Annotated in this window: 51 protein-coding genes (1 of these 51 cut by a window edge); 26 read left to right on the top strand and 25 right to left on the bottom strand. The window is 66.1% G+C overall.

The genetic code is table 11. The features are described from left to right. Positions 1–390: 390 nt before the first annotated feature. The 3 genes from hrpB to EV665_RS17520 all read left to right on the top strand — a co-directional run bounded on the left by hrpB (position 391) and on the right by EV665_RS17520 (position 5,034). Positions 391–2,862 carry an ATP-dependent helicase HrpB gene (gene hrpB, locus EV665_RS17510; RefSeq protein ID WP_133035101.1) on the top strand — a complete coding sequence of 824 codons (2,472 nt, stop codon included), beginning with the start codon at positions 391–393 and terminating at the stop codon, positions 2,860–2,862. 223 nt (positions 2,863–3,085) lie between these two features. After that, positions 3,086–4,387, top strand: a complete 1,302-nt coding sequence (locus tag EV665_RS17515; protein ID WP_064332033.1) for an ActS/PrrB/RegB family redox-sensitive histidine kinase — start codon at positions 3,086–3,088, stop codon at positions 4,385–4,387. Between the two features lie 77 nt (positions 4,388–4,464). Beyond that, positions 4,465–5,034 (top strand): ActR/PrrA/RegA family redox response regulator transcription factor, encoded by a 570-nt coding sequence (locus EV665_RS17520; protein ID WP_064332032.1) that lies wholly within the window; start codon positions 4,465–4,467, stop codon positions 5,032–5,034. 104 nt (positions 5,035–5,138) lie between these two features. Here EV665_RS17520 and EV665_RS17525 read toward each other — a convergent pair whose 3' ends face one another. Continuing rightward, positions 5,139–5,669: an MmcB family DNA repair protein gene (locus EV665_RS17525; RefSeq protein ID WP_064332031.1), complete on the bottom strand. Its 531-nt coding sequence runs from the start codon at positions 5,667–5,669 to the stop codon at positions 5,139–5,141. Between the two features lie 369 nt (positions 5,670–6,038). Here EV665_RS17525 and EV665_RS17530 point away from each other — a divergent pair, with 369 nt between their 5' ends. Continuing rightward, positions 6,039–6,701: a L,D-transpeptidase gene (locus tag EV665_RS17530; protein WP_064332030.1), complete on the top strand. Its 663-nt coding sequence runs from the start codon at positions 6,039–6,041 to the stop codon at positions 6,699–6,701. A 217-nt stretch (positions 6,702–6,918) separates the two neighbouring features. Here EV665_RS17530 and EV665_RS17535 read toward each other — a convergent pair whose 3' ends face one another. Both EV665_RS17535 and EV665_RS17540 read right to left on the bottom strand, forming a co-directional pair. Beyond that, the gene (locus EV665_RS17535; protein ID WP_133035102.1) at positions 6,919–9,081 is read right to left on the bottom strand and encodes a malate synthase G; all 2,163 of its coding nucleotides are present in this window, start codon (positions 9,079–9,081) and stop codon (positions 6,919–6,921) included. A gap of 186 nt (positions 9,082–9,267) precedes the next feature. Continuing rightward, positions 9,268–11,274 carry a hydantoinase/oxoprolinase N-terminal domain-containing protein gene (locus EV665_RS17540; RefSeq protein WP_133035103.1) on the bottom strand — a complete coding sequence of 669 codons (2,007 nt, stop codon included), beginning with the start codon at positions 11,272–11,274 and terminating at the stop codon, positions 9,268–9,270. Positions 11,275–11,414: 140 nt separating this feature from the next. On the opposite strand from EV665_RS17540, the gene EV665_RS17545 reads away from it, so the two are divergent. Beyond that, positions 11,415–11,966, top strand: a complete 552-nt coding sequence (locus tag EV665_RS17545; protein WP_064332026.1) for a hypothetical protein — start codon at positions 11,415–11,417, stop codon at positions 11,964–11,966. On the opposite strand, the gene EV665_RS17550 is transcribed toward EV665_RS17545, so the two are convergent. The 5 genes from EV665_RS17550 to hslV all read right to left on the bottom strand — a co-directional run bounded on the left by EV665_RS17550 (position 11,911) and on the right by hslV (position 16,895). Beyond that, positions 11,911–13,317, bottom strand: a complete 1,407-nt coding sequence (locus tag EV665_RS17550) for a cytochrome P450 (protein ID WP_133035104.1) — start codon at positions 13,315–13,317, stop codon at positions 11,911–11,913. The genes EV665_RS17545 and EV665_RS17550 overlap by 56 nt on opposite strands. A 58-nt stretch (positions 13,318–13,375) precedes the next feature. Next, on the bottom strand, positions 13,376–14,323 hold the full coding sequence (locus tag EV665_RS17555) for a DUF1402 family protein (protein WP_162853094.1): 948 nt from the start codon (positions 14,321–14,323) through the stop codon (positions 13,376–13,378). A 175-nt stretch (positions 14,324–14,498) separates the two neighbouring features. Continuing rightward, positions 14,499–15,809 carry an ATP-dependent protease ATPase subunit HslU gene (gene hslU / locus EV665_RS17560; protein WP_133035106.1) on the bottom strand — a complete coding sequence of 437 codons (1,311 nt, stop codon included), beginning with the start codon at positions 15,807–15,809 and terminating at the stop codon, positions 14,499–14,501. Continuing rightward, positions 15,806–16,348 carry a GNAT family N-acetyltransferase gene (locus EV665_RS17565; protein WP_133035107.1) on the bottom strand — a complete coding sequence of 181 codons (543 nt, stop codon included), beginning with the start codon at positions 16,346–16,348 and terminating at the stop codon, positions 15,806–15,808. Before EV665_RS17565 ends, hslU begins: the two co-directional genes overlap by 4 nt. Beyond that, positions 16,338–16,895, bottom strand: a complete 558-nt coding sequence (gene hslV, locus EV665_RS17570) for an ATP-dependent protease subunit HslV (protein WP_064332021.1) — start codon at positions 16,893–16,895, stop codon at positions 16,338–16,340. Before hslV ends, EV665_RS17565 begins: the two co-directional genes overlap by 11 nt. A gap of 207 nt (positions 16,896–17,102) precedes the next feature. Between hslV and EV665_RS33110 the strand changes: the two genes are divergently transcribed. The 8 genes from EV665_RS33110 (at position 17,103) to coaA (ending at position 21,931) form a co-directional block, all read left to right on the top strand. Beyond that, on the top strand, positions 17,103–17,234 hold the full coding sequence (locus EV665_RS33110; protein WP_256388482.1) for a hypothetical protein: 132 nt from the start codon (positions 17,103–17,105) through the stop codon (positions 17,232–17,234). Between the two features lie 127 nt (positions 17,235–17,361). Further along, positions 17,362–17,955, top strand: a complete 594-nt coding sequence (gene hisB / locus EV665_RS17575) for an imidazoleglycerol-phosphate dehydratase HisB (protein WP_064332020.1) — start codon at positions 17,362–17,364, stop codon at positions 17,953–17,955. Positions 17,956–17,982: 27 nt separating this feature from the next. Beyond that, complete coding sequence (locus EV665_RS17580) at positions 17,983–18,453, top strand: DUF2628 domain-containing protein (RefSeq protein ID WP_133035108.1); 471 nt, start codon at positions 17,983–17,985, stop codon at positions 18,451–18,453. A 1-nt stretch (position 18,454) separates the two neighbouring features. Continuing rightward, positions 18,455–19,096, top strand: a complete 642-nt coding sequence (gene hisH, locus EV665_RS17585; protein ID WP_064332018.1) for an imidazole glycerol phosphate synthase subunit HisH — start codon at positions 18,455–18,457, stop codon at positions 19,094–19,096. 1 nt (position 19,097) lies between these two features. Beyond that, the gene (gene hisA / locus EV665_RS17590) at positions 19,098–19,832 is read left to right on the top strand and encodes a 1-(5-phosphoribosyl)-5-[(5-phosphoribosylamino)methylideneamino]imidazole-4-carboxamide isomerase (RefSeq protein ID WP_133035109.1); all 735 of its coding nucleotides are present in this window, start codon (positions 19,098–19,100) and stop codon (positions 19,830–19,832) included. Continuing rightward, a complete protein-coding gene (gene hisF / locus EV665_RS17595; protein WP_133035110.1) occupies positions 19,829–20,605 on the top strand; it encodes an imidazole glycerol phosphate synthase subunit HisF in 777 nt (258 codons plus the stop codon). Before hisA ends, hisF begins: the two co-directional genes overlap by 4 nt. Before the next feature lie 10 nt (positions 20,606–20,615). Continuing rightward, the gene (locus tag EV665_RS17600) at positions 20,616–20,936 is read left to right on the top strand and encodes a phosphoribosyl-ATP diphosphatase (RefSeq protein ID WP_064332016.1); all 321 of its coding nucleotides are present in this window, start codon (positions 20,616–20,618) and stop codon (positions 20,934–20,936) included. Beyond that, positions 20,936–21,931, top strand: coding sequence for a type I pantothenate kinase (gene coaA / locus EV665_RS17605; protein WP_064332015.1), 996 nt, complete (start codon positions 20,936–20,938; stop codon positions 21,929–21,931). The genes EV665_RS17600 and coaA overlap by 1 nt, the downstream gene beginning before the upstream one ends. A gap of 61 nt (positions 21,932–21,992) precedes the next feature. Here the strand turns inward: coaA and EV665_RS17610 are convergent, their stop codons facing one another. The 4 genes from EV665_RS17610 to EV665_RS17625 form a co-directional block, all read right to left on the bottom strand. Continuing rightward, positions 21,993–22,610: an alpha-ketoglutarate-dependent dioxygenase AlkB family protein gene (locus EV665_RS17610; RefSeq protein WP_133035111.1), complete on the bottom strand. Its 618-nt coding sequence runs from the start codon at positions 22,608–22,610 to the stop codon at positions 21,993–21,995. Between the two features lie 24 nt (positions 22,611–22,634). Next, on the bottom strand, positions 22,635–23,150 hold the full coding sequence (gene lysM / locus EV665_RS17615) for a peptidoglycan-binding protein LysM (protein WP_133035112.1): 516 nt from the start codon (positions 23,148–23,150) through the stop codon (positions 22,635–22,637). A 107-nt stretch (positions 23,151–23,257) separates the two neighbouring features. After that, the gene (gene arfB / locus EV665_RS17620; RefSeq protein ID WP_064332012.1) at positions 23,258–23,692 is read right to left on the bottom strand and encodes an alternative ribosome rescue aminoacyl-tRNA hydrolase ArfB; all 435 of its coding nucleotides are present in this window, start codon (positions 23,690–23,692) and stop codon (positions 23,258–23,260) included. Between the two features lie 127 nt (positions 23,693–23,819). Continuing rightward, a complete protein-coding gene (locus EV665_RS17625) occupies positions 23,820–25,430 on the bottom strand; it encodes a phosphoenolpyruvate carboxykinase (protein ID WP_133035113.1) in 1,611 nt (536 codons plus the stop codon). Positions 25,431–25,742: 312 nt separating this feature from the next. Between EV665_RS17625 and EV665_RS17630 the strand changes: the two genes are divergently transcribed. The 12 genes from EV665_RS17630 to trxA all read left to right on the top strand — a co-directional run bounded on the left by EV665_RS17630 (position 25,743) and on the right by trxA (position 43,593). Beyond that, entirely contained in the window at positions 25,743–26,474 is a 732-nt protein-coding gene (locus EV665_RS17630; protein WP_064332010.1) for a response regulator transcription factor, read from the top strand. 99 nt (positions 26,475–26,573) lie between these two features. Beyond that, positions 26,574–28,370 (top strand): sensor histidine kinase, encoded by a 1,797-nt coding sequence (locus tag EV665_RS17635; protein WP_064332009.1) that lies wholly within the window; start codon positions 26,574–26,576, stop codon positions 28,368–28,370. A gap of 202 nt (positions 28,371–28,572) precedes the next feature. Next, positions 28,573–29,034, top strand: a complete 462-nt coding sequence (locus tag EV665_RS17640) for an HPr kinase/phosphorylase (RefSeq protein ID WP_133035114.1) — start codon at positions 28,573–28,575, stop codon at positions 29,032–29,034. 150 nt (positions 29,035–29,184) lie between these two features. Then, positions 29,185–29,586, top strand: coding sequence for a PTS sugar transporter subunit IIA (locus EV665_RS17645; protein WP_064332008.1), 402 nt, complete (start codon positions 29,185–29,187; stop codon positions 29,584–29,586). 15 nt (positions 29,587–29,601) lie between these two features. Further along, entirely contained in the window at positions 29,602–29,874 is a 273-nt protein-coding gene (locus tag EV665_RS17650) for an HPr family phosphocarrier protein (protein ID WP_064332007.1), read from the top strand. Positions 29,875–30,029: 155 nt separating this feature from the next. Continuing rightward, entirely contained in the window at positions 30,030–31,430 is a 1,401-nt protein-coding gene (gene ahcY / locus EV665_RS17655) for an adenosylhomocysteinase (RefSeq protein WP_133035115.1), read from the top strand. Positions 31,431–31,720: 290 nt separating this feature from the next. Further along, on the top strand, positions 31,721–34,174 hold the full coding sequence (locus EV665_RS17660; protein WP_133035116.1) for a sensor histidine kinase: 2,454 nt from the start codon (positions 31,721–31,723) through the stop codon (positions 34,172–34,174). Positions 34,175–34,180: 6 nt separating this feature from the next. Then, positions 34,181–35,677 carry a tRNA (adenosine(37)-N6)-threonylcarbamoyltransferase complex ATPase subunit type 1 TsaE gene (tsaE, locus tag EV665_RS17665; RefSeq protein ID WP_133035117.1) on the top strand — a complete coding sequence of 499 codons (1,497 nt, stop codon included), beginning with the start codon at positions 34,181–34,183 and terminating at the stop codon, positions 35,675–35,677. Positions 35,678–35,690: 13 nt separating this feature from the next. Then, on the top strand, positions 35,691–36,425 hold the full coding sequence (locus EV665_RS17670) for a nucleotidyltransferase family protein (protein WP_133035118.1): 735 nt from the start codon (positions 35,691–35,693) through the stop codon (positions 36,423–36,425). Then, on the top strand, positions 36,422–39,604 hold the full coding sequence (gene addB, locus EV665_RS17675) for a double-strand break repair protein AddB (protein WP_133035119.1): 3,183 nt from the start codon (positions 36,422–36,424) through the stop codon (positions 39,602–39,604). The genes EV665_RS17670 and addB overlap by 4 nt, the downstream gene beginning before the upstream one ends. Continuing rightward, complete coding sequence (gene addA, locus EV665_RS17680) at positions 39,597–43,154, top strand: double-strand break repair helicase AddA (protein ID WP_133035120.1); 3,558 nt, start codon at positions 39,597–39,599, stop codon at positions 43,152–43,154. The genes addB and addA overlap by 8 nt, the downstream gene beginning before the upstream one ends. A 118-nt stretch (positions 43,155–43,272) precedes the next feature. Then, positions 43,273–43,593, top strand: coding sequence for a thioredoxin (trxA, locus tag EV665_RS17685; RefSeq protein WP_023513835.1), 321 nt, complete (start codon positions 43,273–43,275; stop codon positions 43,591–43,593). Between the two features lie 54 nt (positions 43,594–43,647). On the opposite strand, the gene EV665_RS17690 is transcribed toward trxA, so the two are convergent. The 5 genes from EV665_RS17690 to EV665_RS17710 all read right to left on the bottom strand — a co-directional run bounded on the left by EV665_RS17690 (position 43,648) and on the right by EV665_RS17710 (position 48,746). Then, complete coding sequence (locus tag EV665_RS17690; protein WP_133035121.1) at positions 43,648–44,991, bottom strand: bifunctional folylpolyglutamate synthase/dihydrofolate synthase; 1,344 nt, start codon at positions 44,989–44,991, stop codon at positions 43,648–43,650. 21 nt (positions 44,992–45,012) lie between these two features. Continuing rightward, positions 45,013–45,915, bottom strand: a complete 903-nt coding sequence (accD, locus tag EV665_RS17695; RefSeq protein WP_064331999.1) for an acetyl-CoA carboxylase, carboxyltransferase subunit beta — start codon at positions 45,913–45,915, stop codon at positions 45,013–45,015. Between the two features lie 89 nt (positions 45,916–46,004). Further along, complete coding sequence (gene trpA, locus EV665_RS17700; protein ID WP_064331998.1) at positions 46,005–46,844, bottom strand: tryptophan synthase subunit alpha; 840 nt, start codon at positions 46,842–46,844, stop codon at positions 46,005–46,007. A 1-nt stretch (position 46,845) separates the two neighbouring features. Further along, a complete protein-coding gene (gene trpB, locus EV665_RS17705; protein ID WP_064331997.1) occupies positions 46,846–48,066 on the bottom strand; it encodes a tryptophan synthase subunit beta in 1,221 nt (406 codons plus the stop codon). Next, positions 48,063–48,746: a phosphoribosylanthranilate isomerase gene (locus EV665_RS17710; RefSeq protein WP_133035122.1), complete on the bottom strand. Its 684-nt coding sequence runs from the start codon at positions 48,744–48,746 to the stop codon at positions 48,063–48,065. Before EV665_RS17710 ends, trpB begins: the two co-directional genes overlap by 4 nt. 130 nt (positions 48,747–48,876) lie before the next feature. Between EV665_RS17710 and EV665_RS17715 the strand changes: the two genes are divergently transcribed. After that, entirely contained in the window at positions 48,877–49,074 is a 198-nt protein-coding gene (locus tag EV665_RS17715) for a YqaE/Pmp3 family membrane protein (RefSeq protein ID WP_064331995.1), read from the top strand. A 2-nt stretch (positions 49,075–49,076) separates the two neighbouring features. Here the strand turns inward: EV665_RS17715 and EV665_RS17720 are convergent, their stop codons facing one another. From EV665_RS17720 to EV665_RS17755, 8 genes are all read right to left on the bottom strand, one after another. Beyond that, positions 49,077–49,838: a M48 family metallopeptidase gene (locus tag EV665_RS17720; RefSeq protein WP_064331994.1), complete on the bottom strand. Its 762-nt coding sequence runs from the start codon at positions 49,836–49,838 to the stop codon at positions 49,077–49,079. Positions 49,839–50,056: 218 nt separating this feature from the next. Next, entirely contained in the window at positions 50,057–50,491 is a 435-nt protein-coding gene (locus tag EV665_RS17725; protein WP_064331993.1) for a DUF2852 domain-containing protein, read from the bottom strand. Positions 50,492–50,619: 128 nt separating this feature from the next. After that, complete coding sequence (phaZ, locus tag EV665_RS17730) at positions 50,620–51,912, bottom strand: polyhydroxyalkanoate depolymerase (RefSeq protein WP_133035123.1); 1,293 nt, start codon at positions 51,910–51,912, stop codon at positions 50,620–50,622. A 178-nt stretch (positions 51,913–52,090) separates the two neighbouring features. Further along, entirely contained in the window at positions 52,091–53,110 is a 1,020-nt protein-coding gene (locus tag EV665_RS17735; RefSeq protein WP_133035124.1) for a zinc-binding alcohol dehydrogenase family protein, read from the bottom strand. Position 53,111: 1 nt separating this feature from the next. Continuing rightward, entirely contained in the window at positions 53,112–54,086 is a 975-nt protein-coding gene (locus tag EV665_RS17740) for an ABC transporter permease (RefSeq protein WP_064331990.1), read from the bottom strand. A 28-nt stretch (positions 54,087–54,114) separates the two neighbouring features. After that, entirely contained in the window at positions 54,115–55,668 is a 1,554-nt protein-coding gene (locus EV665_RS17745) for a sugar ABC transporter ATP-binding protein (protein ID WP_133035125.1), read from the bottom strand. A gap of 87 nt (positions 55,669–55,755) precedes the next feature. After that, positions 55,756–56,742 carry an ABC transporter substrate-binding protein gene (locus tag EV665_RS17750; RefSeq protein ID WP_064331988.1) on the bottom strand — a complete coding sequence of 329 codons (987 nt, stop codon included), beginning with the start codon at positions 56,740–56,742 and terminating at the stop codon, positions 55,756–55,758. Positions 56,743–56,951: 209 nt separating this feature from the next. Then, positions 56,952–57,199, bottom strand: partial view of an RbsD/FucU family protein gene (locus EV665_RS17755; protein ID WP_133035126.1) — the 3' portion only. The gene runs 199 nt beyond the window's last position; the window shows 248 of its 447 coding nt (coding positions 200–447); its start codon lies off the right edge, out of view; its stop codon occupies positions 56,952–56,954.

A 57,199-nucleotide genomic window follows, 5' to 3' on the forward strand; every position in this document is an offset into this window, starting at 1 on the left:
AGGAAACCCTAGAGCGAGTTCGTCGGCCGCCAGAAGCGCCGCCGCTCTCGTTCGATGGCCGGGTTATAGGCCCACTCTCCCCACGGCGTCAACAGACATTTCCAGGAAAAATCAAAAAACTTATAAGTTGCTGATTTCATAGGATAATTTCATTCACGTACCCGTCACGTACACCAAATAGCGCCCCAGAACAGCCAAATCGCGGATGGAAATCTTGTCCAGGTGGTAAAATTTTCTGTTTCGACCTTTTGCGTGTACCGACCCTCCCGCCAACCCTTCGCGCCCCTTCTCTCGGCTGCGCCATCGGGCTATTCCATTCTTCGAAACCAGACCGGAGAGACGCATGCCGAGCCTTCCTGAAAGCGCCTTCCTCACCGAGAAGCGCCCTTCATGACGGGGGCCATAATAGACAGGGTGCCGCGCCTGCCCGTTTCGGAGGTCCTGCCTTCCCTTGGGGACGCCTTGTCCGCGGGTGCGCGCGCGGTGCTTTCTGCCCCGCCCGGCGCGGGCAAGACGACGCTGGTCCCGCTCTTCCTTCTCGATCAGGCCTGGCGGGGGGATGGAAAGGTCATTCTCCTCGAACCGCGCCGCCTTGCCGCGCGCGCGGCGGCGGGGCGCATGGCCAGCCTTCTTGGCGAGCGGGTCGGCGAGACGATCGGCTATCGCATGCGGCTCGACGTCAAGGTTTCGGCGAAGACGCGCATCGAAGTGGTGACGGAGGGCGTTTTCGCCCGCATGATCCTCGACGATCCGGAATTGACGGGGGTCGCCGCGGTGCTCTTCGACGAATTCCATGAGCGTTCGCTCGATGCGGATTTCGGGCTGGCGCTGGCGCTGGACGTGCAGGCGGCGCTGCGCGAGGATCTTCGCATCCTCGTCATGTCGGCAACGCTCGACGTGGCGCGCGTCGCCGCGCTGCTCGACGATCCGCCTGTCATCGTCAGCGAGGGGCGGGCATTTCCGGTCGAGATCCGCCATCAGGACCGGCCGGCGGGGGAGCGCATCGAGGACACGATGGCGCGCGCCATTGCCGAGGCGCATCGCCGCGAAAGCGGGTCGATCCTCGCCTTCCTGCCGGGGCAGGCCGAAATCACCCGCACCGCCGAGCGGCTGGAGGGCCGGTTCGGAGCAGAAACCACGATCGTGCCGCTCTACGGCAATCTCGGCCAGAAGGAGCAGGACGCGGCGATCCGCCCCGCCCCCGCGGGCACGCGCAAAATCGTGCTGGCGACGTCGATCGCCGAGACCTCCATCACCATCGACGGCGTGCGCATCGTCATCGACAGCGGCTTGCAGCGCCTGCCGGTCTTCGAGGCGGCCACCGGCATCACCCGGCTGGAGACGGTGCGCGTGTCGCGCGCCTCCGCCGACCAGCGGGCCGGCCGCGCCGGGCGAACGGAGCCGGGCATCGCCATCCGGCTCTGGCATGCCGGGCAGACGGCGGCGATGCCCGCCTTCACGCCGCCGCAGATTCTCTCCAGCGACCTCTCCGGCTTCATGCTCGACCTTGCCCATTGGGGCGTGAGCGATCCCGCGGCGCTGCGGCTCGTCGACCAGCCACCGGCCGCGGCGGTGGAAGAGGCGCGCAACCTGCTGCGCCTTCTCGGCGCGCTCGACGAGAACGGCGCGCTGACCCCGGCGGGAAAACGCATTCGCGACCTCGCGCTGCCGCCGCGGCTCGCGGCGATGATTTTTCATGCGGCGGCGGAGGGCGAACAGGCGGCCGCGGCGCGGCTGGCGGTGCTTTTGACCGAACAGGGGCTCGGCGGCACGGCCGTCGATATCGAGGAGCGGCTGCGGCGCTTCGCCAATGAGCGCGGGGAGCGGGCGGAGGCGGCGCGGCGACTGGCGCAGCGCATGGCGGACGGGTTCGGCAAGGCGAAAGCCAGTGCCGCAAGCACGCCCGGTGCCTTGCTGCTGCATGCCTTTCCGGACCGCGTCGCGCTGCAACGCGGCGGGCGCGGACGCTTCGTCATGGCGAACGGGCGCGGGGCGGAGCTGCCGGAGACCGAGCGGCTGGCCGGCGCCGACATGATCGTCGTCGCCGACCTCACCGGCCAGGCGGGGCGGCAGCGCATTCTCGCCGCGGCGGAAATCGACCGCGCGGATGTCGAGGCCGAACTTGCGAAAAACATCGTGCGGGAGGACCAGTGCGTCTTCGACCGGGCGAGCCGGCAGGTGCGCGCCCGCCGGGTCGTTCGCCTCGGGGCGATGATCCTTGAAGAAACGCCGCTTGCGCGGCCAAGCGGGCCGAAGGCGGCAGCGGCTCTGGCTGAAGGCGTGCGCCAGCTCGGTCTCGATATCCTGCCGTTTTCCCGCGAGGCGGCGCAGTTGCGCGACCGGATCGGCTTTCTGCACCGTTCGATCGGCGAACCCTGGCCGGATACCGGCGACGACGCGCTGCTCGCCACGCTCGACGCCTGGTTCGTGCCGTTCCAGGAAAATGCCCGCGGCCTCGACGACATTTCTTCGGCGCGCTTGCAGGAGGGGCTGATGGCGCTGGTGCCCTATGCGGCGCAGCGCGACCTCGCCCGGCTCGCCCCCACCCATTTCGAGGCGCCGACCGGCCAGCGCCACCCGATCCGCTACGACGGCGACGAACCGGTGCTGGCGATCCGCGTGCAGGAACTGTTCGGGCTGAAGCAGCATCCGGCCGTGGCGGGCGGGCGGCTGCCGCTGCTGCTCGAACTCCACTCGCCCGCCCATCGGCTGATCCAGACGACGCGCGACCTGCCCGGCTTCTGGGCGGGCTCGTGGCGCGACGTCAGGGCGGACATGCGCGGGCGCTATCCGAAACACCCCTGGCCGGAGGATCCGGCGGACGCCCTGCCGACGACGCGGGCCAAGCCGCGCGGGACCTGATCGCGCAATTTCCAGCAATTGCCGGGGGTTTTGCGCAGAAACTTGCGGAAAGACAAATCGCTCCCGGCATTTTCGCGGTTTAGAGCCTTCCAGCGAAAGGGCGGAGCGGCCTTGCGTCCCGCAGATGCTTGAGGACAAGCAGATGGAGCGTTTTCGCGATTCGAACACAAGCGGAAATGCTCTAGAAGAGCGGAAGCAGGTTCGCGAGCGGAAGGACGGCGGGATGACGGGTTACCAGGACATCGACTTCGAGGGCTCCGGCCGGCGCCTGCGCCTCGAGACGATCATCCGGCTGCGCTGGCTGGCGGTCGCCGGCCAGTCGATCACGGTCATCGTCGTCGGGCTGTGGCTCGATTTCCCGCTGCCGCTGCTGCCGGCCGCCGTGCTGATCGCGCTGCTCGCGGCGGTGAACTTCTTCCTCGCCGTGCGGTTCTCGCCGACGCACCGGCTGACGCCGGCCTCCGCCTTCCTGCTGCTCGCCTTCGACCTGTGCCAGCTGACGGCGCTGCTCTTCATAACCGGGGGGCTTGCCAATCCCTTCGCGCCGCTCGTCTGCGTGCCCGTCATCATCTCGTCCTCGCTGCAGCCGATCCGCTTCAGCCTGCCGCTCGGCCTGCTCTCGGTGCTCGGCATCACGGCGCTCGCCTTCACGCCCTTCCCGCTGCCGTGGTTTCCCGGCACGGTGCTCGTCGTGCCGCCGATCCTGACGGCCGGCTTCTGGTTCGCCATCGTCTCGACCACGGCCTTTGCCGCCTTCTATTCCTACCGCGTGTCTCAGGAGGCGGCGGAGCTTTCCGACGCGCTGGCGGCGACCGAACTCATCCTCCAGCGCGAGAAGCACCTTTCCCAGCTCGACGGCCTGGCGGCGGCGGCGGCGCATGAGCTCGGCACGCCGCTCGCCACGATCAGCGTCGTGGCGCGCGAGATGGAGCGCGAGCTCGGCACGGACGACCGTTTCAAGGAGGACGTGCAGCTCCTGCGCAGCCAGAGCGAGCGTTGCCGCGACATCCTGCGCCGCCTCACCACGCTTTCGGCGGCGGACGAGGCGCATATGCGGGTGCTGCCGCTCTCCTCGCTGCTGGAGGAGGTGCTGGCACCGCATCGCGAATTCGGCATCCGCCTCAACCTCGTCGAAATCGGCGAGCGCGAGAGCGAGCCGGTCGGCAACCGCAATCCCGGCATTCTCTACGGCCTCGGCAACCTCATGGAAAACGCCGTCGACCATGCACGCGAGGAGGTGACCATCACCGTCAGCCACACGGCGGAGCGGGTGACCATCGTCATCGAGGACGACGGCGACGGCTATGCGGCGGACATCCTGCAGCGCATCGGCGATCCCTATGTCACCAAGCGCCAGCGCGACGAGCGGGCCGGCGGGCTGGGCCTGGGGCTGTTCATCGCCAAGACGCTGCTGGAACGCTCCGGCGCGAAACTGACCTTTGCCAACCGCACCGGCGACCGGCCGGGCGCGCGCGTGTCGGTCGATTGGCCGCGGGCGCGCATGGAGGCCAAGACTGCAAAATGACTTTACCCACCCCGGCTTACGGGTGATAAGCTGATCCTCATCAAGTATGGACGACATTCGGCCACGAAAGACGAAAAATGGCAGAAAACACCGACTCCCACGCGGCAACCGACGATATCGGGCCTGATCCTTCCCTCCTCCTCGTCGATGACGACGCGCCGTTCCTGCGCCGCCTTGCGCGCGCCATGGAGACGCGCGGCTTTGCCGTCGACACGGCCGAATCGGTCGCCGAGGGCATCGCCAAGGCCAAGACCAATCCGCCGAAATTCGCCGTGGTCGATCTCCGGCTCGGCGACGGCAGCGGCCTCGACGTGATCGCCGCCATCCGCCAGCGCCGCGACGACACGCGCATCATCATGCTGACCGGCTACGGCAATATCGCGACGGCCGTGAACGCGGTGAAGCTCGGCGCGGTCGACTATCTCGCCAAGCCGGCGGATGCCGACGACATCTTCGCCGCGCTGACGCAGCGTCCGGGCGAGAAGGTGGAGCTGCCGGAAAACCCGATGTCGGCGGACCGCGTGCGCTGGGAACACATCCAGCGTGTCTATGAAATGTGCGACCGCAACGTCTCCGAGACGGCCCGCCGCCTCAACATGCACCGCCGCACGCTGCAGCGCATCCTCGCCAAGCGCGCGCCGAAGTAAGAGCGTCTCCGGCAAGCCCCTCATCTGGCGCTTCGGGCCACCTTCTCCCCGCCGGGGAGAAGGAAAGAGATGCCGGCACCCCCACACGCTATTTCAAAAGGACATCACGCCGGCTCGTCGCGTTTCCCCGAGACGATGGCGGACATGTCCGGCCCGCCGCCCCGCGTGTCGGCAGCGAATTCCGCCAGCAGCAGCCGGCCCGCGGCGACGCGGGCGAAGGCGAAGGTGACGGATTTTCGCGTCGGCGGCGGCAGCCTGTGTTCCGGCGCCTCGCGCAGGATATGCGCGCCGTAGCCGTCGGAGAGGATCAGGCCGCAATCCTCCGGGAAGATGTCGAGCGGCACGCCCTTGTGCGTGGCGAAGAACAGCCGGTCCGAGTGCCGGCGGTAGTCCGGCCATTTGCGGTCCACCTTGAAATCCTCGATCGACGTCTTGATCTCGACGATCCAGATCTCGCCCCGGTCGGAGAGGCTGATGAGGTCGGCGCGCCGGCCGCTCGCCAGCGTCAGCTCGGGCAATACCGCATGGCGCATCTCCGTCAGCATGCGCTGCACGCCGCGGCGCACCATCATGGCGCGGTCGGACTGGCGTCCGTCGATCAGCGGATTGTCGTTGTGAATGGAAACGATCGTCATGGGTCAACCTCGGCGAATCGCATTCTACCCGCAAATGCGCGCCGCGAAAAAGTTAAGGGTGCCGCCTGATTCGAAAGGCGTGAAAGGTTCCCTTAACCGTGCCCCGCGGTTCCTGTGCGACTTCGGGCCAGCGCTGCGGAAGACCATTGAACGGGCCGGAAAGGCGTGCTTGTCCTGATCCGGACGCGGCGAAAGCGCCAGGCGGGGCAGGTCTTGTTGTTGCAAAAAAACAATCACCGGTCTTTTTGCTCAAGCACAGGCCCGCGCCGGAGCACACAGACTTGCATTGACTGGTTTAATCGAAAATAAACCATAGTCGATGAAAGTTCCGCGGCTCGGAACTTCTTAATTTCCTATCAAGAGATTCACATGCGTTTCCGCAATGCCCTCCTTCTGTGCGGCCTCGCAGCGGCCGTCACGCTCGCCGGCTGCTCTTCCTCCTCGACCTCGCTTCCGGGCGAAAAGGTGGCGACCAACGCCATCTTCACATCGGAATATGGCCCCGTTGAGGACAACGGCTATGCCCTGCCCGCGATCCCGATCAACAAGGTGAACACCCGGTTCCACCGCCAGATCGTCGACTACGCGACCAAGGAAAAGCCCGGTACGATCGTCGTCAACACGCCGAACCGCTTCCTTTACTACGTGCTGCCCGGCGGCAAGGCCGTGCGCTATGGCATCGGCGTCGGCAAGCAGGGCTTTGCCTGGCAGGGCGAGGCCTACATCGCCTGGAAGCAGGAATGGCCGACCTGGCATCCGCCGGAAGAAATGGCCGCCCGCCGTCCGGACGTCGCCCGCTACGTCAAGGAAGGCATGGGCCCGGGCCTGAAGAACCCGCTCGGCGCGCGCGCCCTCTATCTCTTCAACGAGAAGGGCCAGGACACGCTGTTCCGCCTGCACGGCACGCCGGAATGGGCCTCCATCGGCACGGCCGCCTCGTCGGGCTGCATCCGCCTGATGAACCAGGACATCATCGACCTCTACAAGCGCGTCCGCCCCGGCAAGGGCGCCCGCGTCGTCGTCCAGCAGTAAGCGGAAAAAATCCGCTTAAGAAAGAAGCCGCCGGATCGCTCCGGCGGCTTCTTTTGTTTTGCTTTGCAGCGCCCCCTGATGGGCAGCACTCCGGCCTCCCCACCGCCGCGCCCGGAGCGTGGATGGTCGGGTCAAGCCCGACCATGACGGAAGAGAGGTTCGAGAAATCTTGCCGCGGGCCGATAAGAGCCGTCGGAACCAGCCTACGGCTTTTGCTTCACGCCGCGGCGGCCTTCAGCTCCAGGCGGCGGCGGTGCAGAACCGGCTCGGTATAGCCGTTCGGCTGCTCGCGGCCCTTCAGCACGAGATCGAGCGCCGCCTGGTAGGCGATCGAGCCGTCGAAATTGCCGGCCATCGGGCGATAGAGCGGGTCGCCGGCATTCTGCCCGTCGACGACCGCGGCCATGCGCTGCATGGTCTCCTCGATCTGCGCTTGCGTCACGACGCCGTGATGCAGCCAGTTGGCCATGTGCTGGGCGGAGATGCGCAGCGTCGCGCGGTCCTCCATCAGGCCGACATTGTTGATGTCTGGCACCTTGGAGCAGCCGACGCCCTGATCGACCCAGCGCACGACATAGCCGAGGATGCCCTGGGCATTGTTGTCGAGCTCGCGCTGGATCTCCTCCGGCGTCCAGTTCGGCCGGACGGCGACCGGCACCGAGAGGATGTCGGAGAGTTTCGCGCGCGGGCGGGAGCGAAGCGCGGCCTGCACCTCGGCGACATTGACCTTGTGGTAGTGCGTCGCATGCAGCGTCGCGGCCGTCGGCGAGGGAACCCAGGCGGTGTTGGCGCCGGCCTTCGGATGGGCGATCTTCTGCTCCAGCATCGCCGCCATCAGGTCGGGCATGGCCCACATGCCCTTGCCGATCTGCGCATGGCCGGACAGGCCGCATGCAAGGCCGATATCGACGTTCCAGTTCTCGTAGGCGGAAATCCAGGCGGCCTGCTTCATGTCGCCCTTGCGGATCATCGGACCCGCTTCCATCGAGGTGTGGATCTCGTCGCCCGTGCGGTCGAGGAAGCCCGTGTTGATGAAGACGACGCGCTCCCTGGCGGCGCGGATGCATTCCTTGAGATTAACCGTCGTGCGGCGCTCCTCATCCATGATGCCCATCTTCATGGTGTTCGGCGCCATGCCGATGGCGGCCTCGACACGGCCGAACAGCTTCGCCGCGAAGGCGACCTCTTCCGGCCCGTGCATCTTCGGCTTGACGACATACATCGAGCCTTCGCGCGAATTCTTGCGGCGGCCGTTCGGGCCGACGTCGTGCAGCGCGATCAGCGCCGTCACCATGGCGTCCATGATGCCCTCCGGCACCTCGTTGCCGTCGCGGTCGCGGATCGCCGGATTGGTCATGAGGTGGCCGACATTGCGCACCAGCATCAGCGAACGGCACTTGACCTCGAAGGGCGAGCCGTCCGGCGCGGTATAGGTGAAGTCGCTGTAGAGCTTGCGCTCGACCGTCTCGCCGCCCTTCTGGAAGGTCTCCTTCAGGTCGCCCTTCATCAGGCCGAGCCAGTTGCGGTAGACGAGGACCTTGTCCTCGGCATCGACGGCCGCGACCGAATCCTCGCAGTCCATGATCGTCGTCAGCGCCGCCTCGACATTGACGCCGGCAATGCCCGCCGGATCGGTCTTGCCGATCTGCCAGTCGCGGTTGATCAGGATCTCGATGCCGAGGCCGTTGTTTTTAAGGAGGACATGGCGCCAGCCGTCCTTGCCTTCCGCATGGCCGGCATACTGCTCCGGCCGCTTCAGCGAAACGGCGCGGTCGCCGGCGGCAAGGCGCAGTTCCGCACCCGCCTCGATGCCGGTGAGGTCGGCCCAGCGGGCGCCTTCCAGCGGAACCGCCTCGTCGAGGAAGGCCTTGGCCCAGGCGATGACCTTCTCGCCGCGCTTGGGATTGTAGCCCTTGCCCTTTTCCGCGCCGTCCGTTTCCGGGATCGCATCCGTGCCGTAGAGCGCATCGTAGAGCGAGCCCCAGCGCGCATTGGCGGCGTTCAGCGCGTAGCGCGCATTCATGACGGGAACGACGAGCTGCGGGCCGGCGAGGCTGGCGATCTCGGGATCGACATTGTCGGTCGTCACCTTGAACTCGCCGCCTTCCGGCAGCAGGTAGCCGATCTCGCGCAGGAAGGCCTCGTAGGCTGCCATGTCCGCCGGCGCGCCGTTGGCGCGATACCAGGCGTCGATCTTCTCCTGCAGCGCGTCGCGCTTGGCCAGCAGCGCGCGGTTTTCCGGCGCAAGGTCGTGCACGATGGCGGAGAATTCATCGAAGAAACGCGCAGCGTCCACGCCCGTGCCGGGAAGCGCCTCCGTGACGATGAAATCATGCAGGTCGCGGTCGATCGAAAGACCGGCTTTCTCGATATAGGTCATGTAAAAACTCCGAATGACGGGACGAGGGGGGAGTATCCCGAATGCTGCCACTTTCCGGAGACGGGCATGCATAGTCAATTCGGCAATGACATAAAGAATTTATTCCCGTTCGGATAAAATCATACGATAGGCGCGCGATAACCGTCCCGAAAGGCGGCCAGGCGAGGCCGAAAGACGAAAAAAGCGTCAGCTTTCGTGCGCGATGCGCGGCCGGCCGCTGGCGATCGCCGTGAAGCGCGCCTCCATGAGCTTGCGGCGGCCCTCCACCTCCGGCGCGTCGATCTCCTCGGTGAGCGTCACCGCCGGCTCGTCCGCGCCGTTGATCCGCGCGGCAGTGAGCGCCGCCGTCATGGCCCGCTCCTTCGCCAGCGCGAAGGCCTCGCTTTCGTCGATGAGGCGCACGCTTTCGCCCGTGCCGCCGACGATGAAGATGCCCTCTTCCGGCATGGTCACGAACACCGTGACCATGCTGCGCACCTGGCCGACCACGGCGCCGACCGCATTGGCAACGCCGGCGTCCGCGGGAATGGCTGATTCGGCGCCGAGCATGTCGGCGATGGCGGGATAATAGACCGGCGCGGAGGCGCCGAGGCCGACGAGCGGCCGGTCGAGCGCGACGCGGAACTGCACGATGCCGGGCACGCGGTGCAGCGCGCGGTCGATCGTCAGCGAGTTGACCGGATCGATCGCCCCCGCCCCGTCATCGGCAAGGCAGGCCGACAGGATGACATCGGCCGACTGCCGGGTGAGACGATCGATGAGGACGCGCGCCAGCGCCTCGGGGCTGTCGGCGATCGGCCGGCCGGAACCGTCCCGCGTGCGGGCGGCGATCTCCAGCCCGAGGCGGGCGGCCGCTGCGTCCCACTGGCCCTGTCCGCCGAGCACATGCATGGCGTCGGAGGGCGTGATGCCGCAGATATGCACGAGGCCGCGGGCGACCAGCCGGTCGAGCGTCACCTTCTGCAGCATGGTGGCGAGCAGCCCCTCCAGCGGCAGCGGCACCATGCCGATCTTCTCGTAGAGCGCCTGTTCCTGCGGCTGGAGGCCGCTCGCCAACCGCTCCGGCACGCCGGTGCGCACGGCGAAGCGGCCGTCGTGCCGCCCGGCATGGGGCGCGCGCAGCTGGCGCTCCAGCACCGGGACGACCGCCCCGGGATGCAGCGCCGAGGCAAGGCTCAGCGGCAGGAAGCGGCGCGGCCCGAGCTCGATCTTCGCCTTGAGGCCGCGGTCGTCGATGCGCACCTCCGAATCGCCGCCGAGGCCGAAGGTGCGCATGGCGACCGCCTCGACCATGGTGCGATAGCCGCCGACGACGGCGCCTTCCGCGTCGAGCTTCGGCCGCCCGCCATCGAGCACCGCCACGTCCGTCGTCGTGCCGCCGATATCGGAGACGACGGCATTGTCGAGCCCGGTCAGGTGCCGCGCGCCGACGAGGCTGGCCGCCGGGCCGGACAGGATCGTCTCGATCGGCCGCAGCCGCGCCTCGGCCGCCGAGATCAGCGCCCCGTCGCCGCGCACCACCATCATCGGCACATGGATGCCACGCCGGTCGAGATAGTCCTCGCAGGCGCCGATCAGCCGGTCGATCATCGAGACGAGGCGGGCATTGAGCAGCGTCGTCAGCGCCCGGCGCGGCCCGCCGAGCTTGGAGGAGAGTTCGTGGCTGCAGGTGACGGGCAGGTGCGAGACCTCGCGGATGCGCGCGCGCACCCGCTCCTCGTGCGCCGGGTTGCGCACGGCGAAATAGCCGGCGACGGCAAAGGACGAGACGGTCTCGGCCAGGACCGGCAGGGCGTCGTCCAGCGCCGTCATGTCGAGCGCCGTCTCGTCGCCATGCACATTGTGCCCGCCGGGCAGGAACAGCACGGGATCGTTGCCGAGCGCATCGGCAAGGCCGTCGCGCTTCAGGTCCTCGGGGCCAAAACCGATCATCACCAGGCCGGCGCGGCCGCCCTGCCCTTCCACCAGGGCGTTGGTCGCCAGCGTGGTGGAGAGCGAGACGAGGCCGATGGCCGAAACGGGGGCCTTGGCCGCCTCCAGCACCGCTTCGACGGCGCCGGAAATGCCGACCGAGAGATCGTGGCGGGTGGTGAGCGCCTTGGCGCGGGCGACGACGCCGGCGGTTTCGCTGTAGAGCACGGCGTCCGTGTAGGTGCCGCCGGTATCGATGCCGAGTAACAAATGGTCTGCCACGAGAATTCTTCCGTACCGCCCGCCGTCTCTTTTCAAAGCGGGCCGTGAATGGTGTTATTGCCTATGGTGTTATGACATGTCCGCGCCGAATGCCACCATTCCGCCGGCGACATGACGTGAAAGAACGAGGAGCCTGCCCAGTGAACGATCCCACCCTGCGAAAGCCGCTTCTGGCCGCCCTTTTCCTCGGCGCCGCGCTCCTGGCCGGCAGCCCGCCCGCCACCGCCCAGGAGGACGACGAGGAACAGTATCAGGCGCAGATTCCGGACGTTTCGATCTACAAGGCGATGCTGGATGCCAACAAGCAGACGGGCTGGGTGCAGTTCCGCAATTTCGCCGACCAGCAGCTCATCTATTTCACGAGCCTGCAGACCATGCATTGCCGCTTGTCGGAGATCCGCTACTCGATCAACAACGACACGCTGGACCAGCGCTTCCCGCTGGCCAAATGCGATCCGGAGCTGCCGTTCAACCTGCCTTCGGACGACACGCAGAACTGGATCTATATCAACCTGAAGCCGGGCGAGGCGGAAACCATCGCCGTGCAGGCGGTCTGGGACGACGGCAGCGGCAGCGAGATCGTCGTCTACCAGCCCTGCAAGAACCCGGAAGCGACCTGCGCCGCGATCAAGACGATCAAGAAATCGAAGAAGCGGGTCGACGAGCCGTCACCCGCAACGCCAGTCCGTTAGCCGGCTGGGTCGTCAGGCGCTGCACGGGCCAGGGGCGCGTTTCCTCCGTCATGTCGAAGCGGAAGCGGCGCATCAGAACGCCGAGCGCGATGATCGCCTCCTGCATGGCGAAGGTCGCGCCGATACAGATGCGCGGCCCCGCGCCGAAGGGCAGGTACTGGAAGCGGTGGATCGCCTCCCGATTCTCCGGCAGGAAGCGTTCCGGCATGTAGGCGCGCGGCTTCTGCCAGAGCAGCGCATGGCGGTGCAGCGTCCAGGGCATGACGAGGATGGTGACGTCCTTGGGGATCTCCACCCGCTCGCCCTTGGGGCTGATCCAGGCGTCATCGGCGATCGCCTCGCGGTTGATCGACGGCGCCGGCGGATAGAGCCGCATCGCCTCCTCGAAGGCGGCGCGCGTCCAGGGCATCCGGTCGAGCCAGTCGACGGGATCGGCACCGCTTTCCAGCACCCGGTCGATCTCCTCTTCCATCGCGTCCCGCACATGCGGGGAATTGGCGACGCAATAGAGCGTCCAGGCGAGCGCCCGCGCCGTCGTCTCATGACCGGCGCCGATGAAGGTGAGGATATTGTCCTCCACCTCCTCCATGGTCAGGCCCTCCGGCCCGGCCGCACGCAGAAGAAGGGTGAGGAAATCGTTCGGCGCCGTGTCGCTGTCCTTCATGCACCTGAGGCGCAGGTCCATCGTATCGCGCACGATCCCGCGAAACTTCTTCAGCACCTTCAGCCCGCCGATCCGCGTCACCCGCGGCACCCAGGACGGCGCGCGCAGCAGATCCATCGGATCGACGCGGCCCATGGAATGCAGCAAATCCTCCACGTCATCGGCAAAACTCTCCGACCGGGTGACGATCTCGCCGGAAAACAGCGTCTCGGAGAGGACGGCGAAAGCGAGCTCCGTCATGTCGTTGCCGATATCGAAGACCGTGCCGTCCGAACCCTCGTATTTCTTCGCATAGAGCTCGGACTGCGCCAGCATCTGGCTGGCAAAACCCTTGGCGTGGCGCGGCGTGAAGATCGGCGCGACCGCCTTGCGCGAGCGGCGCCAGACCGCGCCCTCCGCCGTCAGCAGCCCGTCGCGCAGGATCGGGCGCAGCACGAGCTGGCGCACCACGGCCATCTTGTAGTTCTGGGCATTGTCGACGAGCAGGTACTTGATGAGGTCGGGATCGTTGACGATCAGCGTCTTCTCGCCGAAGAAGCGCGTCATGATCCAGGGCAGCGTATAGGAGGGCTCGCCCCACAGCTCCAGGGGATTGCGGAAGACGGTGCGGATGATTTCGAGCCTGGACGGCGGAACGCTGCGCGGTATCGGCGCCGGCGGTTCGAACGGCTCGGGACGCACGTCCATCGTCTGCCTCCTTGTAGTCAGCTCATTCCCGGAGAGTGAGCCAACAGGAAGGCCAAAGTTAGAGCAGGCCCTCGAGTTCCGCCAGCTTGTCGTTGATCAGCCAGCCGTAATAGTTCTCTTCCGGCCAGGTCGCCTCGCCCGCGGCGCGCCGCGCGGCGAAGGCGGCAGCGCGCGCATCGGGATTGCCGATATTGTAAAGCGTCGCCGTCACGCCCGGATTCTTCGAAATATCGACACCGGCGATCTTCCTGTAGGCGTCGATCGAGCGGCGGATCGAGGCGGCCATGTAGGCAAGCGAGATGTCGGGATCCATGATCGCCTGGTAGACGCCGGCCGCATCCTTCTCGTCGAGCCGGTCGTAGCCGGAGATGCGCGCCACGTCGTCGGTCAGCGTCAGCGCCGTCAGCGGGTTGATCTGGCCGAGGCCGAAGGTCTGGCCGGCATAGAAGGGCTGGAAGAACACCGCGCTGAAGCGGTTGTTCGGAAAGGGCGTGCCGCCGACCGTGCGGCCCTTGAACGTCTTGTTCCAGACCGTCTCGCGGCAGGTCCAGAGCGCATAGGAGTCCTTCTTGTCCGCGCATTTGGCAAATTCCGGCCGGGCGACGAAATCGGCGACGTTTTCGCCGTCATAGGCGAAGCGGAACGAGCCGGTATAGGACGCCGCCTTCACATAATAGCTCTGCAGGCGGTCATAGGCGTCGACATTGTAGGTATGCTCGCCGACGATCGCGCCGACCATGTGGATCGGGGCGATGCCGTACCTGCCCGCCACCGCCTTGATCTTGCCGGTCAGCTGGCCGTCCTTGGCGATGAGATCGCGCACCTTCTCGTATTTCGCGTCGAACGAAGTCTTGCCCGCCTTGGTGCGGCGCGTGGAGGCGCCCGGGATCTGCGGCTGCTCGGCATTGCGGTTGCCTGGTGGCACCACGTCGATGGCCAGGGCCGTGGTCTGGCTCTGGACAAAAAGGGCGGCTGCAAGGGCAAGCGCGGAAATGAGCTGTCGCACGGGTCCGGTTCCGTCTTCTCGTAATGTCGGCATGGCAGACCGATGCAACGCAAAAATGTCGGAATGATGCCAGAATGCGTGCAATGCCTAGGCCGCGCGACGCTTCCTGTCGAGGGTTCCCGCCATCAAAAATCGGGCACCGGCAGCCGCAAGGGCGACCACCGGTGCGCAAACGTCACAGAATGTAGCGTGACAGGTCGGTATTGGCCGCAAGCGCCCCGACATGCTTGTGCACATAGGCCGCGTCGACGAGGAGCCTGTTGCCGCCCTTGTCCGGCGCCTCGAAGGAGATCTCGTCGAGCACCCGCTCCATCACCGTCTGCAGCCGCCGCGCGCCGATATTCTCGACGCTCGCATTGAGCTGCACGGCGACATCGGCCAGCGCGTCGATGCCGTCCTCGGTGAAGTCGAGTTCGACGCTTTCCGTCGCCATCAGCGCCTTGTACTGGCGGATGAGGCTCGCCTCCGTCTCCGTGAGGATGCGGCGGAAGTCCTCCTTGGTCAGCGCACGCAGCTCGACACGGATCGGCAGGCGGCCCTGCAGCTCGGGCAGGAGGTCGGACGGCTTGGAGACGTGGAAGGCGCCGGAGGCGATGAAGAGGATGTGATCCGTCTTGACCGGCCCGTATTTGGTGGCGACCGTCGTGCCCTCGACGAGCGGCAGGAGGTCGCGCTGCACGCCCTCGCGCGAGACGCCCGCGCCCATGCCGCCGTCCCGCGCGGCGATCTTGTCGATCTCGTCGATGAAGACGATGCCGTCGTTTTCCGCCGAGCGGATGGCCTCGCGCTGGATCTGCTCGTTGTCGAGCAGCTTGTCGGATTCGTCGTCGATCAGGATCTTGTAGGAATCCTTGACCGTCGTCTTCACCTTCTTGGTGCGCCCGCCCATCGCCTTGCCGAACATCTCGGAAAGGTTGAGAACGCCGATATTGGCGCCGGGCATGCCGGGAATCTCGAAGCCGCCGGGCATGCCGCCACCGGTATCGGCGACGTCGATCTCGATTTCCTTGTCATCGAGTTCGTTGCCCCGCAGCTTCTTGCGGAAACTGTCGCGCGTCGCGGGCGAGGCCGTCGCGCCGACCAGCGCGTCGAGCACCCGTTCCTCGGCATTCGCGTGGGCCTTGGCCGTCACCTCGGCGCGCTTCTTCTCGCGCACCAGGCCGATGCCGACCTCGACGAGATCGCGCACGATCTGCTCGACATCGCGGCCGACATAACCGACCTCGGTGAACTTGGTTGCCTCGACCTTGACGAAGGGCGCACCGGCGAGCTTCGCCAGGCGCCGGGAGATCTCCGTCTTGCCGACGCCGGTCGGGCCGATCATCAGGATGTTCTTCGGCATCACCTCGTCGCGCAGGTCCGGCTCCAGTTGGTGGCGGCGCCAGCGGTTGCGGAGCGCGATGGCCACGGCGCGCTTGGCGTCGTGCTGGCCGATGATGTAGCGGTCGAGTTCGGAAACGATCTCGCGGGGGGAAAAGTTGGTCATGATGTCTCGTTCGCTTTCGGGTCGAATTGCATGATCAGCACGTCGTCGCCGGTGCGGCCCAGGAGCTTTTCCACCGGCCGGAAGCCGGCTTTTTCATAGGCGCGAACCGCACGGGCGTTGGCGGGATCGGGATCGATGATGATGGTCTCGTGGCCGAGGCCGCGAAGATGGGCGACGAAGGCGATGAGCGCCGCCGAGCCGATGCCGGCGGAGAGCCTGTCCGCCTCGCCGATCGAAAGATCGACGCCGACGGCCTCCTGCGGCAGCTCGAGAAGCCAGGGATTGTCCTTCGTCCACTCCTCGTTCTGGTGATGGCCGACAAACCAGTGTTGTATGTAGCCGACCGGCTTTCCGTCGAGCATGATGAGGAAGGGACGGGTCGTGTCCTTTTCTTCCACCATGTCGCGAATGAAGCCGAGCTCCTCTTCCGGATCGCCCCACCATTCGCGCATATGCGGCCTGTTCAGCCATGCGAGAAGCAGCGGGTAATGCTCTTCCCCAACGGGTGAAAAGCCGATCCGGGCGAGATCAATCGGCATCCAGCGTCTCCACCACGACATTGTGGTTGGTGTAGACGCAGATGTCGCCGGCGATTTGCATGGCGCGGCGCGCGATCTCTTCCGCCGACTTGTCCGTGTCCATCAGCGCCCGGGCCGCGGCATAGGCGTAGTTGCCGCCCGAGCCGATCGCCATGGTGCCGTGTTCCGGCTCCAGCACGTCGCCATTGCCGGTCAGCGCCAGCGTCACGGACTTGTCGGCGACCAGCATCATCGCCTCGAGGCGGCGCAGATAGCGGTCGGTGCGCCAGTCCTTGGCAAGCTCGACGGCCGCGCGCATCAGCTGGTCGGGATACTGTTCAAGCTTGGCTTCGAGCCGTTCGAGCAACGTGAAGGCATCGGCCGTCGCGCCGGCGAAACCGGCGATCACGTCGCCCTTGGCGAGGCGGCGGACCTTGCGCGCATTGCCCTTCATCACGGTCTGGCCAAGGCTCACCTGGCCGTCGCCCGCCATCACCACCTTGCCGTCCTTGCGGACGGTGATGATCGTCGTGGCGTGCATGGAAGCGTAGGGATTGTGTTCACTCATTCGATAGACCTCTAGGCCCATTCGGGCAGGAGTGCCGCCGGCGAGGCGGCTTCGTTGTGTCCTATGTAAGCGGCGTTTCGGCAATTGCAAACGGCACGCGATGCCTTGCGCGGCGACGGCGCGAAAGCCGGCCGGTTCAAAATAAGCCTTGCTTTCGCCGCCCGATGAGCAGGTTATGGTTTCCCACCAACACAAGGGGTTACGGCGATGGCAAAAGGTCAGGTCCGAGGCAACAAGGAAGCACGCAAACCCAAGAAGGAGAAGGGCGCCGAAAAAGCCGCCGCGCCCACGCTGGGTTCCCAGGTCAAGAACAGCGAGAGCACGCTGCGCAAGAAATGACGGGCGCCGGCGCGAGCCGGCATTCCATCACCCGGCAGGCGGTTTTCGCCTGTCCGGCAAGGCTCACCCGACTGGCGTTTTCCACAGAGCCCTGTTAAGGAGCGGCGGTCAATCACCGGAGACCGCCATGAGCCGCACAGCCAGCGTTTCGCGCAAGACGAACGAGACCTCCGTCGCCGTCACCGTCAATATCGACGGCACCGGCACGTCGACCATTTCGACGGGCGTTGGTTTCTTCGATCATATGCTCGACCAGCTGTCGCGCCATTCGCTCATCGACATGGACATCAAGACCGAGGGCGACCTCCATGTCGATGACCATCATACCGTGGAAGACACCGGCATCGCCATCGGCCAGGCCATCGCCAAGGCGCTCGGCGACCGGCGCGGCATCACGCGCTACGCCTCGCTCGACCTTGCCATGGACGAGACGATGACCCGCGCCGCCGTGGACGTGTCCGGCCGGCCCTTCCTCGTCTGGAACGTCAATTTCTCCGCCCCGAAGATCGGCAGCTTCGACACCGAGTTGGTGCGCGAGTTCTTCAACGCTCTCGCCCAGCACGCCGGCATCACGCTGCATATCCAGAACATCTACGGCGCGAACAACCATCATATCTCGGAGACATGCTTCAAGGCCGTCGCGCGCGTGCTGCGCACCGCGACCGAGATCGATCCCCGCCAGGCGGGCCGCGTTCCCTCGACGAAGGGTTCGCTGGCCTGACCAGGGCATAGATGGAGGCCTGTCGATATGGCCACGTTCCTCTTTCTGATACCGCCGGGTGCGAAATCCCAGGATGAAAAAGCCCGGATCATCCGCGATCGTTTTTCGTGGATCGCGTTCTTCGTGCCGTTCATCTGGCTGCTATGGCATCGCGCTTTTCTGGCCGCAGCCCTTGTTTTCGCGATTGAGGCGCTGGGCTCGGTCCTCTCCGAGCATCCTGTCTTTGGCCTCGCCGGCCTCGGCATCTGCCTTGCGACCAATCTTCTCGTCGCGCTTGAAGGCCCCACGATGATCGTCGCCGGCCTCACGCGGGCGGGCTGGAGGGTCGATGCGGCCATATCGGCGAACGACCGTGCAACGGCGGAAGAGATCTACTACATGGACATCACGACCGGCGAAGCGGAGACGCGTCGCACCGTTTCCCTGCCGGCAGCCGAAACCTCCCCGCGCCGGCACGCTCCCATGCTCGGCCTCGTCGGTTTCAAGGAAGGACGCTGAGATGCGCGTTGCAATCATCGACTACGGCTCGGGCAACCTGCGCTCGGCCACCAAGGCCTTCGAGCGCGCCGCGCGTGAAGCCGGCATCACCACCGAGATCGACCTCACCGACAAGGCCGAGCGCGTCGCCACCGCCGACCGCATCGTGCTGCCCGGCGTCGGCGCCTATGCCGACTGCCGCCGCGGCCTCGACGCCGTGCCCGGCATGGTCGAGGCGCTGCGCGACACCGTCGAGGCGAAGGCCCGGCCCTTCCTCGGCATCTGCGTCGGCATGCAGCTCATGTCCTCGCGGGGCCTCGAAAAGACCACCACCGAAGGCCTCGGCTGGATCAGGGGCGACGTCGTCCGGATGACGCCGGACGATCCGGCGCTGAAGATCCCGCAGATCGGCTGGAACACGCTTACCCGCCGATACGCGCACCCGCTCTTCGAGGGCATCCCGGAGACGCTGCACGCCTATTTCGTGCATTCCTATCACCTCGCCGCCGAAAACCCGGACGACGTGGTCGCGACCGTCGACTACGGCGGCCCGGTGACCGCCTTCGTCGCGAGCGGCAACAAGGCCGGCGCGCAGTTCCATCCGGAAAAGAGCCAGGCGCTCGGCCTTTCCCTCATCAGCAATTTCCTGCGCTGGAAGCCCTGACATGATCCTCTTTCCCGCCATCGATCTGAAAGACGGCCAGTGCGTTCGCCTGAAACTCGGCGACATGGACCAGGCCACCGTCTACAATCCCGACCCGGCCGCCCAGGCGAAAGCCTTCGAAGACCAGGGCTTCGAATGGCTGCACGTCGTCGACCTCAACGGCGCCTTCGCGGGGGAAAGCGTCAACGGCGCCGCCGTCGACGCCATCCTCAAGGCGACGAAAAACCCGGTTCAGCTTGGCGGCGGCATCCGCACGCTCGACCATATCGAAAGCTGGCTGTCGCGCGGGCTTTCCCGCGTCATCCTCGGCACGGTCGCCGTACGCGATCCGGCGCTGGTCATCGAGGCCTGCCGGGAATTTCCCGGCAGGGTCGCCGTCGGTATCGACGCCAAGGGCGGCAAGGTGGCCGTCGAGGGCTGGGCGGAAGCGTCCGAACTCGGCGTGATCGAGCTTGCCAGGAAATTCGAAGGCGCTGGCGTCGCTGCGATCATCTATACGGATATCGACCGCGACGGCATCCTGACCGGCATCAACTGGGCCTCGACGCTGGAACTGGCGGACGCCGTCTCCATTCCCGTCATCGCCTCCGGCGGTCTCGCTTCGATGGACGACATCCGCCGCCTCGTCGCGCCGGATGCGCGCAAGCTTGAGGGCGCGATTTCCGGCCGGGCGCTCTATGATGGCCGTATCGACCCCGCAGAGGCGCTGGCGGTGATCCGAGGAGAAGCCGCATGACCCTCAAGGCCCGCGTCATCCCCTGCCTCGATGTCAAGGACGGCCGTGTCGTCAAGGGCGTCAGCTTCGTCAACCTGGTCGATGCCGGCGATCCCGTGGAATCGGCGAAGGCCTATGACGCCGCCGGTGCCGACGAACTCTGCTTCCTCGACATCACCGCCTCCTCCGACAACCGCGACACGATCTTCGACGTCGTGGCGCGCACGGCCGACCATTGCTTCATGCCGCTTACCGTCGGCGGCGGCGTGCGCACGGTCGCCGATATCCGCAAGCTGCTGCTCGCGGGGGCGGACAAGGTGTCGATCAACTCGGCCGCCGTCGCCAATCCGGATTTCGTGGCGGAAGCCGCCGACAAGTTCGGCAACCAGTGCATCGTCGTCTCGATCGACTCCAAGAAGGTATCCGGCGAAGGCGAGGAAGACCGCTGGGAAATCTTCACCCATGGCGGCCGCAAGCCGACCGGCATCGACGCCGTCGCCTTCGCGGAAAAGATGGTGGAGCGCGGCGCGGGCGAACTGCTCCTGACCTCGATGGACCGCGATGGCCAGAAGGTCGGCTACGACATCGCGCTGACCCGCACCATCGCCGACCGCGTCTGCGTGCCGGTCATCGCCTCGGGCGGCGTCGGCACGCTCGACCACCTCGTCGAGGGCGTTCGCGACGGGCATGCGACGGCGGTGCTGGCCGCCTCGATCTTCCACTTCGGCACCTACACCGTCGGCGAAGCCAAGCGCTACATGGCCAAGCACGGCATCGCCATGCGGCTCGACTGAGGAGAGGCATATGAGCACCTTCACCCTTGCCGATCTCGAACGCATCGTCGACGCCCGCGCCAAGGCCGACCCGTCGGAAAGCTGGACGGCGAAGCTCGTCGCGTCCGGACAGCAGAAAGCGGCAAAAAAGCTCGGAGAAGAGGCCGTCGAGACCGTTATCGCTGCGATCGAGGGCGAAAAGGCCGCCTTGACGAGCGAAACGGCCGATTTGCTCTATCATCTGATCGTCGTATTGAAAATCGGCGGCGTCCCGTTACAAGATGTCATGGGGGAGCTGGAGCGGCGGACGAGCCAGTCCGGCCTCGCGGAAAAGGCCAGCCGGAAGAGTTGATGATCCAGGCAGTGCGCGACAAGAACCAGGCGGATATTCCGGACGATTTCGGCAATCACGACTATTCTCCCTACCGCTTCTTCTCGGCAGACGAATGGGCGCGCTTCCGCGCCGATACGCCGCTGACGCTGACCGCCGACGAGGTGCAGCGCCTGCGTTCGCTGGGCGACCCGATCGACCTCAACGAAGTCAGGCGCATCTATCTGTCGCTGTCGCGCCTGCTGTCGGCCCATGTCGAATCCTCGCAGATGCTCTTCGAGCAGCGCAAGCGCTTCCTCAGCCTCTCGGACGAGGCGAAGACGCCCTATGTCATTGGGATTGCCGGCTCGGTCGCGGTCGGCAAATCCACCACCGCACGCATCCTGATGGAACTGCTGTCGCGCTGGCCGTCCAGCCCCAAGGTCGACCTCGTGACGACCGACGGCTTCCTCTATCCGAACGCCGTGCTCCAGCGCGAGAACCTGATGGAGCGCAAGGGGTTCCCGGAAAGCTACGACATCGGCGCGCTGCTGCGCTTCCTTTCGGCCATCAAGGCCGGCAAGAAGGACGTCAAGGCACCGACCTATTCGCACCTCACCTATGACGTGCTGCCCAATGCCTTCCGCACTATCGACCGGCCGGACATCCTGATCTTCGAGGGCATCAACGTCCTCCAGTCGCGCAACCTGCCGGCGGACGGCAAGATCGTGCCGATGGTCTCCGATTTCTTCGATTTCTCGATCTATATCGACGCCGAGGAGACGCTGATCCACGCCTGGTACGTGGAGCGCTTCATGCGCCTTCGGGAAACCGCCTTCCGCAACCCGGATTCCTACTTCCATCGCTACGCCACGATCAGCGAGGAGGAAGCGCTTGCGATCGCGGAAAACCTCTGGTGCAACATCAACCTGAAAAACCTGCACCAGAACATCCTGCCGACCCGCCCGCGCGCCGACCTCATCCTGCAGAAGGGCCGGAACCACCTCATCGAGACGGTGGCGCTGCGCAAGCTCTAGTTTTTTGACGCGATCCGGACGCAAACCGCTTCGCACTTTTGCTGGAGTTGCTTTAAGCCGGCTACGGATTGACCCGGCGAAGCGTCAGGTTGATGCGTCCGGCATTCTTCAACAGCGTCGACGTGCCCGGATAGATCCGGTCGACCCCGTGAAAGATCAGCCGGCTTTCGCCACCGAACACGAAGACGTCGCCGCTCGCAAGACGGAACGACCGCGTCGGATCGCTGCGTGAAACGCCGCCGACGCGAAACAGGCACTGGTCGCCCAGCGAAACGGACACGACGGGCGCGGCAAAGTCGGTCTCGTCCCGGTCCTGGTGCAGGCCCATCCTGGCATCGGGATCGTAGAAATTGACGAGGCAGGCCTCCGGCGGCTTCTCGAAGCCGGAAACCTCGTTCCACAGGGCAAGAAGCCCGTCGGGAATGGCGGGCCAGGGGCGGCCGGTCTCGGGATGGGCCGGCTGGTAGCGGTAGCCGCCCGCCTTGTCCGTCACCCAGCCGAGCGGGCCGCAATTGGTCATGCGCACCGACATCGGCTTGCCGGTCCTCGGCATGCGCGGGACGAAGAGCGGCGCTTCGGCCACGACCTGCCTGATGGCGGCGACGAGGGCTTCCTGCGCCGGGCGGTCGAAGTGGTCGGGGAAATAGCGCAGCCCCGGGGCGAGGCCGCGCTCAGCCATGACGCCTCTCGTGTCGTGCGCAGCTCACGCTTCCGCCAGGTCCGGAATGCGCAGCACCTGGCCGGGATAGATCTTGTCCGGATGGGACAGCATCGGCCGGTTGGCGTCGAAGATCAGCGTGTGCCTGGCACCCTTGCCCTTGCCGTAGTGGGATTCGGCGATCTTCCAGAGATTGTCGCCCTTCTTGACGGTGTAGAGGGTCGGCGCCCGTGCGGGCGCTGCGGCCTCGACCAGCGTGGCCATGTCGGCCTTACCGAGCTTGAGGCCGGAATCGGCCGGCACGACCTTGAGGTCGGCGGCCTCCACCCTGGAAATGCCGAGCGTGTTGCCGACGGCGATGACCGCCTTTTCAAACGCCGTCTGGTCGGCCACGAGCCCCTTCAACACGCATTTGTCGCCCTCGACGGAGACTTCGACATTCTGCGTGCCGAGATCGAAGGAATCGAGTTCCTTCTTGACCGCCGTCGCTTCCGGCGCTTCGTCGTCGCCACCGATGCCGAGCTTCTTGCCGGCGTTCTTGATGAAGCTGAAGAGACCCATGGCTACCTCCCTGGTCTTCCTGCCTGGTTTTCCGAACTAAAGCAGAGCCCTTCCGCAAAGGAAAGGTTCCGTTTCACGCTCATCGGTAAACGGCCGGGTTGCGGCAATCATTCGCCGCCGGGCTTGGCCCGCATGCGCTTGACGTCCGACCGGCCCGACTTTTCCTTGAGCCGGCGTTCGACCGAGCCTTTCGTCGGCTTCGTCTTCTTGCGCACCGGCGGCGGCGGTTCGGCCGCCTTGAGGATCAGCTCCTTCAGCCGCTCGCGCGCATCCTCCCGGTTGCGCTCCTGGCTGCGGAAGCGATTCGCCTCGATCATCAGCACGCCGTCCTTGGAGACCTTGCGGCCGGCCAGCCTTTCCGCATTGGCCTTCACCCGGTCGCTCAGCGAGGGCGAGTTGCGCAGGTCGAAGAAGAGCTGCACGGCCGTCGAGACCTTGTTGACGTTCTGCCCACCCGGACCACCCGCCAGCACGAACTGCTCGGTCAGCTCCCAACCGGCGATCGTGATGGAACTCTTGATGTAGAGGGGGGCGCTGGCCATGGAAATTCCTTTCCCGGCCGTTTTAACCGGCACCGGGCAAAACGGGAAGCCGCCACCAAAGAGGAAAACGCAGACGAAAAACCCGGCCACAGGGGCCGGGTTTCACGTGAATCATTACCGGAAAGCCTTATTCGGCGGCGACCTTCAGGCCCGGCGCGGCATCGCGCACGCCGCCATCCACATGGTTCTCGAACTTCTCGAAATTCGCGATGAACATGTCGACCAGCTTGCGGGCCTGCTTGTCATAGGCAGCGCCGTTGGCCCAGGTCGAGCGCGGGTCGAGGATCTTCGTGTCGACGCCCGGCACCGAAACGGGAACCTGGAAGCCGAAATTGTCGTCGCGGCGGAAGAGCGCGTCCTTCAGCGAACCGTCCAGCGCGCTGGCGAGCAGGGTGCGCGTCGCCTTGATCGGCATGCGGCGGCCTTCGCCATAGGCGCCACCCGTCCAGCCGGTGTTGACCAGCCAGCAATCGACGTCGTGCTCGGCAATCAGTTCCTTCAGCAGGTTGCCATAGACCGTCGGATGACGCGGCATGAAGGGCGCGCCGAAGCAGGTCGAGAAGGTGGCTTCCGGCTCGGTCACGCCGCGTTCCGTGCCGGCGACCTTGGCGGTGTAGCCGGAAAGGAAGTGGTACATGGCCTGGTCGGGCGTCAGCTTGGCGATCGGCGGCATGACGCCGAAGGCATCGGCCGTCAGCATGATGATCGTCTTCGGATGCGGCGCGCGGCCGGTCTTGCTGGCATTCGGGATGAAGTCCAGCGGATAGGCGCAGCGGGTGTTTTCCGTCAGCGAGCCGTCGTTGAAGTCAGGAACGCCGTTGGCGTCGAGCACGACGTTCTCCAGAACTGAGCCGAAACGCTGCGTCGTCGCGTAGATCTCCGGCTCGGCCTCGGCCGAAAGGCGGATCGCCTTGGCGTAGCAGCCGCCTTCGAAGTTGAAGATGCCGTTTTCGCCCCAGCCGTGCTCGTCGTCGCCGACCAGCGTGCGGTTCGGATCGGCCGACAGCGTCGTCTTGCCGGTGCCCGAAAGGCCGAAGAACACGGCCGCGTCACCATCCGGGCCGACATTGGCCGAGCAGTGCATCGGCATGACCTTTTCCGAGGGCAGCAGCCAGTTGAGCACGGTGAAGACCGACTTCTTCATCTCGCCGGCGTAGAAGGTGCCCGCGATCAGCACGATGCCGCGCGTCAGGTCGCAGGCGATCATGGTTTCCGTGCGGGCGCCGTGGCGCTCCGGATCGGCCTTGAAGGTCGGCAGATCGATGATCGTCAGTTTCGGCGCGAAGGCCGCAAGGTCCTTCTCGTCCGGGCGGATGAGCAGGTTGCGGATGAACAGCGAATGCCAGGCGAGTTCCGTGACGACGCGGGTCGGCAGAGCGTAGTCGGCATCGGCGCCGCCGACGAGATCCTGCACGAAGAGGTCGCGATCAGCCGCATGCGCCAGCATGTCGGCGTGCAGCACGTCGAAATGCTCGCGCGAGACGGCCTTGTTGTTGTCCCACCAGATGGCACCCTCGGTGTTCTCGTCGCGCACGACGAACTTGTCCTTGGGCGAGCGGCCGGTGTGCTGGCCGGTGAGGGCGCGGAGGGCGCCATGGGCCGTCTTGACCGCCTCGCCGCGACCGAGGGCCTCTTCATAGAGGGCCTCTGCTGCAAAGTTGTACCGGACCGTGCCGTTGGTGTTGATACCCATCGCGGTGAGCCCCAGAGCGGGGTTGCGAACGCCGAGTTCCTGCATGGTCCAGTTTTCCTCCAGGGCGACAAGACTGGTGTGAATTTTGCGAGAACCTAATGCGCACCTGTCACAAAGACAAGAGGGAAGTAGAAATTAGGCAATGATATCAATTAATTAATCGATTTAAAGAATTATGTGACTTTTTTAATCGTTTGAATAATCGATTTAAAAACGACTCCGAAAGCCGGCCCGAAACGTCTCCCTTTATCTTCGCCACAATTTGTTCCACCTTTACCCCCAGGAAGGCGCATCACATCCAGGACAGGAAACGATCCGAGGTCGGGAAAGGCGCCCATGAATATGGAGACTAGCAGGATGCAGACGATCGCACTCGTTGACGACGACCGGAATATTCTGACATCCGTGTCGATCGCCCTGGAGGCCGAAGGCTACAAGGTGGAGACCTATACGGACGGCGCCTCGGCGCTCGACGGCCTTCTTGCCCGTCCGCCGCATCTTGCGATCTTCGATATCAAGATGCCGCGCATGGACGGCATGGAACTGCTGCGCCGGCTGCGCCAGAAATCCGATATCCCCGTCATCTTCCTCACCTCGAAGGACGAGGAGATCGACGAACTGTTCGGCCTGAAGATGGGCGCGGACGACTTCATCACCAAGCCGTTCTCGCAGCGCCTGCTGGTCGAGCGCGTCAAGGCGATCCTGCGCCGGGCCTCCAGCCGCGAGGCAGCCGCCTCCGCCGGGGCCGCCGGCAGCACGGCGAAGGCGGGGGAAGTCGCCGCCCGCTCGCTGGAGCGCGGCCAGCTCGTCATGGACCAGGAGCGCCATACCTGCACCTGGAAGGGCGAGCCGGTGACGCTGACCGTGACCGAATTCCTCATCCTGCATTCGCTGGCCCAGCGCCCCGGCGTGGTGAAGAGCCGCGATTCGCTGATGGACGCGGCCTATGACGAGCAGGTCTATGTCGACGACCGCACCATCGACAGCCACATCAAGCGGCTGCGCAAGAAGTTCAAGATGGTCGACACCGACTTCGACATGATCGAAACGCTCTATGGCGTGGGGTATCGCTTCCGCGAAACCGCTTGAAACGCGATTTCGCTTGCATGGACCGCGGCGGCGATGGCATGCCGCGGTCAGGCGGCACCATGCCGCCGGCATGAAGGATGAAGCCGCTTGTTGCAGACAATGTCGGAAAAGGATGGGCCGGACAAGGATGGGGACGACGTCGAGGGCCGGCCCGCGCCGCGCTCCCTCCGCCGCCGCTGGACCCATCCCTTCACGCTCGCCCGGCGCATCTTCGGCAATGCCGTCTTTTCGAGCCTGACGCGCCGCATCCTGTTCTTCAACCTCGTCGCGCTCGTCGTACTCGTCGCGGGCATCCTCTATCTCAACCAGTTCCGCGAGGGGCTGATCGATGCACGCGTCGAAAGCCTCCTGACCCAGGGCGAGATCATCGCCGGCGCGATCTCCGCCTCCGCCTCCGTCGACACCAACTCGATCACCATCGACCCGGAAAAGTTGCTGGAGCTGCAGGCCGGCCAGAGCATCACGCCGCTGCCGAACGACGAGGACCTCGAATTCCCGATCAATCCGGAGCGCGTGGCGCCCGTCCTGAGAAGGTTGATCTCGCCGACCCGCACCCGCGCGCGCATCTACGACACGGACGCCAACCTGCTGCTCGATTCGCGCCATCTCTATACGCAGGGCCAGGTGCTGCGCTTCGACCTGCCGCCGGTGGAGCCGGAGAGCACCAGCCTCATCGAGCGCATGAACGTCTGGTTCAACCGCATCCTCCAGCCGAGCAACCTGCCGCAGTACAAGGAAGCGCCCGGCGGCGACGGCTCGATCTATCCCGAAGTGATGAACGCGCTGACCGGCGTGCGCGGCGCGGTCGTGCGCGTCAACGACAAGGGCGAGCTGATCGTCTCGGTCGCCGTGCCCGTGCAGCGTTTTCGGGCGGTGCTGGGCGTCTTGCTGCTCTCCACCCAGGCGGGCGACATCGACAAGATCGTCCATGCCGAGCGGCTTGCCATCATGCGCGTCGCGGGCGTCGCCGGCCTCGTCAACATCGCGCTGTCGCTGCTGCTCTCCAGCACCATCGCCAATCCGCTGCGCCGGCTTGCGGCGGCGGCGATCCGCGTGCGGCGCGGGGCGAAGGAGCGCGAGGAGATCCCCGACTTCTCGGTGCGCCAGGACGAGATCGGCAACCTTTCGATTGCACTGCGCCAGATGACCAACGCGCTCTACGACCGCATCGACGCGATCGAGAGCTTTGCCGCCGATGTCAGCCACGAGCTGAAGAACCCGCTGACCTCGCTGCGCAGCGCCGTCGAGACGCTGCCGCTCGCGCGCACGGACGAATCGAAGAAGCGCCTCCTCGACATCATCCAGCACGACGTGCGCCGGCTCGACCGCCTGATCAGCGACATCTCGGACGCGTCCCGCCTCGATGCCGAGCTTGCCCGCAGCGATGCCCGCACCGTCGACCTCGAAAAGCTGCTCGGCGACCTCATCGACATTTCCCGCCAGGTCAACACGCGCAAGAAGCCGGTCACCCTCGATTTCGTGGTGGACCGCAAGGACAATCCGAAGGCGAAATTCGAGATATCGGGATACGAGCTGCGTATCGGCCAGATCGTCACCAACCTCATCGAGAATGCCCGCTCCTTCGTGCCGGATCCCGGCGGGCGCATCGTCGTGCGCCTGTCGCGCGGGCGGAACGACCGCTGCATCATCCAGGTCGAGGACAACGGCCCCGGCATCCAGGCGGAAAACATCGACCGCATCTTCGAGCGGTTCTATACGGACCGCCCCGCCACCGAGGATTTCGGCCAGAATTCCGGTCTCGGCCTTTCCATCTCGCGGCAGATCGCCGAGGCGCATGGCGGCACGCTGAAGGCCGACAACATCGTCGACAAGGCGACCGGCGAACTGGCCGGCGCCCGCTTCACGCTGTCGCTGCCGACCGGCAACCAGAAATGAGCGGGGTTTCGCGGGAAAAGATGAGACCTGCAGGGAAAGCCGCCCCTCATCCCGCTGCCGCGACCTTCTCCCCGCAAGCGGGGAGAAGGGGCAAGAGGCGAAATTTCCCTTTCACGACAACGGATATTGCCTTGGGAAACCGAAGCAACATCCCCCTTCTCCCCGCTTGCGGGGAGAAGGTCGCGGCAGCGGGATGAGGGGCATGCCGAACGCAGCGCCCGTCAACCTCCATGCCACCGCGATCGTCATCGGCACGACGGGGCTTCTGTTGATCGGTCCCTCCGGCACCGGAAAAAGCGCCGTCGCGCTCCACTGCATCGAGGAGGCCCGCGCGCGCGGCCTTTTCGCCGCCCTGATCAGCGACGACCAGGTTTTCATCACCGAAGCGAACGGACGGCTCATCGCCCGTGCGCCAAGAAGCATCGCCGGCCTGGCGGAGATCCGCGGGGCCGGGATCGTGGCGGTGGAGACGATCGAAGCGGCCGTTCTGACCCGGGCGATCCGACCGATCGAACCGCCTTTCGCCGAGCGCCTGCCGCCGGAAGGGGAAACCGTCGCGGTCCTGCCGTCGTTCGTGCTGCCCCTGACCCGGCTGCCGCTCTTTCCCGGCGTGAGCGCTTTTTCGACCTTGGTCGCGATTCACCCGGAAATCCTCAAGAGTTGACCCCAAAAGCCCGCTCAAAAAGCGGAATCGGGCATTTTGGGCTTGCACTTGGTCTTTTCATTGACATGATGGCCACCCCAACGGTGGACGGAATTGCTGCATTGCGGTATTCCGCCGTCCGTTTGAGTTGGGAAACTGGAGCGACTGCTGATGATCGGACTGGTGCTTGTCACCCATGGCAAGCTTGCGGAGGAATTCCGGCACGCCCTTGAACATGTCGTTGGTCCGCAAAAGGCGATCGAGACCGTCTGCATCGGCCCCGAGGACGACATGGACCAGCGCCGCCAGGATATTCTGGAAGCGGTGATGAAGGCCGACCAGGGCCATGGCGTCATCATCCTCACCGACATGTTCGGTGGCACCCCCTCGAACCTCGCCATTTCCGTGATGAGTGGCGACGGCATAGAGGTGATCGCCGGCGTGAACCTTCCCATGCTGATCAAGCTTGCCGGCATTCGCGGCGAGAACAACATGGAGAAGGCGCTGATCGACGCCTCCGAGGCCGGCCGCAAATATATCAACGTGGCAAGCCGCGTCTTGAGCGGCAAATAAGGTTCTCCGCCCTCCATGACCGTCTCGAAAGAGCTCCTCATCATCAACAAGCGCGGCCTGCACGCCCGCGCCTCGGCGAAATTCGTCCAGACGGTCGACGGCTATGACGCCGAGGTCACCGTCTCCAAGGACGGCATGACGGTGGGCGGCACCTCGATCATGGGCCTGATGATGCTCGCCGCCAGCCCCGGCTGTTCCGTGCTGGTGACGGCGGTCGGCGCCCAGGCCCGCGAGGTGCTCGATGCGCTCGATGCGCTGGTGGCCGATCGTTTCGGCGAAGAAATGTAAGCCATGCGATGATATAAGGATATAAAGACTTCTTTATATCCTGTTGCTCCAGCCGGCATTTCCTGATAGGAAGCGCCATCACGAACAGGAACTGTTCGTTCCACGCATGTGCGCAGGCATCTTCATGCCGCACGTGCCAAAAGGCTGGAGACCCCATGACCACCACGCAGGACTACCACGTCGCCGACATCGCGCTCGCCGATTTCGGCCGCAAGGAAATTCAGATCGCCGAAACGGAAATGCCGGGCCTGATGGCCTGCCGCGACGAATTCGGCGCGTCCAAGCCGCTGAAGGGCGCACGCATCACCGGTTCGCTGCACATGACGATCCAGACCGCCGTGCTCATCGAGACGCTGGTCGCGCTCGGCGCGGATGTGCGCTGGGCCTCGTGCAACATCTTCTCCACGCAGGACCACGCCGCCGCCGCGATCGCCGCCGCCGGCATCCCGGTCTATGCCGTGAAGGGTGAGACGCTCACCGAATACTGGGAATATACCGACAAGATCTTCCAGTGGGCCGATGGCGGCCTTTCCAACATGATCCTCGACGATGGCGGCGACGCCACCATGTACATCCTGCTCGGCGCGCGCGCCGAAGCCGGCGAGAACGTGCTGGTCAACCCCGGCTCGGAAGAAGAGGAAATCCTCTTCGCGCAGATCAAGAAGCGCCTCGCCGCCTCCCCGGGCTGGTTCACCAAGCAGCGCGACGCCATCAAGGGCGTGACGGAAGAGACCACCACCGGCGTCAACCGTCTCTACCAGCTCCAGCAGAAGGGCCTGCTGCCCTTCCCGGCGATCAACGTCAACGACTCGGTCACCAAGTCGAAGTTCGACAACAAGTACGGCTGCAAGGAATCGCTGGTCGACGGCATCCGCCGCGGCACCGACGTCATGATGGCCGGCAAGGTCGCCGTCGTCTGCGGCTATGGCGACGTGGGCAAGGGTTCCGCCGCCTCGCTGCGCGGCGCCGGCGCGCGCGTGAAGGTGACGGAAATCGACCCGATCTGCGCCCTGCAGGCCGCCATGGACGGCTTCGAGGTCGTGCAGCTCGAAGACGTCGTCTCCACCGCCGACATCTTCATCACGACCACCGGCAACAAGGACGTCATCCGCCTCGAGCACATGCGCGAGATGAAGGACATGGCGATCGTCGGCAATATCGGCCACTTCGACAACGAGATCCAGGTCGCCTCGCTGCGCAATCTCAAGTGGACGAACATCAAGCCGCAGGTCGACATGATCGAGTTCCCGAAGGGCAACCGCATGATCCTTCTGTCGGAAGGCCGCCTCTTGAACCTCGGCAACGCCACCGGCCACCCCTCCTTCGTGATGTCCGCCTCCTTCTCCAACCAGGTCCTCGCCCAGATCGAGCTCTTCACCAAGGGCGAGACCTACAAGAACGAGGTCTACGTGCTGCCGAAGCAGCTCGACGAGAAGGTCGCCCGCCTGCACCTTGCCAAGCTCGGCGCGCGCCTGACGGAACTCTCCGAGGAGCAGGCCGGCTATATCGGCGTGACGCCCCAGGGTCCTTTCAAGGCCGAGCACTACAGGTACTGATCCTTACCCAGGTTATCCACAACATCTAGGGGCTGCGCGCTTGACAAGGCGCGCGGCTTCTTTTTTGGGCACCTCCCTTCCCGACGATTCTGGAAACAAGTATCGTTTAAAGCATTGATTCGGCGTGCAGATGCGGACCCTTCGCGCCGGATTGGGATGTCTTGTCGATCAGGCGGCAAACGGACGGAGACATACCGGGGATGATGGCGGACAGAAAACGAGGCCGTTCCGGGCAGGCTTTTGCCGTGCCGGGGCGGAACAGGGCGCATTCGCTTGCGCAGAATAAATTTATGATTAACGAATGGTTTACGGGCGGCAGGCGCCGTCTCGTATCGGCACTGTCGGCCGGCTCGGCGCTGACGGCATTTGCCGGCCCGGCGCATGCGGCCGGCCCCTATCTCGCCACCACGGAGATCGTCACCGTTTCCATGCTGCTCGGCGTGATGTCGGCGGCGATGGTCTCGGCGATCTGGATGATCCGCCAGCGCGGCCGCATGGAGGCGGAAAGCCGCGAACTGAAGGCGCATCTTTCCGACGCCCGCCACAATGTTTCCCGCCTGCAGGCGCTGATCGGCGACAAGGACCGGCGCATCGTCGTCTGGGACGGCCTTTCGGAGAAACCGGAATTCCTGGGCCAGCTGCCGGCGGAGACCGGCGCGCCGCAGGCCGATCGCGATTTCCTTGCCTTCGGCCGCTGGCTGAAGCCCACCTCCGCCGCCGAGATCGAGCGCGCCGTGGAGCGGCTGCGCTCGCAGGCGCAGAGTTTCGACCTGATCCTCGAAACGAGCCGCGAGGAAGTGCTGGAAGCGCAGGGCCGCGTTTCCGGCGGCCAGGCCTTCGTGCGCTTCGTGGCGCTGAACAATTTGCGCGCGGAAGCCGCCGAGTTGAGGCTGGAGCGCGACCGGCTGGTCCAGGCGCTCACCACGCTGCAGGGCCTGCTCGACCAGATCGACCTGCCCGTCTGGCAGCGCGCCGCCGACGGCTCGCTTGCCTGGGTGAACGAGGCCTATGCCGAGGCCGTCGAGGCCAGGGACGCGGCCAGCGCCGTCACCGAGGGCCGCGAGCTTCTCCCCACCATCGCGCGCGAAAAAATCCGCGCCGCCAGCACCTATGACGCGCCGTTCCGCGACAAGGTCTCCACCGTCGTGCACGGCAACCGCAGCTTCTTCGACGTCGTCGATGCGCGCAGCCCGTCGGGCTCGGCCGGCATCGCCGTCAATGTCTCCGATATCGAGGCGGTGCGCGAGGAACTGGTGCGCACGCTGAAGAGCCACGCCGAAACGCTCGATCACCTCGCAACGCCCGTCGCGATCTTCGACGGCGAGCAGCGCCTGCAATTCTACAACCAGGCCTTCCAGCGCATGTGGGAGATCGACACGGCCTTCCTCGAAGGCAAGCCCGGCAATGGCGAACTGCTCGATCGCCTTCGCGCCGGCGGAAAGCTGCCGGAACAGCTCAACTGGAAACAGTGGAAGGATAACGCGCTTTCCGTCTACCGCGCGATCGACACGCAGACAGACCTCTGGCACCTGCCGAACGGCCAGACGCTGCGCGTCTTCGCCACCGCCCGCCCGCAGGGCGGCGCGACCTGGGTCTTCGAGAACCTGACGGAAAAGGTCGATCTCGAAACGCGCTACAATACGCTGGTGCAGGTGCAGGACGAGACGATCGACCACCTCGCCGAGGGTGTCGCCGTGTTCAGCCCGGACGGGCGCATCCGCCTCTCCAATCCGGCCTTCCGCGCGCTCTGGGGCATCAGCGAGGCCGAGGCGAAATCCGGCACCCATATCCGCGCCATCGAGCAGGCCTGCGCGCCGTCCTACGACAAGCCGGACGGCTGGAAGCGCTTCGCCCATATCATCACCAGCTTCGACGACGAGCGCCCCTCCTGCCAGGGCGTGCTGGAGCTGCGTACCGGCCTGGTGCTCGACTTCGCCGTCATCCCGCTTTCCAACGCCCAGACGATGCTGACCTTCGTCAACATCACCGACAGCGTGCGCGTCAGCCGGGCGCTGACGGAAAAGAACGAGGCGCTGCGCAAGGCCGATGCGCTGAAGAACGATTTCGTCCAGCACGTCTCCTACGAGCTGCGCTCGCCGCTGACCAACATCATCGGCTTCGCCGATCTCCTGAAGACGCCGACCATGGGCGAGCTCAACGACCGGCAGGCCGAATATGTCGACCATATCGCGACATCCTCGGCGGTGCTGCTCACCATCGTCAACGACATCCTCGACCTTGCCACCGTCGATGCCGGCATCATGGAGCTCGACTACAGCGAGATCAACCTGACGGACCTGCTCGACGACGTCTCCATGCAGTTCGCCGACCGGCTGCACGAGGCGCAGGTGACGTTGGAAATCACCGCCCCCGACAATCTCGGCACCATCGTCGCCGACCAGCAGCGCCTCAAGCAGATCCTGATAAAACTGCTGAGCAATGCCGCGAATTTCGCACCGGAAGGCAGCTCGATCGGCCTCAAGTGCTGGCGCGAGGGCGCCGACCTCGTCTTCACCGTTTCCGACCGCGGGCCGGGCATTCCGCAGGACGTGCTGCAGACGGTGTTCGATCGCTTCGAAAGCCACGGCCGGCGCGGCGGCGCGGGCCTCGGCCTCTCGATCGTCGAGAGCTTCGTCAGCCTGCACCACGGCACCGTCACCATCGACAGCCGCGAGGGGCGCGGCACGGATGTCACCTGCCGCATCCCGTCTGCGACGATGACTTCCTTCGCCGCGGCGGAATAGGCCCGGATGGCGCTCGACCTCTTCCTTCCCGACGAAGCCGCGACCATCCGCTTCGGCGAGGACATGGCGCTCGGCCTGAAGCGCGGCGACTATGTCGCGCTCTCGGGCGATCTTGGCGCCGGCAAATCGACCTTTTCCCGCGCGCTGATCCGGGCGATCGCCGACGACGCCTATCTCGAGGTGCCGAGCCCGACCTTCACGCTGGTCCAGAGCTACGACCTGCGCATCCCCGTCGCCCATTTCGACCTCTACCGCATCGCCGACGCCGCGGAGATCGACGAACTCGGCTTCGACGAAGCGCTCTCCGACAGCATCTGCCTCGTCGAATGGCCGGAAAAGGGTTTTGGCGCGCTGCCGGCGGAGGGGATTTCGCTCAGCTTCCTGCACGAGGGGGACGGGCGGCGTGTCACCATCGACGCCCCGGTACCGGCGCTGGCGCGCATCCGCCGCTCGCTGGCGATCCGCGCCTTCCTCGATGAAGCCGGCTACCGAAATGCCGTGCGCCGCCACCTGACGGGCGATGCCTCGGTGCGGGCCTATGAACATGTCGATGTCGGCGGCGCGCGTTTCGTGCTGATGGATTCGCCACGCCACACGCCGGGGCCGATCCTTGCCCATGGCAAATACTACCAGCAGATCGCGCATATCGCCGAGGACGTGAAACCCTTCATCGCCATCGGCCGGTATCTCGTCGCGCGCGGCCTGCGCGCCCCGGCCATCCACGCGATGGACATCGATGCGGGCATCCTCCTGATCGAGGACCTCGGCAGCGAAGGCGTGCTCGACGAGAACGGCATGCCGATCGCCGAGCGCTACCGCGAAAGCGCCGCCTGCCTTGCGCATCTGCATGGGGAGGCCGCTGAGCGGGACCTTCCCGTTGCCGGCGACATCGTGCACCGCGTGCCGGATTTCGACCGCGACGCCATGCAGATCGAGGTGAGCCTCCTCATCGACTGGTACCTGCCCTACACGCGCGGCACGCCGGCAAGCGAGGACGAGCGCCGCGGCTATGTCGCCCTGTGGGACGGGCTGATCGACAGCCTTGCCGCCGCCGAGCACAATCTGCTGCTGCGCGACTTCCACTCGCCGAACATCATCTGGCGGCCGGAGGCGACCGGCACCGACCGGGTCGGCATCATCGATTTCCAGGATGCGATGATCGGCCCCTCGGCCTATGACGTCGCCTCGCTTACGCAGGATGCGCGTGTCGACATGCCGGAGGGCGTGGCGGAAAGCGTGCTCGACCATTACCTGTCGCTGCGGGCTGCGGATCCCGGCTTTAACCGGGAGCGCTTCCTGCGCGACTGGCACGTCATGGCGGCGCAGCGCAACTGCAAGCTCGTCGGCCTCTGGGTGCGGCTGATGCAGCGCGACGGCAAGCCGGCCTATATGCGCCACATGCCGCGCACCCTGCGCAATCTGGAACGGGCGCTCGCCCATCCCGACCTCGCCCCCTTGCGCGAGTGGTGCGAAAAGGCTGGAATCCTCGCGACCGAATCATGATCGCGAGCAGCCGATGAAGATCGAAGACGCCATGGTGCTGGCCGCCGGCCTCGGCACCCGCCTGCGCCCCATCACCGACACGATGCCGAAGCCGCTGGTGCCGGTCGCCGGCAAGGCGATGATCGACTACGGGCTCGACGCGCTGGCGAAGGCCGGCGTCAAGCGTGCCGTCGTCAACGTGCACCATTTCGCCGACCAGATGATCGCGCATCTTGCCGGCCGCGCGGTGCCGGAGATCATCCTCTCCGACGAGACGGAGCGCCTGATGAATTCCGGCGGCGGGCTGGCCAAGGGCTTGAAACTGCTTGGCCGCGACCCCGTCTTCGTGATGAATGCCGACCTCTTCTGGATCGGCGAGAAGCCCGGCGAGCCGAGCAATCTCGAACGGCTGGCGGAGGCCTTCGACCCCCAGCGCATGGACATGCTGCTGCTCTGCGTGAAGCTGGAGGACACGACCGGCCACAACGGCAAGAAGGATTTCTCCATGGACGCCGACGGGCGGCTGGCGCGCTACCGGGAGGGCGACGGAACAGCCTTCGTCTATGCCGGCGCCATCGCCATGATGCCGGCCCTCTTCGACGATGCGCCCGAGGACGCCTTCAACCTTAACATCTATTTCGACCGGGCGATCGGGACGGGCCGCCTCCATGGCATCGTGATGGACGGCCACTGGATCACCGTCGGCACGCCGGAGGCGATCGGCGCGGCGGAGGCCGTCATCGGCGCGGCGCGCGAGGCGGCGGCGTGACGCGGGCGCGCGGGCGCATCTATTCCATCCCGGCGAGCCTGCCCTTCCTGAGGACGACCGCCCAGAGCCTTGTCGACGGCCGGCTCGTGCCCGGCTTCACCTATGACCCCGCCGACCCGCTGGCGCTGGCCGACGTCACGATCTACGTGCCGACCCGCCGCTCTGCCCGCGTGCTGCGCTCGGAATTCGTCGATCTCTTCGGCGGGCGCTCGGCCATCCTGCCGGTCATCCGCGCGCTCGGCGAGACGGACGACGACAGCGGCTTCTTCGACGAGGCGGCGCCGGCGCTGCTGGACATGGCCGAGCCGCTGTCCGGCCCGGCGCGCCTTCTCGAACTCGCCCGCCTCGTGCTCGCCTGGCGCAACCAACTGCCCGCGGCGGTCACCTCCGTGCATGCGGAAAGCCCGCTCGTCGCGCCCGCGAGCCCCGCCGATGCCGTCTGGCTTGCCCGCAACCTCGCCGAGATCATCGACGCGATGGAGACGGAAGAGCTCGACTGGCTGGCGCTCGACAATCTCGACGTCTCCAACCATGCGCTCTGGTGGCAGCTCACCGCCGAATTCCTGAAGATCGCCAGCGAATTCTGGCCGGCGCGGCTGACGGAGCTCAACCGCTCCTCCCCGTCGCTGCGGCGCAACGCGACGCTGCATGCCGAGACGGAACGCTACCGCGCCATGCCGCCCGCCGGCCCCGTCATCATCGCCGGCTCGACGGGCTCCATTCCCGCGACCGCCGGCCTGATCGCGGCCGTGGCGGACCTGCCCAACGGCGTCGTCATCCTGCCGGGGCTCGATCGCTTCATGTCGGATGCCGAATGGCTGCTCGTCGGCCACCAGGCCGGCGGCGACGACGCCCCGAAGCCCGATGCCGCCGCCCGCAGCCATCCGCAATACGGCCTCCACCGCCTGCTTGCCCGCATGGGCTGCACGCGCGCGGATGTCGAATTGCTCGGAACGCCGCCCGAAGCGCTGGAATATCGCTCGCAGGTCCTCTCCAGCGCCTTCCTGCCGACGCAGGCGACGGCCGGCTGGGGCGAGGTTCGCGGCACGCTCGATGCGGGCCGCCTCGCCGAGGCCTTCGAGACCGTGTCGCTCGTCGAGGCGGCCAACGAGCGGGAAGAAGCGGTGGCGATCGCCATTGCCCTGCGCTTGGCGCTGGAGGATGGCGAGGACGCCCAGGCGGCGCTGATCACGCCCGACCGCAAGCTCGGCCGGCGCGTGGCGGCGGAGCTTGCCCGCTTCGGCATCGAGGCGGACGATTCGGCCGGCACGCCCTTGCTCTCCACGCCGCAGGGCACGCTCCTGCGTCTCCTCACCGAGGCGGCGCTGCGGCCGGGCGACCCGGTGCCGCTCGTCGCGCTGCTGAAACACCCGCTCGCCCGCTTCGGCCTGCCCGTGGCGGACCTTGCCGAGGCCGTCACCGCGCTGGAGCTGACGGCGCTGCGCGGCGGCACGGCCGAGATCGACATTTCCACGCTCGAACCGCTGCTCGAGGCCGCCCTTGCCCGGCAGGCGCAGGATCGCCACCCGCCGAAATGGCGCACGGCGCTTTCCGAGGCCGCAATCCCGCTTGCCCGCGACCTCGCCCGCCGTATCGCAGAAGCCGTCGAGCCGCTTGCCGGTGCACTCGTGCAGGAAAGCCGCACGGGTCGGCGCTTCTCCTCGAAGCTTGCGGTCTCCGACTGGTCGGAACGGACCGGCCGGGCGCTCGAGGCGGTGGCGGTGGACGAGCACGGCAACCTTGCCGCCCTCTGGTCCGGCGAGGCCGGCGACAGCCTGGCGAACCTCTTCAAGAGCGTGATCGAGACGGACGGGCAGATCGAGGCCGATGGGCCGCAATGGTGCGACATCATCGAGGCTCTGGCGGCCAGCGAAAGCGTCAAGCCGCGCTCCATGCGCCATCCGCGCGTCTTCATCTTCGGCGCGCTCGAATCGCGCCTGCAGAGCGTCGACACCGTGGTGATCGGCGGGCTCAACGAAGGCACCTGGCCGGGGCAGGCGGCGAACGACGCCTTCCTGTCGCGTGTCATGAAGGTGGAGATCGGCCTGGAGCCGCCGGAACGGCGCATCGGCCAGCTCGGCCACGACCTGCAGATGGCCGCGGCCGCGCCGAAACTGGTGCTGACGCGGGCGCTGCGCAACGGCACCGCGCCGACCGTCGCCTCGCGCTGGCTGCAACGCCTCATCGCCGTCGGCGGCCAGGCCCTTGCCACGGACCTCCGGGCGCGCGGAAGGAACCTCATCGACTGGGCGAACGCCATCGACCGCAGCCCGCCCGTGCCGAATGCGCGCCGCCCGGCGCCGCATCCGCCGGCCGAGCTGCAGCCGAGGAAATACTCCTTCAGCGAGGTGGGGCGTCTCCGGCGCGATCCCTATGCGATCTATGCCCGCCATATCCTGCGCCTCGATCCGATCGCACCCTTCAATCTCGATCCGGGGCCGGCCGAGCGCGGCTCGCTCTACCACCGCATCGTCGACCGCTTCGTGCGCGAAGAGGCGAGCGGCGAGCCCCTTACCCTCATCGGCCGCATCCTTGCGGAAGAATTCGACGCCGTCGCCCTGCCCCCGCATATCGACGCCGTCTGGCGGCCGCGCTTTGCCGCCGTCGCCCGCGCCTTCGTCCACTGGCACCTGGAGCGGGCGGGTGGCGTGCGCGAGAGCCTGACGGAGGTGCCGGCCTCGCTCGACCTTTCGGTCGGCGGCATCCGCCTGACCGGCATTGCCGACCGCATCGACATCCTGCCGGACGGCAGCGCCGACCTTCTCGACTACAAAACCGGCAGCACGCCGTCGATGAGGGTGGCGCGGGCGCTGCTCGACCCGCAGCTCGCGCTGGAGGCGGCGGCGATCCGGCGCGGCGCCTTCCGCGGGCCGGGGCTTCGCGAGCCGGCGAACCTTCTCTATGTGCGCCTCAAACCCGGCGAACGGTTCAAGGCCGAACAGGTGAACAACGAGCATGCCAAATCGGCGAACGTCACGCCGAAATCCGCCGTCGAGCTTGCCGAGGAAGCCCTGACGGAGCTGGAAAAGCTGCTGACGGGCCTCATCGAGGGCCGCTACGGCTTTGCCTCCCGGCTCATTCCCGAACAGGAACGGGACTATGGTGGGGAATACGACCACCTGGCGCGCGTCGCCGAATGGTCCTCGGCGGAAAGCAACGGGGAGGGCGAGGATGCTTGAGGACGATCGGCCCGCCTCGGCCGAGCCCGCCGCCTGGCTGAGCTGGACCACGCAGAAACAGGCGACGGCCTCCGATCCCGCGCGCTCGGCCTGGGTTTCGGCCAATGCCGGCTCGGGCAAGACCCATGTGCTGACGCAGCGCGTGATCCGCCTGCTTCTCGCCGGCTGCCGGCCCTCCGCCATCCTGTGCCTCACCTATACCAAGGCCGCGGCCTCCGAAATGTCGAACCGCGTCTTCGAGCGGCTGGCGGAATGGGCGACGCTCTCCGACGAAGCGCTGACCGAGCGCGTGGCGGCGATCGAGGGCAAAGAGCCGGACCTGTTCAAGCTCGCCGAGGCGCGCCGCCTCTTCGCGCGCGCGCTCGAAACGCCGGGCGGGCTGAAGATCCAGACGATCCACGCCTTCTGCGAGGCGCTGCTGCACCAGTTCCCGCTGGAAGCCAATGTCGCCGGCCACTTCTCCGTGCTCGACGACCGGGCCGCCGCCGTGCTGCTGGCCGATGCCCGCCGCACGCTCCTGACGGCGACGACGAACGAGGACGACAGCACGCTCGCCGCCGCCTTCGCCACCGTGCTCGACATTGCCGACGACACCGGGCTGGAGCGGCTGATCGCCGATATCGTGGCGAGCCGCGGGCCGATCCGCGAATTCCTGGACGGCGCAGCGAAGGCGGGCGGCGTGGAGACCGTGCTGCGCCGGGAAGCCGGGCTCGACCCGCACGAGACGGCCGACGACATCCTCGCCGCCTTCTGGCCGCTCGACGGTTTGCAGGGCGCGGTGCTCGATTCCTATCTCGCGGCGGCGGAAAGCCTTGGCAGCGACACGGTGAAGGCCACCGCCGCGGGCCTGCGCGGCGTGGCCCGGCTGGCCGATGCCGAGGCCCGGCGCGCCGCGCTGCACGATCTCTTCTTCACCGATAAAGGCACGCCGCGCAGCCTCGACCGGTCGTTCCTTTCGAAGAAGGTTCGTGACAGCGCACCCCACCTCGAAGCCGCGCTTCTGGCCGCCCAGGCGCATGTGATCGCCTGCGACGACCGGCTGCGGCGGTTCCGCATGTACGAGGCGACGCGCGCGGCGCTCGTCATCGCCGAACGGCTGATCGGCGACTACGAGGACCTGAAGCGCGCGCGCAGCCTGCTCGACTTCGACGACCTGATCGACCGCACCGCGCGGCTGCTCACGCGCGAGCGGGTGAGCGCCTGGGTGCACTACAAGCTCGACCAGGGCATCGACCACATCCTCGTCGACGAGGCGCAGGACACCAGCCCGCGGCAATGGCAGATCGTCAAATCGCTGACGGACGATTTCTTTGCCGGCGAAACGGCGCGGGACCGGGAGCGCACGATCTTCGCCGTCGGCGACGAGAAGCAGTCGATCTATTCCTTCCAGGGCGCCCGGCCGGAGCGTTTCGCCGAGGAGGGCCGCGCGGTTCTTCGCCGCACGCAGGCGGCGAAGGCCGCCTTCAGCCCCATCCGGCTGCTGCTTTCCTTCCGCTCGACGCGCGAGGTGCTCTCGGCCGTCGACCAGGTCTTTCTCGACCCCGCCAATGCGCGCGGGCTGACGCCGGACGGCAGCGAGATCGTGCACGCCTCCAACCGCGGGCGCGAGCCGGGCGCGGTCGATATCTGGGAGGTGATCGCCGCGCCGCCGGGGCTCGACGAGGAGGACTGGACGGCGCCCTTCGACGCGGTGGCCGAGGAGGCGCCGATCAACGTGCTGGCCCGGCGCATCGCCGATACGCTCGCGGCCTGGATCGGCCGGGAGACGGTGACGGAAAAGGGCAAGACGCGGCTGATGGCGGCCGGCGACGTCATCGTGCTGGTGCGCAAGCGCGATGCCTTCGTCAATGCGCTGACGCGCACCCTGAAGCAGCGGCACAACCTGCCCGTCGCCGGCGCCGACCGGCTGGTGCTGACGAAGCACATCGCGGTACAGGACCTGATGGCGCTCGGCCGCTTCGCCGTGCTGCCGGAGGACGACCTTTCGCTGGCCGCGCTGCTGAAGAGCCCGCTGTTCAACCTCGACGAGGAAACGCTGTTCGCGCTGGCGGCGCGGCGCGGCGAAAAACAGGGGCTCTGGGCGCGGCTCGTCGCGGCGGCGGAAGAGGACGCGGTGCTGGCCGGCATCGTGCGGCGTCTCAGGGACATGCTGCGCGATGCGCAGGTCCAAGCCGTGCACGATTTCTATGCGCGCATCCTGGGTGCCGGTGGCGGGCGGCGGGCCTTCCTCGCCCGGCTCGGGACGGAAGCCGGCGAGATCATCGACGAGTTCCTGACATTCGCGCTGGAGCAGGAGGAGAACGGCCTGCCGGGCCTGCAGGCTTTCGTCTCCACGCTGGAACTCGAAGCCCCGACCGTCAAGCGCGAGCAGGACAAGGCGCGCGGCGAGATCCGCATCATGACGGTGCATGCCGCCAAGGGCCTGGAGGCGCCGGTCGTCTTTCTCGTCGACGGCGGGGCGAAACCCTTCAGCCCCAGCCACATGCCGCATCTGCGCTTCCTTGCGGCGCCCGGCCTTGCCGGCGGCGTGCCGGCCTGGCTGCCACTCAAGGACATCGGCAACGCGCTGACGGCAGCCGATGCGGAGCGCATCAAGGCCGGCGCGGAGGAGGAATACCGCCGCCTGCTCTACGTGGCGATGACACGCGCGGCGGACCGCCTCGTCGTCTGCGGCTATCGCGGCCGGCTGGAGAACAAGGACACCTGGCATCAGATGATCACGGCGGCGCTTTCGGCCGATGGTGCGCGGTGCGTTGAAAAGACTTTCTCGACGGCAGGCGAGAGCTGGCCGGGATTAGCCTGGCGCGAGACCGGGGCGGCGACCCTGGAGGCAGCTACCGCGGCTCCTGCCGAGGAGAGAGCGGCGATCGCGCTTCCGGAGGCTCTGGGCCGGCCCCTGCCACCGCAGAGATCGCTGCCCCGGCCGCTCAGCCCTTCGGGCGCGGCGGCGGTGATCGAGACGGATGCGGCGGACCTCCTGGTGCCCTCGGCGCTCTTCGGCCGGAAGGGCGGCGTTCCCGGCGCCGGCCTTGCGATGGAGCGCGGACGCATCCTGCACCGTTTCCTCCAGGTCCTGCCCGCCTTTAATGCCGCGGAACGGCCGGCGGCGGCACGGCGCTATCTCGAACGGGCGGCTGCCCACTGGCCGGAAAGCGCACGGACCTCGCTGGTCGAAGCAGCGCTCGCGGTGATCGGCGACGGGGACCTCGCCGCGATCTTTTCGCCCGCGGCCCGGGCGGAAGTGTCGATCATGGGCACGCTGACGCTCGGCAGCCGGGACTATGCGGTCTCCGGCCGTATCGACCGCATGGCGATCACCGATGCGGCTGTCGAGATCGTCGACTTCAAGACGAACCGCGTGCCGCCGGCCTCGCTTGCCGACATTCCCTTCGAGCACCGGGCGCAGCTTGCGATCTACCGTGCGATCCTCGCGCCGCTCTATCCAGAGCGGGAAATCCGCTGCGGGCTGATCTACACGGAAGCGGCAAAAACCTATTGGCTGGATGCCGGCCTGATGGAGGCGAGCCTTGCCGAACTCGCCTCGAAGTGAGATACCGGGCGGGACGACCGGTCGCCCCGCGGGGCGCCGGCAGAGTGGTGCCGGGCCTTGAAAGCGACCCGCACCTGCATCACATTGGGTACAACGATCACCATCCAAGGAGAGCCTCATGGCTACCGTAAAAGTCGACCAGTCCAACTTCCAGGCTGAAGTTCTCAATTCCGCAGAGCCGGTCATCGTCGATTTCTGGGCTGAATGGTGCGGCCCGTGCAAGATGATCGCCCCCGCGCTTGAGGAGATTTCGACGGAACTTGCCGGAAAGGTGAAGGTCGCCAAGCTGAACATCGACGAGAACCCGGAACTGGCCGCCCAGTACGGCGTGCGCTCCATTCCGACGCTCGCCATGTTCAAGGGCGGCGAAGTCGCCGACATCAAGGTCGGCGCCGCGCCGAAGACGGCCCTTTCGAGCTGGATCTCCAGCGCCGCCTGACCGGCCGCGCGATTTGACCCGATCAAGCCCGGCTTCGGCCGGGCTTTTTTGTGCTCAGGCGGGGGGCGTGCCGTTGTCGGCGAGAACGTCGCCGACGAGGTAGAGCGAGCCGCCGATCAGGATACGCGGCGGCACGTCGTCCTCCTCGGTGATGCGGGCGATTTCGGCAAACGCATCGGCAACGGTCGACAGCGGTTCGGCCTCCAGGCCGGCGCGGGCCGCGTCAGCGGCAAGCGCCACGGGATCGAGGCCGGCATCGGAGCCGCGGATCGGCACGGTGAAGACCCGCTCGGCAAGGCCGCCGAAGGGCTCGAAATAGCCGACCGGCTCCTTCGTGTTGATCATGCCGGTGACGAGGAAGAGCGGACGCGGCTCGCGCTCCTCGAAATTCGCCATCGTCTCGGCGATGACCTGGCCGGCACCGGGATTGTGCCCGCCATCGACCCAGATCTCACTGCCGCGCGGGGCAAGCCGCAGGAGCGCGCCGTCCGTCAGCCGCTGCAGGCGGCCCGGCCATTCAACGCGGGCAAGGCCCTGCTCCAGCGCCCGTTCGGAAACGGCAAGGCCGGCGGCCTTGACGGCGCGGATCGTCGCGGCGGCATTGGCATATTGATGGCGGCCGGGCAGGCGCGGCAACGGCAGGTCGGCAAGGCCGAATTCGTCCTGGTAGACGAGCCGGCCGAATTCCTCATGGGCCATGAAATCCTGGCCGTAGACGGCATGCGGGCAGCCGAGCCGCTCGGCGGTCTCGACCAGCACGTCGCGGGCCGCCTCTTCCGATTGGTAGCCGATGACGACGGGCGCGCCGCGCTTCATGATGCCGGCCTTTTCCGCCGCGATCAGCTCGACGCGGTCGCCGAGATAGGCCTGGTGGTCGAGCGAGATCGGCATGATGACGGAAACGGCCGGGCGCGGGATGACGTTGGTCGCATCGAAACGGCCGCCGAGGCCGACCTCGATGATCGCCACGTCGGCCGGATGTTCGGAGAAGAGGAGGAAGGTGACGGCGGTCAGGATCTCGAAGACGGTGATCTTCTCGCCGCCATTGGCCTCCGCCACGCGGCGCACGGCATCGGCCAGCACGGCATCGCCGACCAACGCGCCGCGCTCGCCCTTGACGGCGAGCCGGTAGCGCTCGTGCCAGTTGACGAGATGGGGGGAGGTGTGGACGTGGACGCCGAGGCCCTCGGCCTCCAGGATCGCCCGGCAGAAGGCCGTGACGGAGCCCTTGCCGTTGGTGCCGGCCACATGGATGACCGGCGGCAGTTTCAGGTGCGGATCGCCGAGGGCCGCAAGCAGCCGCGTGATGCGGTCCAGCGAAAGATCGAACCCCTTGGGATGGAGACCGAGAAGCTTCTCGATCTCCGCTGCCGCTTCGCTGGCCGTTACCATCGTCATGCCGCCCTCCGCCGGTCCGGCTTACTGGGCCGCGATGGCGAGCGCGTCATTGGTGACGGACGCGGTTGCCGGCTTCTTCATGAGGATCTTCAGAAGGCGGGCGAGCGTATCGGGAATGTCATGGCGCTTGACGACGAGGTCGACCATGCCGTGCTCCAAGAGGTATTCCGAGGTCTGGAAGCCTTCGGGCAGCTTTTCGCGGATCGTCTGCTCGATGACGCGCTTGCCGGCAAAGCAGATCTCGGCGCCCGGCTCGGCAAGGTGGATGTCGCCCAGCATGGCGTAGGAGGCCGTCACGCCGCCGGTCGTCGGGTTGGTGAGCACGACGATATAGGGCTGGCCGGCTTCCTTCAGCATTTCCACGGCGACCGTGGTGCGCGGAAGCTGCATCAGCGAGAGGATGCCTTCCTGCATGCGCGCGCCGCCCGAGGCGGGGAACATGACGAGCGGGCACTTTTCGGCGATCGCCCGTTCGAAGGCCTTGATGATCGCCTCGCCCGCGGCGATGCCGAGCGAACCGCCCATGAAGTTGAACTCGTGCACGACGGCGACGATCTTGACGCCGCGCATCTTGCCGACGCCGGCGACGATCGTATCCTCGAGGTCGGTCTTGGCGCGGCTGTCCTTCAGGCGGTCGGTGTATTTCTTCGAATCGCGGAACTTCAGCGGGTCCTGCGCGACCTTCGGCTGCTGCAGGGCCTCATAGACACCGTCGTCGAAGAGGTCCTTGAGGCGGGCCTTGGCCGGCATCTTCATGTGGTAGCCAGATGCGGGAATGACCCACTTGTTCTCCTCGAGATCGCGGTGGAACACCATCTCGCCGGTTTCCGGGCACTTGATCCAGAGATTTTCGGGAACATCCCGGTTGGGGCGGCCGAGCATCGAGTTGATCTTCGGCCGAACGTAATTCGTGATCCAGTTCACGGTCTAGACTCCCGTTAATCTGCGCAATCCCGGAAAAACCGCGTCATGCGTCTCCCGGAATCGCCTTTATCCGTTCCCATGTGGGAATTTCACTCCGCTGCCGCAAGGCGCGCGCCGCGCACGCCCGAGGCAAGGCTCATCACCAGCGTCTCGACGCCGGCGACGGTGGCGGCGCTCGCCGTGCCGTCCGCCGTCAGGCTGGAGGCGATCTGGTTGACGATCGCCGTGCCGACGACGACACCATCCGCCGAGGCGCCGATGGCGCGGGCATGCTCCGCCGTCTTGACGCCGAAGCCGACGCAGACCGGCAGCTTGGTATGCGCCTTGATGCGGCCGACCGCACCGCCGATCAGCGCGGGATCCGGCAGGGCCGAGCCGGTAATGCCGTTCATCGAGACGTAGTAGACGAAGCCGGACGTGTTCTTCAGGACGGCCGGCAGGCGCTTGTCGTCCGTCGTCGGCGTCGCGAGGCGAATGAAGTTGATGCCCTTGGCAAGCGCCGGCAGGCAGAGCTCGTCGTCCATTTCCGGCGGCAGGTCGACGACGATGAGGCCGTCGATGCCGGCCTCCAGCGCCTCGTCGAGAAAGCGCTCGACGCCATAGATGTAGATCGGGTTGTAATAGCCCATCAGCACGATCGGCGTCGCATCGTCGTCCTTGCGGAAATCGCGGGCCATCTGCAGCGTCTTGGCCAGCGTCTGGCCGCCCTTCAGCGCGCGCTGGCCGGCGAGCTGGATGGCCGGGCCGTCGGCCATCGGGTCGGAGAAGGGCATGCCGAGCTCGATGACGTCGGAGCCGGCCTTCGGCAGCGCCTTCATGATCTCCAGCGAGCTGGCATAATCCGGATCGCCGCCCATGAAATAGGTGACGAGGGCCGGGCGGCCTTCGGCGGCGAGATCCGCAAAGCGTTTGTCCATGCGTGCGGTCATCTTAGAGCTCCATGCCGAGGATTTTGCCGACGGTGAAGATATCCTTGTCGCCGCGGCCGGAGAGGTTCATCAGGATGATCTGGTCCTTGCCCATCTTGGGCGCCCGCTTGATCACCTCGGCGATGGCGTGGCTCGGCTCCAGCGCCGGGATGATGCCCTCAAGTCGCGTGAGAAGCTGGAAGGCTTCCAGCGCCTCCTCGTCCATGATCGGCACATATTCGGCGCGGCCGATCTGGTGCAGCCAGGCATGCTCCGGGCCAATGCCAGGATAGTCGAGGCCGGCGGAGATCGAATGGCCTTCCTTGATCTGGCCGTCGGCATCCTGCAGCAGATAGGTGCGGTTGCCGTGCAGCACGCCCGGCGAGCCGGCGGTGAGCGAGGCACAGTGCTCGTCGCCGTCGAGCCCCTTGCCGCCCGCCTCGACGCCGACGATCCGGACGTTCTTGTCATCGAGGAAGGGATGGAAGATGCCGATGGCATTGGAGCCGCCGCCGACGGCCGCGACCACCATGTCCGGCAGGCGGCCTTCGGCTTCCAGCATCTGCTCGCGGGCTTCCGTGCCGATCACGGCCTGGAAGTCGCGCACCAGTTCCGGATAGGGATGCGGACCGGCGGCGGTGCCGATCAGGTAATAGGTGTCCTCGACATTGGTGACCCAGTCGCGCAGCGCCTCGTTCATGGCGTCCTTCAGCGTGCCATGGCCGGCGGTGACCGGGCGAACCTCGGCACCGAGCAGCTTCATGCGGAAGACGTTGGGCGCCTGGCGCTCGACATCCGTCGCGCCCATGTAGACGACGCAGGGAAACCCGAAGCGCGCGGCGACGGTGGCCGAGGCCACGCCATGCTGGCCAGCGCCGGTTTCCGCGATGATGCGCGTCTTGCCCATGCGCTTGGCGAGAAGGATCTGGCCGATGCAGTTGTTGATCTTGTGCGAGCCGGTGTGGTTCAGTTCCTCGCGCTTGAAATAGATCTTCGCGCCGCCGAGATGCTGCGTCAGGCGCTCGGCATAATAGAGCGGGCTCGGGCGGCCGATATAATGCGCGCCGAGATGCTTCAGCTCTGCCTGGAAGGCCGGATCGGTCTTGGCCTTGTTCCACTCATCCTGAAGATCGAGGATCAGCGGCATCAGGGTTTCGGCGACGAAACGACCGCCGAAAATGCCGAAACGGCCGTCCTCGTCCGGACCCTCGCGGTACGAATTCAGGTTGGGTGACTGGTTCACTTGCCTCTCCCTGCGGCGGTCTGGCGTTCCGCTTCCCGTGCCGCTTCAAAAAATGCGTCCATCAGGCCGAGGTCCTTGACGCCCGGGGCGCTCTCGACCCCGGAACTGGCGTCGATGCCCGGCGCGCCGGTCAGCCTTACGGCCTCGGCGAGGTTATCCTTGTTCAACCCACCGGAAAGCATGTAATCGACGCTTCCGTCAAGCAAATGCATGAGCGTCCAGTCGAAGGAGACGCCGTTGCCGCCCGGAAGCTCGGAGCCCGCCGGGGGCTTGGCATCGAAGAGGAACCGGTCGGCGATGCCGATATAGGGATCGATCTTCTTCAGATCGTCCGCCTCGCGCACCGAAAAGGCCTTCATGACGGGCAGGCCGTAAACGGCCTTGACGTTCAAAACGCGCTCCGGGCTTTCGCTGCCGTGCAACTGAAGGATATCGGGCGAGAGCTGGTCGACGATCTCGTCGAGGTCGTCATTGTCGGCATTGACAGTGACGGCGACGATCTTCACCCGGCCGCGCACCCGATCCGCGAGGCGTCCGGCGTCGGACGGCTCGATGTCGCGCGGGCTCTTGGGAAAGAAGATGAAGCCGATATGGGTGGCGCCGAGCGCCACGGCCCTGTCGACGGCCTCTTCGGTCTTCAGCCCGCAGATTTTGATGTCGAGTGGCGTTTCACGTTTCATGGGCGCAGGGAGTCGCACGAATCACCGGAAGAGTCGAGCCGAAAGACGGCACCTGAGCCTCGGGAAGCGCCACCCTTGCGCCCGCTTCGAACGGGCCCATATGGAAGGGGACTTTAGTTTGGAGATCCCCATGCGGCTCATCATCGCCATCCTTCTGCCCTTCCTCGTCTTCTTCACCATCGGACGGCCGATTGCCGGCATCATCTGCCTCATCCTGCAGATCACGCTGATCGGCTGGCTGCCGGCCGCCATCTGGGCGGTCTATGCGCTGGGACAGTACAATACGGACAAGAAGATCCGCGAGGCGCTCGCCGATCGCGGCCGCTGAATTCAGCCGAAATCGACGGCGTGCAGCAGGCTGCCATTGCGCTTCAGCCAGCGCTTGGCATCCTCGGTCGTCGGGCAGAGCTGCTCGCACAGCGCCCAGAAGGCCGGGCTGTGGTTCATTTCCTTCAGATGCGCCACCTCATGGGCGGCGAGATAATCGATCACGCCGGGCGGCGCCATGGCGATGCGCCAGGAGAAGCTGAGCGCGCCGTCCGCCGAGCAGGAACCCCAGCGGCTGCGGGTATCGCGCAGCGTCAGCGACTTCACGCGCTTGCCGATGCGGCCGGCATGCACGGCGACGAGCCGTTCCAGCTCCAGCCGGGCCTCCTTCTTCAGGAAATCGCAGATGCGGCGGGGAATGCTCTCCTCCATGCCGCCGACGCGCAGCACCGCCTCGTCGTCGATGACCAGGGCCTCCGTCAGGCCGCGCAGCCGGCCGGTCGCCTCGATGCGATGGGAGACGCCGCGGATCATCACATAGCCGCCGTCCATGAGCTCGTTCGTCGTGCGGAACCTGGCGAGCTTCGTCATCAGCCAGCCCTGGTGGCGATCGAGGAAGTCGCGGATCTCGCGCTCGGCAATGCCGCTCGGCACCGTCATGCGCAGCGCCCGCCCGCCCGGCTCGATGCGCAGGGTGAGCCGCGTCGCGCGAAAATCCCGCCTTATGGTGAGCGGCAGGCGCTTGCCGTTGACGTCCATTTCCCGCCGCTCCGGCGGAGGCGGCGTCTTCAGGGCCTTTCTGGGCTTGCGAAGCGAGGGGAACATGCTGCCTTTCATAGCCGATTCGGCCGAAACTGAAACGCCCCGACGAAAAACCGGCGCTCGAGGCGCCGGTCTTTCCAGGGTCGCGATCCCTTTTCCTCCCTCATCCTCGGGCTCGCCTCGAGGATCCACCACCCGGCGGCATGGATGGTCGGGTCAAGCCCGACCATGACGGAGGGTGTGGGAGGCGGAATGCCCTATCTCCACGCGGTATCGTCCGTTCAGGTCGCCGGGAAGCCCGGGACGTCGCCCTGGCCCTTGGCGCGGCGTTCGCGCATGAAGCGGTCGAATTCCTCCTGGTCCTTGGCGCGGCGAAGCTCGCGGACATAGGAGTCGAATTCCTCGCGCATCTCGTCGAGCTTGCGGCGTTCCTCGTCGAGACGGGAGAGTTCGGCATCACGCCAGTCGTCGAAGGCGACGTTGCCGGTGGCGCTGCGGAAGGCGGAACCGCCGCGGCGGCCGAACTTGCCGCGGCAGGAGGCGAACATGCCGTCGACGGTATCGTTGGCGTCTTTCTTGAAGGATTTCAGACGGTCGCCGAAGATGATGTAGGCAAGCATGGCAAGGCCGAGCGGCCAGAACACCACGAAGCCGAGCACCATCAGGGCGATGGTCGCAGGCGTCCAGTCCGGACGAATAAGCGCTGACTGGTTCATGTGCAATCTTCCTCACGATCGGCGGAAACCACCCTGGTTTCCGGTGAATCCGATGTGGGCAGAGCACGGATCGCGTTCAAGACAATGCCCCGACAATTCGGGCAAGTGCCTGAAAGCGGACCAAAAAATCAGGCGCCAGCGCCAGCCTTGCCGCCCTTGATGACGCGCGGCGTCACGGGCTTTGCCTTTTCGCCGCGGCCATGCTCGGCGATGAAGGACAGGATGCGCGGGGCAATCTCCCGGCGGAAGCGAGAGCCGTTGAAGACGCCGTAATGGCCGACATCCGGCTGCATGTAGTGCATGCGCATGTGGTCGGGGATGTTGGTGCAGATCGTCTGCGCCGCCTTCGTCTGGCCGACGCCGGATATGTCGTCGTTCTCGCCCTCGACGGTGAGCAGCGCCACCTTGCGGATCGCCGTCGTATCGACCGGGCGCGAGCGGTGCATCATCTCGCCCTTCGGCAGCGCGTGCTTCATAAACACGGTCTCGACCGTCTGGAGATAGAATTCGGCGGTGAGATCCATGACGGCGAGATATTCGTCATAGAAGTCGCGGTGCTTTTCGGCCGCATCGCCGTCGTTCTTGACGAGATGGGCGAAGAACTCCTTGTGGGCGATGACATGGCGGTCGAGATTCATCGACATGAAGCCCGACAGTTGCAGGAAGCCCGGATAGACCATGCGCATGAAACCGGGCTGCGGCCACGGCACGGGCATGATGACATTGTCGCGGAACCATTCGATCGGCTTTTCTTCCGCCAGCTTGTTGACCGCGGTCGGGTTGATGCGCGTGTCGATCGGCCCGCCCATCAGCGTCATGGTGGAGGGCGACAGCGGGTCGTTGTCGGCTTCCATGACCGCAACGGCGGCCAGCACCGGCACCGCCGGCTGGCAGACGGCGATGACATGGGTATCCGGCCCCAGCGCGTGCAGCATCTGGATGACGTAGTCGATATAGTCGTCGAGATCGAAGCCGCCGTCCGACAGCGGCACCATGCGCGCGTCCACCCAGTCGGTGATGTGGACCTCCGCATGCGGCAGCAGCGCCTCGACCGTGCCGCGCAGCAGCGTCGCATAGTGACCGGACATCGGCGCGACGATCAGGACCTTCGGGTCCTTGCGGTGGCCGGCCGGCAGACAGCGCTCGAAATGGACGAGATTGCAGAAGGGGCGCTGCCAGACGACCCTTTCATGCACGGAAACGCTCTGGCCGTCGATGAGGGCGGTCGGAAGGTCGAAATCGGGCTTGCCGTAGCGCCGGGTGCTGCGCTCCAGCACTTCGAAACCGGCGGCCATGGTGCGGCCGAAATAGGTGTGGGTGAGCGGATTGAGCGGGTTGCGGAAGGCGAGACGCATCTGGTCCGCCACGGCGCGCCAGGGTGCCATAACCGCATGGTTGAGTTCGTAGAGCTGATAATACATCGGACGCGATACCCCATTCTGGGTGCCGGGCTCAGAGCCCTCTGCACCGTGTCACCCCGGTTTCCGCAGATGCGAAAAGACTAACATGTTTTCGCTGCGTGGCAACACGCCGCATGGACATCCTAAACCTGTGAACCTTTCGCGGGCATGAACGGATTTAAGGCTTTTCATCGCGTTTTCAGCTTTCAGGCGATATGCGCACGACGGCCTTGATGAGACCCGATTTTTCGGTCGCCCAGCGGGCAAGGTCGACCGGGACATTTTCGAGCGTGGTGCGATGGGTCACCAGCGCCTCCACGGGCACGCGGCCGGCGCGGATGTTCGCCATCACATGCTCGAAATCGGCGCGTGTGGCATTGCGGCTGCCGATCAGCATCATCTCGCGCTTGTGGAACTCGGGATCGGAAAAGCGGATGTCCTCCTTCACCACGGATACGAGCACCAGCGTGCCGCCATGAGCGACATGGTGGAAGGCCGCCTCGATGGACTGCGCATAACCCGTCGCGTCGAAGACGGCGTCGAAGCCTTCGCCGGTGGCCGCCAGCACCGCTTCGGCTGCACCGGGGCCGGCAAGGATGCCCTTTGCCAGGCCGAAGCGCTCCGCCGCCATGGTGAGCCGCTCGGCGGAGGTGTCCATCAGGGTGACGTCATGGCCGGCGATGCGCGAGAAGAGCGCCGTGCCGAGGCCGATCGGGCCGGCGCCGATGACCAGGGCGCGCGAACCGACCGGGGCCAGAGACCGGCGCACCGCATGGGCGCCGATCGCCAGGAACTCCACCGTCGCCGCCGCCTCCAGCGACAGGCCGTCGGCCGGATAGAGATTGTCCGCCGGCAGCAGGATCTCCTCGCAGAAGGCGCCGTCCGTGTGCACGCCGAGCACGCGGATCGCCGTGCAGCAGTTCGGCTTGCCCTGCCGGCAGGCGACGCAGGTGCCGCAGGAGAGATAGGGATTCACGACCACAGGCGCGCCGGCGGCAAGCGGGCTCGTGCCGGGATCGAGGACGGTCGCCGAAACCTCGTGGCCCATCACCCGGGGATATTCGAGGAACGGGTGCTTGCCCTCGAAGATATGGTAATCGGTGCCGCAGATGCCGACATGGCTGACGGCGACGCGCACCCAACCCTCCGGCAGGCCGGCCGGGTTCTCGCGCTCGACCGCTTCGAGACGGCCGGGTTCCAGGCAGACGACGGCTTTCATCTCAACGGCTTCCGCGGCGGCGCAACTGATCAAAATAGACGATGACGATGATCAGGAGGCCGGTGATGATGCGCTGCCAGAAGGAATTGAGGTTGAGGAGGTTCGCGCCGTTGTTGATGGTCGCGAGGATGAAGGCGCCGAGCAGCGGGCCGTGCACCGAGCCGACCGCGCCGAAAAGGCTGGTGCCGCCGATGACGGAGGAGGCGATGGCCTGCAGCTCCCAGCCCTCCGCCTGCGTGGCATTGCCGATGCCGATGCGCGAGGCGAGCAAGAGGCCGACGAAGGCGGCGCAGGTGGCCGACAGGATATAGGCGAGATAGATGGTGCGGTCGACATTGACGCCGGAAAGCCGCGCCGCCTCCTTGTTCGAGCCGACCGCGAAGAGATAGCGCCCCCAGCGCGAGAGATGCAGGAAGACGAAGGCGGGGATGGCCACCAGGATGACCATCCAGAACAGGCTCGGCACGCCGAGGAAATCGGCGCGGGAGAAGTTCGTGAAGCCTTCGTGGCTGATCGAGATCGTCGAACCGTTGGTGATGAGCAGGCCGATGCCGCGCAGCGAGGTCAGCGTCGCCAGCGTGATGATGAAGGGCGGCAGGCCCATGCGCACGATGCCGAAGCCGTGAAAGGCACCGATGGCGACGCCGATCAGCAGCGTCAGGATGATCGACAGCCAGAGCGGCACGCCGGCCTGCAGCAGCCAGGCGACGATGACGCTGGTGAAGCCGACGATGGCCCCGACGGAGAGGTCGATGCCGGCCGTGATGATGACGAAGGTCTGGCCGACCGCCAGGATCGCCGTCATCGCCCCCTGGCGCAGGAGGTTGCTGATGTTGTTCGGCGTCCAGAAGGCATTGGTGGACAGGCCGAGCAGCAGCCAGAGGAACAGCAGCAACCCGAGCAGTGTCAGGCCGAGCAGGATGTTCGTGCCCTTCTTGGGTGCCGGTGCGCTTTCCGTCGTCGTGTCCACGCTCATGTTCTTCTCCCTTTTTTCGCGCGGCGGTTCAGATGCCGATGGCCTGGGTCAGGACGTCCTCATGGGTGGCCGCCCGGTGGTCGTGGCTGGCGACGAGCCGGCCGCCGCGGAAGACGTGCAGCCGGTCGGCCAGTTCATAGACTTCCGGCAGATAGGACGAGATGAGGATGATGCCGGCGCCCTGCTTCAGGAGTTCGCCGAACAGGCGGTAGATCTCCGCCTTGGTGCCGACGTCGACGCCGACGGTCGGCTCGTCGAAGATGAACAGCCGCGCGCCGTGGCTCAGCCACTTGCCGATGACGATCTTCTGCTGGTTGCCGCCGGACATGGCAGAGGCGAGCACGCGGCGCGACGGCGTCTTGATGCGCAGGTCGCGGATCTGCCGGTCGGCGTTGGCGGCCTCGTCGCCGCGGCGGATCGTCAGGCCGGAGCTCAGCCTCCTGAAGATCGGCAGGTTAATGTTGAGGCCGATCGGCAGGTTGAGGCAGAGCCCCTGGTCGCGGCGGCTTTCCGGGGCAAGCGCGATGCCGAGCTCCATCGCCTGGCGCTCGTTGCGGATCTCGACCTTCGCGCCGTCCCAGAAGATCTCGCCGGCCGAGACCGGCTGGCGGCCGTAGAGGCCGAGGGCGAACTCGCTGCGGCCGGCGCCTATCAGGCCGTAGAGGCCGACGATCTCGCCGGCGCGCACCGAAAGCGACACATCGCTGAAACCCGGGCCGGACAGGCCGCGCGTCTCGACGATGACCTTGCCGACCGGCACCTTCTCCTTGTGGTAGATCTGCTCGATCGAACGGTTGATCATCAGCGCGATCAGCTCGTTCTCGTTGGTCTCGCTTATCAGGCGCGTGCCGACATGGGTGCCGTCACGCAGCACCGAGACGCGGTCCGCCAGCTCGAAGACCTCCTCCATGCGGTGGCTGATATAGACGATCGTCACGCCCTGGTCGCGCAGCCGGCGAATGAGCCGGAAGAGCTGGGCCGATTCCTGGCGCGTCAGATAGGCGGTCGGCTCGTCGAAGATGAGGAAGCGGATGCCGCGCATGGCGGCCCGGGCGGTCGCGACGAGCTGCTGCTGGCCGATGGTGAGGCTGCCGAGAAGGGCGGCGGCCGGAAGCTGGAAGCCGAGATCGTCGAGCACCGCCTGGGCCGCGCGCTCCATCGCGCCCTTGCGCATCAGGCCGTAGCGGTTCATCTCGTCGCCGAGGAACATGTTCGCCGCCACCGAAAGATGCGGGCAGAGCACGACCTCCTGGTGCACGGCATTGATGCCGCGGGAAATCGCCTCGTTCGGGGTCGCGAGCTGGACGGGCTTGCCGCACCAGAGCACCTCGCCGGCCGTGCGGCGGATGACGCCGGTCAGAAGCTTGATGAGGGTGGATTTGCCGGCGCCGTTCTCGCCGACGATGGCGTGGATCTCACCGGCAAGGAACGTGATCGTCGCCGGCTTCAGCGCTTCCACGAGGCCGTATTTCTTCTGCAGTCCACGCAATTCGAGGATGGGCGCGCCGCGCGGCACCGCTTCGGATTCGGTGAGCTTCGCCTCGTCTTCATGCCGATGGCTGAGCTCTTCCAGGCTGCTCATCGCTGTCTCCTCCTGACTGCGTGGAAAGCGTCCCGCCCGGATCATGCGGTCCGGGCGGGGGATCGTCAAACGCTTCGCGGGAAGCGATCAGATCTTCGGGTTGAGCAGCGCGTCGATCTTCGGATCGGCCATGTTCTCCTGGGTCACGAGGTTCGCGCCCGTGTCGACGAAGGTTTCGACCTTCTCGCCCTTGGAGACCGCGAGCGCCGTCTTCACGCCGTCATAGCCCATGCGGTAGGGATCCTGCACGACGAGGCCGGCCAGCACGCCTTCCTTGAGGAAGCCGACGGTCTTTTCGTCCGAATCGAAGCCGATGACCTTGATCTTGTCGCCGAGCTTGTTTTCCGCGATCGCCTGGCCGACGCCCTGCGCCATGATGAGGTTCGAGGCAAAGACGCCGACGAGGTTCGGATTGGCGGTGATGAGGTCGGTCATCATGTTGAGGCCGGTGGTGGCCTGGCCGTCCGCATACTTGTCCGCCACCACGGTCAGGCCCGGATATTTCGTCTTGACCTGGTCGAGGAAGCCCTCGCGGCGCTGGTCGAGCGAGCCGACGCCCGGCAGGCTGGTGATGATGGCGATCTCGCCCTCCTCCTTGCCCGTTGCGGCCTTGATCGCCGCGGCAAGGCCGTCCGCCGCGATGCGGCCGCCCTGGACGTTGTCCGTCGTCAGGAACGAGGTGAAGGCCTGGGAGTCAGCGCCCGAATCGATGCCGATGATCGGCACGGACTTGGCTGCCTCGTCGACCGGCTTGCCGAGCGCCTTGAATTCCGTCGGCGAGATGACGACGGCGGCCGGCCCGCCGGCCACGGCGTTTTCGAGGATGCTGATCTGGCCGTTGATGTCGGATTCCGACTGCGCGCCGAGTTCCGGCACGTTGACGCCGAGGTCCTTGCCGGCCGCGCGTGCCCCAGCGAGCACGATCTGCCAGTAGAAGGACGTCGTGTCCTTGACGATGATCGGGATGGTGACGTCCTGCGCGAAGGACGCAGCAGGGTTCATGGTGGCGAGGACTGCGGCACCCGCAAGCGCCGTGAAGGCGCGGCGAGACAGAAGCGATCTTACAATGCTCATCAGGTTTCTCCTCTCAAATGCTTCCCGTTCCTGTTGGGATCGCGTCGCGGGAAGCGGACAACTCGATCTTTTATCGATAAAAAACATATTTTGATCACGCTACACCCGCCTGCCCGGGCTGGCAAGCGAGCGGCCTTTCACGAAAACGCGTCCCTTGAAACTGCTCCAGTCCATGCCATCCGTCCTCCCAAACGGCGGCCGCCCGGCGGCTAGACCCGAAAAACCTCGTGCGGGTGCACGACACCCTTTTTCAGAATGATATTGCCATAGAGGCGGAACTCCGTCGTGGCGACGATATAGGCCGCCTTCCGCGCCATCTCGTAGAAGGCGAAGCGCTCGACCGCATGCACCGTGAAATCGCCGGCCAGCCGGTGGACGAGATCCTGGAAGGTCGCACAGACCTCGGGCACAGCCGCGGGATCGCCGACCACCTCCATGCGCCAGGCGGCCTGCGGCA

It is taken from the genome of Shinella granuli (assembly GCF_004341885.1).
Lineage (GTDB): Bacteria > Pseudomonadota > Alphaproteobacteria > Rhizobiales > Rhizobiaceae > Shinella > Shinella granuli.

Coding starts and splice junctions, on each gene's coding strand:
- EV665_RS17640 (WP_133035114.1), top strand. CDS start 28,573: ATGCCGAACGCAGCGCCCGTCAACCTCCATGCCACCGCGATCGTCATC.
- coaA (WP_064332015.1), top strand. CDS start 20,936: ATGATCCAGGCAGTGCGCGACAAGAACCAGGCGGATATTCCGGACGAT.
- EV665_RS17525 (WP_064332031.1), bottom strand. CDS start 5,669: ATGACGATCGTTTCCATTCACAACGACAATCCGCTGATCGACGGACGC.
- tsaE (WP_133035117.1), top strand. CDS start 34,181: ATGGCGCTCGACCTCTTCCTTCCCGACGAAGCCGCGACCATCCGCTTC.
- EV665_RS17750 (WP_064331988.1), bottom strand. CDS start 56,742: ATGAGCATTGTAAGATCGCTTCTGTCTCGCCGCGCCTTCACGGCGCTT.
- trxA (WP_023513835.1), top strand. CDS start 43,273: ATGGCTACCGTAAAAGTCGACCAGTCCAACTTCCAGGCTGAAGTTCTC.
- EV665_RS33110 (WP_256388482.1), top strand. CDS start 17,103: ATGGCAAAAGGTCAGGTCCGAGGCAACAAGGAAGCACGCAAACCCAAG.
- hisB (WP_064332020.1), top strand. CDS start 17,362: ATGAGCCGCACAGCCAGCGTTTCGCGCAAGACGAACGAGACCTCCGTC.
- EV665_RS17535 (WP_133035102.1), bottom strand. CDS start 9,081: ATGACCTATATCGAGAAAGCCGGTCTTTCGATCGACCGCGACCTGCAT.
- EV665_RS17520 (WP_064332032.1), top strand. CDS start 4,465: ATGGCAGAAAACACCGACTCCCACGCGGCAACCGACGATATCGGGCCT.
- EV665_RS17725 (WP_064331993.1), bottom strand. CDS start 50,491: ATGAACCAGTCAGCGCTTATTCGTCCGGACTGGACGCCTGCGACCATC.
- EV665_RS17565 (WP_133035107.1), bottom strand. CDS start 16,348: ATGCCGATTGATCTCGCCCGGATCGGCTTTTCACCCGTTGGGGAAGAG.
- EV665_RS17630 (WP_064332010.1), top strand. CDS start 25,743: ATGCAGACGATCGCACTCGTTGACGACGACCGGAATATTCTGACATCC.
- EV665_RS17745 (WP_133035125.1), bottom strand. CDS start 55,668: ATGAGCAGCCTGGAAGAGCTCAGCCATCGGCATGAAGACGAGGCGAAG.
- EV665_RS17645 (WP_064332008.1), top strand. CDS start 29,185: ATGATCGGACTGGTGCTTGTCACCCATGGCAAGCTTGCGGAGGAATTC.
- hslV (WP_064332021.1), bottom strand. CDS start 16,895: ATGAGTGAACACAATCCCTACGCTTCCATGCACGCCACGACGATCATC.
- addA (WP_133035120.1), top strand. CDS start 39,597: ATGCTTGAGGACGATCGGCCCGCCTCGGCCGAGCCCGCCGCCTGGCTG.
- lysM (WP_133035112.1), bottom strand. CDS start 23,150: ATGGGTCTCTTCAGCTTCATCAAGAACGCCGGCAAGAAGCTCGGCATC.
- EV665_RS17650 (WP_064332007.1), top strand. CDS start 29,602: ATGACCGTCTCGAAAGAGCTCCTCATCATCAACAAGCGCGGCCTGCAC.
- hisF (WP_133035110.1), top strand. CDS start 19,829: ATGACCCTCAAGGCCCGCGTCATCCCCTGCCTCGATGTCAAGGACGGC.
- EV665_RS17740 (WP_064331990.1), bottom strand. CDS start 54,086: ATGAGCGTGGACACGACGACGGAAAGCGCACCGGCACCCAAGAAGGGC.
- trpA (WP_064331998.1), bottom strand. CDS start 46,844: ATGACCGCACGCATGGACAAACGCTTTGCGGATCTCGCCGCCGAAGGC.
- hslU (WP_133035106.1), bottom strand. CDS start 15,809: ATGACCAACTTTTCCCCCCGCGAGATCGTTTCCGAACTCGACCGCTAC.
- phaZ (WP_133035123.1), bottom strand. CDS start 51,912: ATGTATTATCAGCTCTACGAACTCAACCATGCGGTTATGGCACCCTGG.
- hrpB (WP_133035101.1), top strand. CDS start 391: ATGACGGGGGCCATAATAGACAGGGTGCCGCGCCTGCCCGTTTCGGAG.
- ahcY (WP_133035115.1), top strand. CDS start 30,030: ATGACCACCACGCAGGACTACCACGTCGCCGACATCGCGCTCGCCGAT.
- EV665_RS17610 (WP_133035111.1), bottom strand. CDS start 22,610: ATGGCTGAGCGCGGCCTCGCCCCGGGGCTGCGCTATTTCCCCGACCAC.
- EV665_RS17670 (WP_133035118.1), top strand. CDS start 35,691: ATGAAGATCGAAGACGCCATGGTGCTGGCCGCCGGCCTCGGCACCCGC.
- hisH (WP_064332018.1), top strand. CDS start 18,455: ATGCGCGTTGCAATCATCGACTACGGCTCGGGCAACCTGCGCTCGGCC.
- EV665_RS17690 (WP_133035121.1), bottom strand. CDS start 44,991: ATGACGATGGTAACGGCCAGCGAAGCGGCAGCGGAGATCGAGAAGCTT.
- hisA (WP_133035109.1), top strand. CDS start 19,098: ATGATCCTCTTTCCCGCCATCGATCTGAAAGACGGCCAGTGCGTTCGC.
- EV665_RS17600 (WP_064332016.1), top strand. CDS start 20,616: ATGAGCACCTTCACCCTTGCCGATCTCGAACGCATCGTCGACGCCCGC.
- EV665_RS17735 (WP_133035124.1), bottom strand. CDS start 53,110: ATGAAAGCCGTCGTCTGCCTGGAACCCGGCCGTCTCGAAGCGGTCGAG.
- EV665_RS17635 (WP_064332009.1), top strand. CDS start 26,574: ATGTCGGAAAAGGATGGGCCGGACAAGGATGGGGACGACGTCGAGGGC.
- EV665_RS17625 (WP_133035113.1), bottom strand. CDS start 25,430: ATGCAGGAACTCGGCGTTCGCAACCCCGCTCTGGGGCTCACCGCGATG.
- EV665_RS17515 (WP_064332033.1), top strand. CDS start 3,086: ATGACGGGTTACCAGGACATCGACTTCGAGGGCTCCGGCCGGCGCCTG.
- EV665_RS17715 (WP_064331995.1), top strand. CDS start 48,877: ATGCGGCTCATCATCGCCATCCTTCTGCCCTTCCTCGTCTTCTTCACC.
- EV665_RS17550 (WP_133035104.1), bottom strand. CDS start 13,317: ATGGACGTGCGTCCCGAGCCGTTCGAACCGCCGGCGCCGATACCGCGC.
- EV665_RS17710 (WP_133035122.1), bottom strand. CDS start 48,746: ATGAAACGTGAAACGCCACTCGACATCAAAATCTGCGGGCTGAAGACC.
- arfB (WP_064332012.1), bottom strand. CDS start 23,692: ATGGCCAGCGCCCCCCTCTACATCAAGAGTTCCATCACGATCGCCGGT.
- EV665_RS17530 (WP_064332030.1), top strand. CDS start 6,039: ATGCGTTTCCGCAATGCCCTCCTTCTGTGCGGCCTCGCAGCGGCCGTC.
- EV665_RS17660 (WP_133035116.1), top strand. CDS start 31,721: ATGATTAACGAATGGTTTACGGGCGGCAGGCGCCGTCTCGTATCGGCA.
- EV665_RS17720 (WP_064331994.1), bottom strand. CDS start 49,838: ATGTTCCCCTCGCTTCGCAAGCCCAGAAAGGCCCTGAAGACGCCGCCT.
- EV665_RS17580 (WP_133035108.1), top strand. CDS start 17,983: ATGGCCACGTTCCTCTTTCTGATACCGCCGGGTGCGAAATCCCAGGAT.